Origin of the sequence: Vibrio sp. 10N.247.311.47 (assembly GCF_041467535.1) — a bacterium.
Taxonomy (GTDB): domain Bacteria; phylum Pseudomonadota; class Gammaproteobacteria; order Enterobacterales; family Vibrionaceae; genus Vibrio; species Vibrio crassostreae_C.
On record NZ_JBFSUR010000010.1, the window covers coordinates 1 to 57,671 of the forward strand.

Genomic DNA, 57,671 nt, shown 5'->3' on the forward strand with positions numbered 1-57,671 from the left:
AGCTGGATAGAGTACCTGGCTACGAACCAGGCGGTCGGAGGTTCGAATCCTCCAGGACGCGCCACTATTTAGGGCTTCTTTCTTATGAGAATGAAATCCTTATATTGATACGTTGTGAGTAACAATGAATTGATATTAAAACCGTGCGCTCTTAGCTCAGCTGGATAGAGTACCTGGCTACGAACCAGGCGGTCGGAGGTTCGAATCCTCCAGAGCGCGCCACATTATTAAAAAAGCCTCGTTTATACGAGGCTTTTTTTTATGTCTGCTGCAAATTTGTTGCGACAATGTTAAATTTGTTCGTTGTTTAACTTGTTGTATTTAAAGTAGTTCTTGATTGCTTCTTTGTTATTCCACCTTTCTCATATCAATTCCCAGAAAAGCCCCGTTTAAGTCACAGTTTAAATATCTGAAAATGACGTATTTGACAGATTTATGTGATCTGATAGGCGAATAATTAACCTTATGTGTGCGTTATCCGTAACAGAACCTTAAACAAAATTGACAAACTTTTACCAATCGAGATAATCCATGGGTCGGGATCACTATTCGCTGAAATCCTGTACGTATGTCAGGATGACGAAGAAAGGAAGCAACATGACTAATATTGGAAGCCTGCTAGGAGATGCGGCGACTCTAATGATAACGGGGATGTCCGTTGTCTTTATTTTCCTAACTATTCTAGTTTACCTCGTTCGGTTGATGTCAAAACTGGTACCAGAAGAAGTACCAGAGCCGATCGCAGCACCTAAAAAAATTCAAAAATCACAATCAAACCCTTCAGCTGTTAGTCCACAGGTAGTGGCTGCAATTTCGGCCGCGGTTCATCAATACCGTGCGTCTACTGCTAAGTAGCATTTAAAGGATTAAAAAGGAGTTTATGAGCATGTCTAAACCACTAGCTATCACAGATGTGGTACTTCGTGACGCGCACCAGTCACTATTTGCTACTCGTATGCGTATCGAAGATATGCTGCCAATTGCGGCAGAACTGGATAAAGTCGGTTACTGGTCTCTAGAGACTTGGGGCGGCGCGACATTTGATTCGTGTATCCGTTTTCTTGGAGAAGATCCATGGGAGCGTTTACGTGAACTTAAAAAAGCGATGCCAAACACACCAATGCAGATGCTACTGCGTGGTCAAAACCTGTTGGGTTACCGTCACTACGCGGATGATGTAGTAGAAAAATTTGTTGAACGTGCCCATAAAAACGGCATGGACGTATTCCGTATCTTTGATGCGATGAATGACGTACGTAACTTTGAAAAAGCAGTGAAAGCAACGATCGACGTTGGTGGCCACGCTCAAGGTACGTTGTCTTACACAACCAGTCCGGTCCACAATTCAGATACTTGGGTTGATTTGGCTAAGCGCCTAGAGGACCTAGGTTGTCACTCACTATGTATCAAAGATATGTCAGGTTTATTAAAGCCGTATGAAGCAGAAGAGCTGATTACACGTATCAAAGCATCGTGTGACGTTCCTCTAGCACTGCATAGCCACGCGACAACTGGTCTATCGACTGCAACAGCGGTTAAAGCCGTTGAAGCGGGTATCGACATTCTAGATACCGCTATTTCTTCAATGAGCTGTACTTACGGTCATACGCCAACCGAAACGGTTGTTGCGATGTTAGAAGGTACAGAGCGCGACACGAATCTTAAACTAGACCAAATCGAACCCATCGCGGCTTACTTCCGTGATGTACGTAAAAAGTACGCGAAATGGGAAGGTCAGCTAAAAGGTGTCGATTCTCGCATCTTAATCGCTCAAGTTCCTGGCGGAATGTTAACTAACATGGAAGGCCAGCTTAAAGAGCAAGGCGCCGCCGATCGCATGGATGAAGTTCTAGAAGAGATCCCACGCGTACGTAAAGAGCTTGGTTACATTCCTTTAGTAACACCAACTTCTCAGATTGTCGGTACTCAAGCGGTTATTAACGTCTTAACGGGCGAACGCTATAAGAGCATCACGAAAGAGACTGCTGGTCTACTGAAAGGTGAATACGGTCAAGCTCCTGCTGAAGTGGATGCTGAACTGCAAGCGAAAGTTCTAGACGGTGCAGAGCCGATTACTTGTCGTCCTGCTGATTTACTTAAGTCTGAAATGGATACGTTAACGACGGATCTGTTAGAGAAAGCGAAATCAGAGGGTATCTCTCTAGCTGAAGATACGGTTGATGATGTACTGACTTACGCGCTCTTCCCACAAGTGGGTCTTAAGTTCCTTAAGAACCGTCGTAATCCTGAAGCATTTGAACCTGCACCAACGCTAGAAGTTGCGGCTCCAGTTGCTGCAGCTCCTGTACAAGCTTCTGGTGGTATTGAAAGCTACAGCGTGAAGGTTGATGGTCAAGTTTACGATGTTGAAGTTGGCCCACAAGGTGAACTGACATCGGTGGCGCCATCTGCAAAACCTGCTCAGGCTGCACCAGTAGCAGCGTCTGACGCTGAAGCGGTTCCAGCTCCATTGGCGGGTAACATCTTTAAAGTAAACGTTCAGGCGGGTACTGAGGTTTCTGAAGGCGACGTTCTACTAATCCTAGAAGCGATGAAGATGGAAACGGAAGTTCGTGCTGCTCGTGGTGGTATCGTTCAAGAATTGAATGTTAAAGAAGGCGATGCAGTTACTGTAGGCGCTCCACTACTAAGCTTAGCGTAAGGGAGTACCATGGAAGGATTGATGACCTTATGGTCTGAAACAGGGATTGCGAACTTTGAGTTCGGCCAGATCTGTATGATGCTGGTTGGTTGCTTACTGTTGTTTTTGGCAATTCGTAAAGGATTTGAACCGTTACTTCTACTGCCTATTGGTTTTGGTGCTGTATTAGCAAACATTCCAAATGCTGGGTTTACTGATCCAGGTGGTTTGCTCTACTACGTCTACTACATTGGTATTGAGACAGGTATTTTCCCACTGCTGATCTTTATGGGTGTTGGTGCGATGACGGACTTCGGTGCGTTGATTGCGAACCCTAAAACGTTGTGGCTAGGGGCTGCGGCTCAGTTTGGTATCTTCGCGACGCTATTTGGCGCGATCTTGCTGAACTACGTTCCAGGAATGGAGTTCTCGATGGCCGATGCTTCGTCAATTGCGATCATTGGTGGTGCCGATGGCCCAACTGCGATCTTCTTGGCGAGTAAGTTATCTCCGGATCTTTTAGGTGCCATTGCAGTAGCGGCTTATAGCTACATGGCTTTGGTTCCGATCATTCAGCCACCAATCATGAAAGCGTTAACGTCTCCTGAAGAGCGCAAAATTAAGATGGCTCAACTTCGTCACGTTAGCAAAGCCGAGAAGATTCTTTTCCCGCTTGCTGTACTACTGATGACGATTTTGTTCCTACCTTCAGCAACACCTCTAGTTGGTATGTTCTGTTTGGGTAACTTAATGCGTGAAGCGGGTGTGGTTGATCGCCTTTCAAAAACAGCTCAAAACGAACTGATTAACGTTGTAACTATTTTCCTAGGTCTAGGGGTTGGTTCTAAGCTTCAAGCGGATACGTTCTTGAACTTAGAAACATTGGGTATTCTAGGTTTAGGTGCGGTCGCGTTCAGTATCGGTACGGCGGGTGGTGTATTGATGGCTAAGGTGTTGAACCGATTCTCGAAAGAGGACATCAACCCACTGATTGGCGCAGCTGGCGTATCGGCGGTTCCAATGGCGGCACGTGTTGTGAACAAGGTTGGTCTTGAGGCAAACCCTCAGAACTTCTTATTGATGCATGCAATGGGTCCGAACGTAGCCGGTGTACTTGGTAGTGCGGTTGCGGCGGGCATTCTATTAGCTCTCGTGGGCTAGTGGATTTGCTGGGTCATGTATCGTTACGTTAATTGGTCGTCAATTTACGAATGAGCGGTTAACTTAGCCTTATTAAATGGTTTATAGTCAAAGGGATGCTTTCGCATCCCTTTCTTTTTATTAATTAGGGTGCTTGCTCACTAGGGCTTTTATCAATCAAGGAAATGTGGAATGGAAAATAAACAGATTGCGATTACTCAATTCGGCGGCGTCGAAAACCTAAGTATTCAAACCAGTGCGATCCCTGAGCCTAAGGCTGGAGAAGTGGTGGTTAAAGTTTCCTTTTCAGGCATTAATCCGATTGATGTCAAAACCCGAGCGGGTCTTGGTTGGGCGGCAGCACAAAACAAAGATAACCTGCCTTGGGTGCCTGGCTACGATATTTCAGGGCAAATTGTCTCGCTAGGCGAACAGGCTGAACGCTTTACTGTTGGTGATAACGTGGCTGGCTTTATTGGTTTTCCACTGCAAGGTGGCGGTTACAGCCAATATGTGTGTGTTCCAGAAGCTGCATTAAGTATGGTTCCTGATTCTGTCACTCTAGAAGCGGCAGCTGCATTACCACTTGCGAGTCAAACAGCGGCACAAGCGCTCAACAAAGCCGAAGTGAAAGAAGGCGACCGCGTGCTTATTTTAGCGGGCGCGGGCGGCGTTGGTCACCTTGCGGTTCAAATTGCAGTGGCAGCAAAAGCTGAGGTTTACACAACCTGCAGCGAAGCCAATCTTGATTACCTTGCGACGCTAGGTGCTCACGCGATTAACTATAAGTTTGCGCCAGCATCAGAAAGAGTATCTGATGTCGATGTGTTGATTGATTTGGTCGGTGGCGATACCGCGCTTGATGCATTGAAGTGCCTAAAAGATGGCGCGCGAGTAGTGACAGTACCGACTCTATCTGCAGAACTTATCTGTGAGAAAGCAACACTATTAGGTTTTACTGCATCAGGCATGCTGGTTGAACCAAACCCTGAGCAAATGGACACTATGCTTTACATGGTCAGTGTCGGATTGCTCAAAACAGAAATTCAAGGTATCTACCAGTTAGACGAGGCGCAGTCGGCGCACCTGCAGGTTGAAACCGGACACACCAGAGGCAAGGTGCTACTTAAAATGCAAGAAAGTTGATAGGCAGTGTTAGAATTTTTTAACTCCCTTTTTGAAAATATCGCGCTGTGGTTCTCGGACTCGGCGCTGTGGGTACTCTTCATCAGTGGCTTCTTGAGTGCCACGTTACTCCCCGGTGGTTCAGAAGCTAGCCTTGTGGCTGCATTGAGCTTAGATCAGTTTTCAACCTCATCGATCATTCTAGTGGCGACATTAGGCAATACCTTAGGCGGCCTGACTAACTATTGGATTGGTTTGTGGTTGCCTAATCGAACTCAATCTGAAAAGCATGGTCATAAGGCTATGGCTTGGCTGAGTCGCTATGGCTACTGGACACTGTTATTTAGTTGGTTACCGATCATTGGTGACCCTTTGTGTCTCGCTGCGGGTTGGCTAAGAATGAAATTCATCCCTAGCGTTATTTTGATAGCGATTGGCAAAGCCGCTCGCTATAGCTTACTTGCTGCTATCTACTTCGGTTTTTTCTAAGGAGAACCTATGAAAAAGGTTTTACTTGGTACATTTTCTCTTATCGCCATTGCTGGCTGTTCTTACAATGTACCTAGCTCAACGCCCTTCTTTTCCTCGTTACCTGAAGGTGTCACTCTGTTAGAAGAGGTTAAGCCCTCTAAAGATAAAGTAGTGATTCCTTACACCAAGTATCAGCTTGAAAACGGTCTGACAGTTATTCTTTCCCCTGATGATTCCGATCCGTTGGTGCATGTTGATGTAACTTATCACGTCGGTTCAGCACGTGAAGAGATAGGCAAGTCGGGATTTGCTCACTTCTTTGAGCACATGATGTTCCAGGGTTCAGAGAACGTTGGTGACCAACAGCACTTTAAGATCATTACCGAAGCGGGTGGTTCGTTAAACGGCACGACCAACCGTGACCGCACCAACTATTTTGAAACTGTTCCTTCTAACCAACTTGAGAAAATGTTGTGGTTAGAATCAGACCGAATGGGCTTCTTGTTGGATGCTGTTTCTCAGAAGAAATTTGAGGTTCAAAGAGGCACGGTCAAGAACGAGCGAGCGCAGAGCTACGAAAATCGTCCTTACGGCTTGATGTGGGAACGCATGGGCGAAGCGCTTTACCCTGAAGGTCACCCTTACTCTTGGCAACCAATCGGCTATGTTGAAGATCTTGACCGTGTTGACGTGAATGATCTTAAAGCGTTCTTCCTGCGTTGGTACGGCCCAAACAATGCCGTGTTAACGATTGGTGGTGATATCGACGTTGATGACACGCTAGAATGGGTTAACAAGTACTTTGGTTCAATTCCTCAAGGCCCTGAAGTGAAGGCGGCAGAGAAGCAACCTGCTGTTCTAACAGAAGATAAATACATCACCTTAGAAGACAATATTCGTCAGCCGATGGTGCTGGTGGGGTGGCCAACAACGTATCGCGGTGAAGAGACGCAAGCTTCACTGAATGCATTGTCTAACGTGTTAGGTTCAGGTACCAACAGTTACCTATATCAAAACCTCGTAAAAACGCAGAAGGCCGTCAGCGCTGGCTCTTTCCATGATTGTGCTGAGTTGGCGTGTACCATGTACGTGTATGCAATGGGCAACTCAGGTGAAAAAGGCGATTTGACGGTTCTCAATAAAGAGCTGATGGATACCCTGGAGCAATTCTCGAAAGAGGGCGTTGAGCAAGAGCGTTTAGACCAGATCACTGGCATGGCCGAAGCGAATGCTGTTTTTGCATTGCAAAGCGTTAAAGGTAAGGTGTCGCAACTCGCGTCGAACCAAACCTTCTATGGTCAGCCTGATCGCATTGAATCACAACTCGATCAAATCCGAGCGGTGACGCCTGAGAGCGTGAGCAAGGCATACCAAGATTTCATCGAAGGTAAGCACAAGGTTACCTTGAGTGTGGTTCCTAAGAAAAAGCTCGATTTGGCGGTTCGTGAAGCGACCTTTACCACGCCACCACGTACGTTGCCGGAATACAGCAAGGTGACGGAAGATCAACTGGATTTCAGAAAGGCACCGGATACCTTTGATCGCAGTGTGATGCCAGAAGTGAACTTTGGTGTTGAGGCGACCATGCCTGAGTTGTACCGCATGCACTTTGCAAATGGCACTGACTTAATTGGTACCGTGACCAGTGAAACGCCGACAGTACAGCTGCAAATTCAATTGCCTGCAGGCGAACGCTATGTTCGCAAAGGGCAAGAAGGCCTAGCGAACCTAACGGCTTCGATGATGGAAGAAGGCTCAACTAAACGAACCGTTGAAGAGTTACAAGCGACCTTAGATAAACTTGGTAGCAGCGTGAGCATTAGTGCGGGCAGCTACACCACAGATATTTCAGTCTCGACGCTAGAGAAAAACTTGCCTCAAACCTTAGCGATTGTGCAAGAGGTTCTATTCGATCCTAAGTTCGATGAGCAAGATTTTGAGCGCGTTAAGAAACAGATGCTAGAAGGCGTTGTGTATCAGCATCAGCAGCCAAGTTGGATGGCTTCTCAAGCAACCCGTGAAGTGCTGTTTGGTGACACTGTTTTTGCTCGTGCAAGTGATGGTACTAAGGAATCTCTATCGAAATTGACCTTAGACGATGTGAAAAAATTCTATGCGCAACATTACACACCAGAAGGTGCCAATATTGTTGTGGTGGGAGACATCTCGAAGAAAGAGGTAGGGAAACAGCTACAATTCTTTGAAGAGTGGCAAGGCGATGCGGCACCATTAACGCGTCCACAGATCGTCAAAGAGCTTTCTGGTCAGCACCTGTACTTAGTCGATAAACCGGGTGCGCCGCAAAGCATTGTTCGCTTGGTTCGTAAAGGCCTGCCGTTTGATGCAACGGGTGAATTGTATTTGAGCCAGTTAGCTAACTTTAACTTAGCGGGCAACTTCAATAGCCGTATCAACCAGAACCTACGTGAAGACAAAGCCTACACTTACGGTGCAAGCGGTTACTTCGCAAGTACTCGTGAAACTGGCGCAGTGGTATTTAGCGCGCAGGTAAGGGCGAATGCGACGGTTCCATCGATTCAAGAGTTTATTAATGAGCTGAATGAGTTTAGCCAAAGTGGATTAACTGACGAAGAGGTGAAATTTATGCGCCTTGCCGTCGGTCAACAAGATGCACTTAAATACGAAACGCCAAGTCAAAAGGCGGGGTTGTTGAGTAATATTGTTGCATTGAGCCTTGATGAAGATTACCTACAACAGCGTAATCAGATAGTTGAAACGGTTTCAAAAGAGACCTTAAACGAGCTATCTAAGAAATGGTTTGACCCGAATGATTATCAAATAATCGTTGTTGGTGACGCGACTTCGCTTCGCCCGCAATTAGAAAAGTTAGATATTCCAATAGAAGAGCTTGAAATCATTCGTTAGAGTACACATTAAAGGGGGAGGGAAGAGACTCTACTTTTCTCCTCCAACCTAATTTATGATAGTTCTAATCAGAACAATATAAGATAAGTGAACTGAATTTTGACTGATTTTGCTGCGCGACTAAAGCAAGTTGCAACCAACCCTAAGACCTTCTCTCAATTTGGTCGTGGTGTTGAAAGGGAAACATTACGCTACACGGAAGATGGGCACCTTGCTACTGGGCCGCACCCTGAGGCTTTGGGATCTGCGTTGATGAACGAATGGGTAACGACCGATTTCTCTGAGTCGCTACTGGAATTTATCACGCCTGTTTCTAACGACGTTCCGACGCTTTTGAATCAGTTGTCTGATATCCACCACTTCACGCAAACCAAGTTAGACGGCGAAAAACTATGGCCGCTTTCTATGCCTTGTTACGTTGGCAGTGAAGATTACATTCAGCTAGCGCAATACGGCACCTCGAATAACGGTAAGATGAAGACCCTATATCGTGAAGGCCTAAAACGTCGTTACGGTAGCCTGATGCAGATTATCTCTGGTGTTCACTTCAACTTCTCTTTCCCAGAAAGCTTTTGGGATAGCCTGTTTGGAGAGCAAACTGAAGAAGCGCGTTGTGAATCTAAGTCAGATGCTTACTTTGGTTTGATTCGTAACTACTACCGCTTTGGTTGGTTAATCCCATACTTCTTCGGTGCTTCACCTGCGCTATGTTCTTCTTTCATCAAAGGAAGAGAGATAAACCTGCCTTTTGAAAAGATTGGCGAGACATTGTATCTGCCAAAAGCAACGGCACTGCGCCTGAGCGACCTTGGCTACACGAACAGTGCGCAAAGTGTGTTGAAGATTGGTTTCAACAGCCTAGACCAATACCTTGAAGGTTTGAATCAAGCGATTCGCACACCATCAGAAGAATTTGCCGAGATTGGCACTAAGGTTGATGGTGAATACCGTCAGTTGAATAGCAACGTACTGCAAATTGAAAATGAGCTTTACGCTCCAATCCGCCCTAAGCGTGTCGCGAAGAGTGGTGAGAAACCATCTGAAGCATTGGCACGCGGTGGTGTTGAGTACATTGAGGTTCGTTCTTTAGATGTAAACCCATTCAGCTCAATTGGTATCAATGAGCAGCAGGTTCGCTTCCTAGACTTATTCCTAACGTGGAGTGTGCTAACGGACTCTGCTGAGATGGATAACTGCGAGCTTGAATGCTGGCGCGATAACTGGAACAAGGTGATCCTACAAGGTCGTCAGGTTGGTCTAGAGCTGCAAATCGGTTGTCATGGTGAGCGATTGTCTCTGCAAGATTGGGCGAAGCGTGTCTTCAAAGATCTGCGCTCTATTGCCGAGATGATGGACGCTGAACAAGGTGGTCGTGCATACCAAGAAACATGCGATACGCTTGAGGCTTGGATTGATAACCCTGAGCTAACTATTTCTGGCCAGTTGCTAGAAGAGACCAAAAAATTGGGCGGCTTAGGTAAAGTGGGTTGCGCGTTAGGTAAAACGTACGCTCAGCAACACAAAGCGCACCAATACAAAGTATATTCAGCTGAGTTGATGGAAGCAGAAGTTCAACGTTCTGTGATTGCTCAGCAACAAAGTGAAGAAGCAAGCACTCAAGATTTTGATAGCTTCTTAGCGGATTATTTTTCGTATTTAAAAGCATAGCGAGACTTTGGTGGAAAGGAAGCAAGCCTTATTAGGTCAGCCTACTCGAGTGAGTAGTAAATGGTTACCTGTAGTGACTGTTGGTGTTGTCTCTAGCCTGTTGGTTGGATGTGCAACGCCACCGCCAAAGCAGCAAGATAATTTGTGTAGCATCTTTCGAGAGCACCCTTCATGGTATGAAGATGCCTTGGATATGCAAGAAGAATGGGGAACGCCGATTAACGTTGCGATGGCTTTTGTGAAACAAGAGAGTAGCTATCGTCATGATGCGCGCCCACCTAAAGATTACATTCTTGGCTTTATACCGTGGGGGCGTGTAAGCAGTGCCTACGGTTATGCACAAGCTCAAGATCCTGCTTGGGAAGACTTCCAAAAGGCGACCAATAACGGTGGTTCAAGAACCAACTTTGATGATGCATTGATGTTCATCGGTTGGTATACCAGCGAGACGCGTCGTCAATTGGGCATCTCACTATGGGACCCATATAACCAATACCTGGCTTATCATGAAGGCCGTGGTGGTTATAAGCGCAAGTCATACAACAGCAAGCCATCGCTAATTAAGGTGGCGCGCAAAGTCGAACAGCAAGCAAAAGATTATGGATGGCAGCTGAAACAGTGCCGAAAAGAACTAGAAGACAATCGAAGCTGGTTTTTCTAAAGCCAGCCGTCATGGAGAAGAGCAATGCCTTTATTAGATAGTTTCACTGTTGATCACACACGCATGAACGCACCTGCCGTTCGTGTTGCTAAAACAATGCAAACCCCAAAAGGGGATACCATCACTGTGTTTGACCTGCGTTTTACTGCGCCAAACAAAGACATCCTATCTGAGAAAGGTATCCATACTCTAGAGCACCTATACGCTGGTTTCATGCGTAATCAATTGAACGGTTCAGATGTAGAGATCATCGATATCTCACCGATGGGCTGTCGCACGGGTTTCTACATGAGCCTGATTGGTACGCCTACAGAGCAACAAGTGGCTGACGGTTGGTTGGCAGCGATGCAAGACGTACTGAAAGTTGAGAACCAGAATAAGATCCCTGAGCTGAACGAATACCAATGTGGTACCGCGGCAATGCACTCTTTGGATGAAGCGAAAGAGATCGCGAATGCGATCATCGCTGCAGGCATCTCTGTAAACAAGAATGATGAACTGGCACTGCCAGAGTCTATGCTGCAAGAGCTTAAGATCGACTAGTCATTGATAGCTACCCTAGATAGGGCGAGTTAGATACTAAAAGGCCCGGTTCAATGAACCGGGCCTTTTTCGTCAACGTATTTTAGGGCGAGACAGAGATTCAGTGATAACTCAGTTAGCCGTTCACGATCTGTGGGAACACGCGAACCAGTTTGATGCGGTTCTCTTCAAGCTCAACAATTTCCATTGGGTGGCTGGCTACCTGAACACTGAGGTGACTCTCTGGAATATCTTCAAGGTGTTCCAGTATCAAACCATTCAGCGTTCTTGGGCCATCGGTAGGCAGTGCCCACTGTAAGCCTTTGTTGATATCTCGGATATTGGCACTGCCTTCAATCAAGAAGCTGCCATCGCTTTGCGGAGTAATCTCTTCAGATAAGCTTGGGGTGATTGAGGTGGTAAACTCACCTACGATCTCTTCTAGAATATCTTCTAATGTAACCAAACCATTGATGTCGCCATACTCATCAACAATCAAACCGATGCGCTGCTTATTGCGTTGAAACTTAAGCAGTTGAATATTGAGTGGTGTCGCTTCAGGAATAAAGTAGATCTCATCCGCGGCACGCAACAGGGTTTCTTTATTGAATTCGTTCTTTTCAAGCATCAGACGGTAAGCTTCACGCAGCCTAAGCATGCCGACCACTTCATCTATTTGGTCACGGTACAGCACTACGCGACCATGAGGCGAGTGGGTAAGTTGACGAACGATCGATTTCCAGTCGTCATTGATGTCGATACCAGTAATCTCATTACGCGGCACCATGATGTCGTTCACGGTGACGTGCTCTAAATCCAGAATAGACACCAACATATCTTGGTGACGTTGAGGGATTAAGCTACCGGCTTCATTTACCACGGTTCTAAGCTCTTCGGAGCTCAAGTGGTCGGTTGCATCATGGCTGGCTTTAACGCCTAAGATACGAATGAAGCCGTTGGTAATGAAGTTCACTAAGATCACCAATGGTGATAGCACCTTCATCAGTATCATTAAAAGGATACTACTCGCGTAAGAGACACGTTCAGGAAATAGAGAAGCGATGGTCTTTGGGGTTACCTCGGCGAATACTAGGATCACGAGAGTCAGGGTACCAGTAGCGATAGCCACACCGATATCCCCGTAGATGCGCATACCAAGAATAGTAGCGATCGCAGATGCAAGAATGTTGACGAGATTGTTGCCGATGAGAATGAGGCCAATCAATCTGTCTGGGCGGTTCAGAAGTTTTTCTACGCGTTTGGCACCTTTATGACCCGTATTGGCCAAGTGCTTTAAACGGTAGCGGTTCAAGGACATCATGCCCGTTTCGGAACCAGAGAAATAACCAGAAATTACAATGAGACACGCGAGTAGCGCAAATAAGATACCCGTTGATATGTCGTCCAAAACTATTCTTTTCCTATTTGTGTATCTTGATTAATTTATGACCGAACATGGTCGAGATGTCAATTGAATCTAACGGACTCAATATTTTAAAGGCAAGGTGTGTGAGACCTTGCCTTTATTTTACAGACTAGTTCAGGATGATTTCCTGAACGAAGCGGCTACCGAAGTAGGCCAATGTGAGCATGCTGGCGCCGGCAAGTGCGAACCAAGTGACTTTCTGTCCACGCCAACCTTTTTGGTAGTGACCCCATAAAAGGATGGAGTAGATAACCCAAGCGATAAAAGACAATACCGCTTTGTGCGCCTTTCCTTGAGCAAACATATCTTGTACGAAGATAAGGCCAGTCAGCAAAGTACCCGTTAATAAACCATTACCAATCAGAATGATCTTGAAAAGCTGTCTCTCTACCATCATTAAAGGAGGTAGGTTAGGGTTAATCACTAAGGCTTTTTTCTTTTTAAGCTTGTGATCAAGCCACGCGAGTTGCAAGGCGTATAACGCACCGATAGTCAGCGTCGCGTATGAGAACAAGGCCAAAGAGATGTGTACGAGCAGTTTCGGGTCATTCTCTAGATGTTTGATGAAGGTACTTGGAAGAAACGTTGCTGCCATGAGGTTAAGCGCTGCGAAACTATAAACAACAGGCAAGATGAACCACAAGCGGGTTTTGAGCATTGCACCGCTCATTACCACAGATATGATTAAACTGATTAATGAAGCAACGTTCAAGATACTGAGGTTTTGGCCACTGGCATTAAAAATCAAATCGCCAAGCAACCAAGCATGGAAAGCTAGAGCAAGTAATGCGCTGATAAACACCGTTTTTACACGGATTCCTGTTTGGTGCACGAGACCTGGAATGATCGTGGAAATCGCCATTGTATAAAGAAAGGCTGCTGCGATCGCAATAAGACTGTCCATGGTATCCATTTTAATGATTACTAATTGGCGAATTATACCTCGCATCGCTCTTTGGGGCTATGGCGAACCTCATTCAATTCCAAGTGAATAATGTCTCACATCACAAGCACGGATGATTAACGCTCTACAACGGGTATGACTCTAATCCGCGCTAATGTATACTCACAGTAATAGTCGCAGTTTTGAGCGAAGAGAAAACTATGTTTGATAATTTAACGGATCGTCTATCCAAAACGCTGAAGAACATCAGCGGTAAAGGTCGTCTGACCGAAGACAATATTAAAGAGACGCTGCGTGAAGTACGTATGGCGCTACTTGAAGCCGACGTTGCACTGCCCGTTGTCCGCGATTTTGTTAAGCGCGTAAAAGAAGGCGCTGTGGGTGTTGAGGTTTCTAAATCTCTAACGCCTGGTCAAGAATTCATTAAGATCGTTCAAGCTGAACTTGAAGCGGTGATGGGTGAGTCTAACGAGGCTCTTAACCTAGCAGCGCAGCCGCCAGCCGTTATCTTAATGGCGGGTCTACAAGGTGCGGGTAAAACCACATCGGTAGGTAAGCTATCTAAGCTTCTAACTGAGCGTGACAAGAAGAAAGTCTTGGTTGTGTCTGCCGACGTTTACCGTCCAGCGGCAATCAAACAGCTTGAAACGTTAGCAAGCGATGTTGGCGTAGACTTCTTCCCATCTTCAGCTGATCAAAAACCTCTTGATATTGCAAACGCTGCAATCGACCACGCGAAGAAGAAATTCTACGACGTGCTACTTGTCGATACTGCGGGTCGTTTGGCTATCGATGAAGAGATGATGGGCGAGATCAAAGAGCTTCATACTGCAATTAAACCAGTAGAGACACTGTTCGTTGTTGATGCAATGACAGGTCAAGATGCTGCGAACACTGCAAAAGCCTTTGGTGATGCGCTACCACTAACCGGTGTTATCTTGACGAAAGTTGATGGTGATGCGCGTGGTGGTGCTGCTCTGTCTGTTCGTCATATCACAGGCAAGCCGATTAAATTCTTGGGTGTTGGTGAAAAGACTGACGCACTAGAACCGTTCCACCCAGATCGTGTTGCTTCTCGTATCTTAGGTATGGGCGACGTACTGTCTCTTATTGAAGACCTACAGAAAAACGTTGATACCGAGAAAGCAGAGAAACTGGCTAAGAAGTTCAAAGAGAAGAAAGGCTTTGACCTTGAAGACTTCCGTGAACAGCTAGGTCAGATGCAAAACATGGGCGGAATGATGGGCATGATGGATAAGCTTCCAGGCATGTCTCAGCTACCAGATAACGTTAAAGATAAAGTTGATGACAAGATGTTCAAGCAGATGGAAGCGATCATCAACTCTATGACCATGAAAGAGCGTCAACGCCCTGACCTAATCAAAGGCTCACGCAAAAAGCGTATTGCCGCTGGTTCTGGTACACAGGTACAAGATGTAAACCGTATGCTTAAGCAGTTCACCCAAATGCAGAAGATGATGAAGAAGATGCAGAAAGGTGGCATGAAAGGCATGATGCGCAACATGCAAGGCATGATGGGCGGCGGTGGAGGTATGGGCGGAATGGGTGGTGGCTTTAACCCGTTTGGTCGATAATCTACAAATGTAAGCTTTAGCTACGTTACTTTTCATAGTGTTAGCCGTGTCACAGAAAGTGTACGGCAGCTATGTTGGTGAAAAAATAGCTAAAGCCCTTGCATTGCACCGGAATAAGAGTAAAATTCCGGGGCTTTAATTTGGCACGAGACCCCAAGCTATTTACTTATACTTGGGGTTAATTATTTTATTAAGAAAGCAAAGAGGACGACATGGTAACCATTCGTTTGGCACGTCACGGTGCAAAGAAGCGCCCATTTTATCAAATCGTAGTTGCGGATAGCCGTAACGCTGCAACTGGCCGTTTCATCGAGAAAGTAGGTTTCTTTAACCCTACAGCTCAAGGTCAAGAAGAAGGTCTACGTCTAGACCTAGATCGTGTTAACCACTGGGTTGGTCAAGGCGCATCTCTATCTGATCGTGTAGCTAAGCTAGTTAAAGACGCTCAAAAAGCGGCTTAATTCTTTTTTAAAGAGAAATAGCTTATGTCGATGAAGGGTAAAGAAACTATGAGCGAGCAAAATAATAGAATTGTCATGGGTAAACTTGGGTCTACCTATGGTATTCGTGGCTGGCTCAAAGTGTTCTCCTACACAGACAATGCTGAAAGCATATTTGATTACAGCCCTTGGTATTTAAACCTAAAGGGTAAGTGGGTTGAGTACAAAGTTGAGAGCTGGAAACGTCATGGCCAAGGTTATGTATGTAAGCTAGCGGGATTAGATGTTCGTGAAGACGCGCAACTGATGACTAACTTTGAAATTGCTATTGACCCTGCTTCGTTACCTGAATTGTCAGAAGATGAATTCTACTGGCGCGAATTGTTCGGTATGCAAGTTTTTACCACTAAAGGTTACGACCTTGGTGAGGTCACTGACCTATTAGAAACTGGCTCGAACGATGTTCTAGTAATCAAAGCAAATCTTAAAGATGCTTTTGGCCAAAAGGAACGGTTAGTACCGTACCTTGAAGAGCAAGTGATCAAGAAAGTTGATCGCGAAGCTCGCCGGATCGAAGTTGACTGGGATCCTGGATTCTAACTCCAAATTACAGAGCGAGAGAACACATGTGGGTTGGCATTATTAGCCTGTTTCCTGAAATGTTCCGTTCTGTTACTGATTTTGGAGTAACAGGTCAAGCGGTTAAAAAAGGTCTTTTATCTATTGAGACATGGAATCCTCGCGATTTCACTCATGATAAACATCGCACTGTTGATGACAGACCTTACGGTGGTGGTCCTGGCATGTTAATGATGGTTCAGCCTTTGCGCGATGCTATCCAAACTGCCAAGCAAGCAGCACCGGGAAAGACGAAAGTAATCTATCTTTCACCTCAAGGTCGTAAACTCGACCAGAAAGGTGTTGAAGAGTTGGCAACAAACGAGAACTTGCTTCTTATTTGTGGTCGCTATGAAGGGGTAGATGAGCGCATTATTCAATCTGAAGTCGACGAAGAATGGTCGATTGGCGATTTTGTGATGACGGGTGGCGAACTGCCAGCCATGACGTTGATTGATTCAGTCTCTCGGTTTGTTCCGGGTGTACTTGGAGATTTCGCTTCAGCAGAAGAAGATTCTTTTGCAAATGGTTTGCTAGATTGTCCCCATTATACGCGCCCTGAGGTGCTAGACGATAAAGATGTGCCATCGGTACTCAAGTCTGGAAACCATAAGGACATTCGTCGCTGGCGATTAAAACAATCGTTGGGCCGAACTTGGCTAAGAAGACCAGAGCTCCTGGAAAACCTAGCTCTGACTGACGAACAGGAACAATTACTGGCTGAATTCATTAAAGAGCAACGCTCTTAACGAAAAGCAAGCAGTAACCTATTAAATTTAGTATCAGTTTATTCTAGGAATTTATACAAATGAGCAACATCATCAAGGCTCTTGAAGAAGAGCAACTAAAATCAGACCTTCCTAAATTCGCACCAGGTGACACTGTTGTAGTTCAGGTTAAGGTAAAAGAAGGTGACCGTGAGCGTCTACAGGCTTTCGAAGGCGTTGTAATCGCTATTCGTAACCGTGGTCTACACTCTGCATTCACAGTTCGTAAGATTTCGAACGGTGAAGGCGTAGAGCGTGCGTTCCAAACTCACTCTCCAATGGTTGATAGCATCGAAGTTAAACGCCGTGGTGCAGTACGTCGTGCCAAGTTGTACTACCTACGTGAGCGTTCTGGTAAGTCAGCTCGTATTAAAGAGAAGCTTACTAAGAAGTAATTCTTTTTGCATTCTATCGATAAAAGCGGAGCCATTTGGCTCCGCTTTTTTGTGTCTGCTATTTAGAGTTTCACAGGTAAGAGATCCCGAACTCACTCGTTCCTCGCTTTTGGGGATGACGGACTAAAACGAAACTCACATTTAACTGTCATTCCCTAGACTGACGAAGGAAGGAGTAAGGAATCTCTATTCGTACCATGCTATAGGCAATAAAAAAGGATTGACGTTAAACGCCAACCCTTCAAAATTTACCCGCTATTTGCTTAGTGCGGGTCTTCCGACCAACCATCGCTATCTGACATGTCTGGTGCGCCAGCAATGCTGTTCTCTTCGTCTGCCCATTCACCGAAATCAATCATCTGACATTGCTTACTGCAAAACGGGCGGTGTGGGCTTTGTTCGCCCCATTCAACGTCGGCATTACATTGAGGGCATTTAACGATGGTGATTTTTTTCGACATAGTGATTCTTAATTAGAGGGTATTGTAAGAAAGAGTTTAGGCTCGAGTGAAGGCTCAAGCCAAACTATAAAAGGAAATTAATTAGCTGCAGACAGCCAATTCAAATTCGATGTCTTGAGTACAGGCTTGTCCTGTTTCAAAGCTCATGAACTTAACGGCAAAACGGTTTTTATGCCCGGAGATCATCGGATAAGCACCGTATTGCATTGGAATAGAAAGGCGAAGGATATTCGCTTCATCAGCATCGCTCTGGAAGAAGCCAGCGCGAGCAATTTGCTCTTTAAAGTGACCAGTCTCTCTGGTGAGCTTTAACCATAGCGTTAGCGCTTCATACAGAGGCTGTAAGCTGTCCATCCAAGCTTTAGCATCTCGCATTCTCTTATCAAGAGGAAGGTGCAGCCAATAATGCAGTGCCGGTAAATCAAAGCAGCATGAGCCACCTGGAAGATTAAAGCGTTGGCGAATCGCACTCAGGAAGCGGTCTTCTTTAAGTGATTGGCCAAAACGTTCTGCCTGCATCAGATCACGATAGATGTTACCAATGTCATTAAGTAGTGATGTCAGCATCTCTTGATCGACACCTTCAACATCCAACCAGCTTTTGTAGGTTACACGTTGCTTCTCAATATCTTTTGCGAGTTCGCTCTTGAGTTGGATCTGTTCGAAGATTTCAATCAGATCAAAGATGGAACGGAAAAAGAGTTGATACTGTTGAGCATCGGAAAATGTAGAAGACAAGTGTAGCTGCCTCAAGAGCGATTCAACTCTTAAGTAGATTCTTGTTTTCTCATTTAGAGGATGTTCAAATTTATGGGTGATCATCGAGCAAACCTTCATTCAACATTGTTCTATTCTGACCCATCTACAGCACTGATTGCCAGATACTTTTGATGTAAATCTGTGATTTGAGGCAAAAGTTCTTGGTTTTTAGTATGGTTTTTAATCACGTCATCTGCAACTGCTAAGCGTTGTTCTCTTGAAGCCTGTGATTTTAAAATTGATGCAACTTGTTCTCTAGAAACATTATCACGACTCATCGTTCGCTCTATTTGAACTTCTGCTGGCACATCAACAATTAATACGCGATTGGCCATGCCTTGCATTTGGTTTTCCACCAATAGCGGCGCAACTAATAAACCATACGGGGATGTGATTTTAGACAGGTCACTGTCAATTTTGTCACGGATCATGGGATGAAGAAGATCATTGAGCCACTGCTTCTCTTTAGGATCTGAGAAGATCAGCTCACGCAGTCGACTTCGGTTGAGTGTTCCATCGTCAAGCAAGATAGACTCACCAAAGTGTTCTGTAATCTGTTTTAAGCCGACACTGCCCAGCGCAACCACTTCACGCGCCACGATATCAGCATCAACAATATCTATATTAAAATGTTCATTGAACAGGTTAGCGACCGTGGTTTTGCCACTGGCGATACCACCGCTCAATCCGATAATAATTGCCATGGTTAAATTCCTAGTACAGAAGTGAAATACCATCCCATGATGTCGTTACCCCACATCAAGCTTACCCAACCCGCAATCGCAAGATAGGGGCCAAACGGAAAGGCTTTATCAATGCCTTGCTGTTTCAAGCGAAGTTGAATCAAGCCAAAAACCAAACCGACAAGCGAAGATAAAAGGATGATCATCGGTAGATGCTGCCAACCAAGCCATGCACCAAGTGCAGCCAGGAGTTTGAAGTCACCGTAACCCATGCCTTCTTTACCTGTTAGCAGTTTGAACAGCCAATAAACAGACCACAGAGCTAGGTAGCCAACCATCGCCCCTACAACTGAGTCTTGAAGTGATACTGGGCTGATATTAAACAGTGCTAAAGCGATACCGGACCATACCAAAGGCAAGGTGATTTGATCAGGCAACAACATAGTATCGAGATCGATAAAGGTCGCGGTAATCAGTGCGAAGGTGAAAAAAATCAAAGCAATGGCGTAGTAACTGAAACCAAAGTGGCTAGCAACCATTGTGCAAAGTATTGCGGTAAGCAGTTCGACCAAAGGGTAGCGAGCACTGATTGGGTTAGCACAGCTGTGGCACTTCCCCTTTAAGAACAACCAGCTTAAGACTGGGATATTGTCGACGATTCTTAATTGGGTTTTGCATTTCGGGCAGGTTGAACGAGGAATGCTGAGATTAAACTTCCCCTCTGGTGCTGGAATTTTATATTGAGAGAAATACTCCGAGCACTCTTGTTGCCATTCGCGTTCCATCATAATCGGTAAACGGTGTATGACTACGTTGAGGAAGCTGCCGATAAGAAGGCTAAAAATGAAAGCTAATACGGGGAATAGCCAAGGATAGTAGTGAAATACTTCCATAGTGTCCTTTACCACTTAATCAAGGTGAGCAGAGATTGCTGCTCATGGGTGTTTAGTTGCTTTTAACTATCCTAACACACTCATAAGATTAAAGATCGGTAAGTACATCGCGACCACAAGCCCACCAACAACAGTACCTAAAAATACGATGATCAGTGGCTCTAGAATCTTGCCTAAATTGTCGACGGTGTTGTCGACTTCAAACTCGTAAATTGAGGCTACTTTATTGAGCATATCATCAAGGTTGCCAGACTCTTCGCCAATCATCACCATCTGTAACACCATTTCGGGGAAGGCGTTGGTATTGCGCATTGCGATATACATTGGCATGCCAGCAGCTGTTTCTCGGTGAACCTCGATGATGGCCGATTCATAATGCAGGTTGCCTGCGGTTTTGGCTGTGGTCTTGAGGCTCATTAAAATCGGAATACCAGAACTAAAACTGGTTGATAAGGTTCGGCTAAATTTGGCAATAGAGGCTTTGGCTAATACGCCACCAAGAACAGGAAAGCGTAAGCTAAGGCGACTGGTTGAAAGTCGAATCGAGTAGGATCGCTGACGCAGCTGCTGAAAAGACAGAATTAATAAACCAATACCGATGGCACTATAGAAACTATAAGCCTGCATCCAATGGGAAAGATAAAGCACTTGTTGGGTGAACCAAGGCAGGTCGGCGCCAAAGCCGGAAAACATCGACTCAAACTCTGGAATCACCATGGTCAGCATTAAATAAGAAACGGTCAGTGCAACGGTGACCACCATCGCGGGGTAGATCAGTGCTTTGACGACTTTGGATTTTAACTGCTCGCTCTTTTCTCGATAGGTCGCTAAGCGTTCGAATACTTGCGCTAGGTTACCGGAGAGCTCGCCTGTGGCGACCAAATCAGTATAGAGATCATCAAAGTGACGACTTGCGGTTCGCATTGCTTTTGAGATTGGCGTACCGGCTTCTACACCTTTGCAGATATGCGATAGAATCGATTTCATTTCAGCTTTGCGGTGATTGTCCGACACCAACTTGATGGCTTGTACGATAGGCACACCAGTAGCCAGCATGGTAGCAAGTTGCCGAGTTAAAATAGTGATGTCTTTAGCTTTAACTCTATGGGTTAAACGAGTGACGGCTGAAATACTTTTCTTTTTGATTTTCTTAATCTGAATATGCTGTTCTTTGAGCTTTTCTCGTACTTCCAATTCAGTGAGCGCTAAGGTTTGCCCAGACACTTTCTTGCCCGAGCTGTTAATGCCTTTCCAGTGATAGCTTTTTAGTTGTGATTGTTTGGACTTGCTACTCATTGGTGCTCCATGGGTTTATATGTACAGAACACGTTGCAGCTCTTGATAGCTGGTGGTGCCTTCAAGCAATTTATCTAACCCTGACTCTTGCAGAGTTCTCATGCCTTCTCGACGAGCCAAGTTTTCAATGGCTAACGCGTTCGGTTTGTCGATTAGGCTGCTTTTCAGTTGATCGCTAAACGGCATCACTTCATAGATACCCACTCGACCCGAATAACCTTGGTTACACTCATTGCAGCCGTGAGGATTGGCTTTGTAGATGGTTTGGCTGTTAGGAATGGAGTGACGCAGAAATATGTCTGGTGAATCGTCACTTTCTTTACAATGGTTACACAACCGCCTTGCCAGTCGTTGGGCGATAATCAAACTCAATGATGAAGCGAGGTTAAAGGGTTCTATCCCCATATGAGCGAGTCGGGTGACGGTTTCTGCGGCGGAATTAGTGTGCAGTGTTGAAAGTACTAAATGACCGGTTTGCGATGCTTTGATCGCGATCTCTGCGGTTTCCAAGTCTCGGATCTCTCCAACCATTACAACATCGGGGTCTTGTCGTAAAAATGATCGTAGCGCTTCCGCAAACCCAAAGCCGATCTTAGGTGTCACTTGTACCTGATTGATACCACATAGGTTAATTTCCACCGGATCTTCGGCTGTTGAGATGTTGCGTTCAGTAGTGTTGAGCACTCGAAGGCCAGTATAAAGGGAGACGGTTTTTCCGCTGCCAGTTGGACCTGTCATTAAGATCATCCCTTGTGGGCGCTTCAGGGCATTGAGGTAGAGTGCTTTTTGATCTTCGGTGTAACCTAACTTATCGATATCTAGATTGGCCGCGCTGCTATCAAGCAGTCGAAGAACGATCTTTTCACCCCACAAGGTCGGCAGCGTTGATACCCGCATATCAATCGCCAAGTCGTCATTTAGACGCAGTTTAATACGACCGTCTTGAGGCAAGCGGCGTTCAGCGATATCAAGCTTGGCGAGGATCTTTAAGCGAGCTGATAGACGACGACTTAGGTGAGAGGCGGGTTGCTGTATTTCAACAAGGATACCATCACAACGCAGTCGCACTCGGTAGTGCTCTTCGTAAGGTTCGAAGTGGATATCTGATGCGCCTTTGCGTACCGCATCAACCAGTATCTGATTGATAAAGCGGCTGACAGGGGAATCGTCTTGGCTGAGATCTTCTATCGATGCTATCTCGTCGTCAGACACTTCAACAAGATTGGCGAGTTCATCTTGAGTGATCTCTTTGCGTTTAGAGTCTTGCCCGGAAATAGAGCGGCCATACAACTTTCGTATTGCGCCTTCTAATTCAGAGTAGTTAGCGACAACTAATTCAATCTGTAATCCCGTCACAAATCGAAAGTCATCTTCCGCTTGTAAATCGGTCGGGTCGGCAGAGGCTAATGTGAGAGTAGAGCTAGAGACTGAAATCGGTATAGCACGATACTTGGTAATCAGCTCGCGAAGCCCTAATTGGTCACATAAGGTTTCATAGTCCGTATTGGCAAGTTGTACTAACGGTAAGCCGAAGATGGTTTTAATGTTGTTTGCTAAGGAATCGCCGCTGAAGAAATCTAGAACGAGCAAAGCTTCAGGTGTTGAAATACCTGAAGCTTGTACATGTTCCGCCACGGCTTGTTCTTGAGTCAGGCTGAGTAAGTCGGCCTGACGTAGAACGGTTGGGAGGTTGGTGAGCACTTATGAGCAACTATCAATTGTCGGTAAATTACTTACACCGGCTGATGCTGCAGCGCATGTCCAACCTGTGTCAGTTCTTGAATAAGAGAGATAGGCGCTACTAACTGAACTATTAGCTCCGAATAGAAATTTTAGTGTGTTTTCACCTGAAACACTGATAGTACCTAAAACGTTTGAGCTTGCCGATATACCTAATTCACTAACCGAAGTACCGGATGCTAATTTACCATCTTCTTGGTAGATTAGTTCTGCTGGTGTTAGTAGGGCTTTCATGGTTGCTACTGCTGCTGCGACTTCACTTTTCGCAACATAGTTTTTATATGCAGGTATTGCAATCGCCGATAATGCTCCAATGATAGCTACTACGATCATCAATTCAATCAGCGTAAAACCTTTCTGATTCGTTCTTCTATTTTTGTTATTCATTGTTCTATTCCATTGTTTAGTTTGTTTCAGCGCAAGCACTGGTTGATGGAAAGAATAGAAGTCGGAATGGGGAAGTGGAATTGTGTTTAGGTGTGGCCGCGAGTGGTTTTGTATTTATTAGTGTGGTGTTTCATATAGTGCGCAAATTTATGCGATCAACTTAAATAACTGCTTGAAATACTGACAATTAAGGCAATAAAAAAGGCACTGTTATTAACAGTGCCTTCAGCGATAACTTATTTATTATTCAGTAAATTACGCTTTGAATCTCATTGATAGATCCATTGCTTTCAGGTGCTTAGTTAGTGCACCTACCGAGATGTAATCAACACCCGTTTCAGCAAATTCTGCGATGGTGTCTAGTGTCACGTTACCAGAGTTTTCTAGTGCAGCACGACCCGCGTTAATCTTAACTGCTTCACGCATCATGTCCGTAGTGAAGTTGTCTAGCATGATGATGTCTGCGCCAGCGTTGATAGCTTGCTCTAGCTCTTCTAGGCTCTCAGTTTCCACTTCTACAGGCTTACCCGGGTTTAGCTCTTTTGCTGTTGAAATAGCTTTTTCAATACCGCCACATGCGATGATGTGGTTTTCTTTAATTAGGTAGGCATCGAAAACACCGATACGGTGGTTGAAACCGCCACCACAAGCCACCGCGTATTTCAGTGCACTGCGTAGGCCAGGGATGGTTTTACGCGTATCCAACAGGCGGCATTCAGTGTGTTTAATTTTGTCTGCGTAGATAGCCGTCGTAGTCGCACAACCAGATAGCGTTTGAATGAAATTCATTGCATTGCGCTCACCCGTTAATAGCGCGCGTGCTGGGCCAGTTAGCGTGCAAAGCGTTTGGTTTGGTTCAACCTTGTCGCCATCTTCTACATTCCACTCGATAGTCACTTCACCGCCCAATTGCTTAAACACTTCATCTGCCCAAGCTTTACCGCAGAACACGCCGTGCTCACGGGTAATAATAGTTGCACTGTTGATTGCGTCTGCAGGGATTAGACTTGCCGTAATATCAGCCGCTGGATCTAACGTTCCACCTAGATCTTCTTTGATGGTCTCAGCGACTGCACGAGTGATCTCTAGAGGCAGTTGCTCTTTTAAGTAGTCAAGGCGTTGGTGGCTGTTATGTGTGTTTTTCATCGCAAATCTAATCTTGAAAGGGAGTGGGAATGGAATGATACTCTTGCTTAACTTCAAATTAAAGAGGCTAGCGCGACTGCTCTATGGGCAAGGTCACATCTTATTGTGCTAGCAGAAACGAAAGTGAGACCAAGATGACGATGAGCTCCAACGGATGGTACGACAACGCTCGGCATGTTCCTTCCCCGTATTTTGATGCTCGACCGAGTGCCGACGATATCTCGCTGCTGGTGGTTCATAACATTAGCCTGCCTCCGGGGCAATTTGGTGGGCCTTACATAGAACTGTTTTTTACGGGCAAACTCGACCCGAAGGAACACCCGTTTTTTAAGGTGATTCACCAAATGGGCGTGTCGGCGCACTGTTTGATTCGTCGCGATGGGGAAGTGGTGCAGTTCGTTTCTTTCTTAGACCGAGCTTGGCATGCGGGTCAATCGAGCTTCGCTGGCCGTGAAAGGTGTAATGACTACTCTATTGGCATTGAACTGGAAGGCAGTGACTTTGTTGCTTATACCGAGCAGCAATACCAATCTTTGGCTCAATTAACGGAGACATTGGTGTCGAACTTCCCGCAGATTACGCGTCAGCGTATCACTGGCCATCAATACATCGCCCCGCTACGAAAGACTGACCCCGGTTTGGTTTTTGATTGGAAGAAATATCAAGGCCAACTGAGTTTCTAAATCCGAATTCACAACAAGACTCTGCTCATTGAAGGGCTCTAGATAATCAACGATGAGCATAATTGTTTGTGAATTTTTGTTGTGCTTTTGTAAAGGAAGTGGTCGGACGGGGAGCATCAATAAATCGAGAGTGTGACGAGCTTATCAAACACTCATTTATTAAAACTTATGAACAGAATTTCCACCCTAAATGTGCGCTTGGTTAGATTTTTAAACGAGTGACACTAATCTTTCTGAAACAATTCATTTTTATCCTGAAACTTTCTAGCACGAACACTCCCCAAAAGTATTACCCCTGTAAATGGTAAGACCAATTTGGTTGCTGTTTTAAATTTCATTTGTTAAATCATGGTTAATTCACGCTGTATTCTATGATGCAGGTCAATTTTAGGCTGGACAGTGGCGTTTTAATTATGTTAATTTCTGCCCAACTTAAAATTGGTATTACCAATTGTCAGCGAAGAAAAAGAAGAACAACAAACTATGGCTTATCAAAGGATTCGTCAGCCAAAACTCTCCGATGTTATCGAACAAGAGTTAGAAAGGTTGATAGTGGAAGGAACACTGGCTCCAGGGCAGCAGCTGCCGCCTGAGCGCGAACTGGCGAAACAGTTCGATGTGTCTCGTCCTTCAATCCGAGAAGCGATACAACGTTTAGAAGCAAAACGCTTGCTTACTCGCCGTCAAGGTGGAGGTACGTTTGTTAGCGAAAATATCTGGAAAAGCTTTTCAGATCCTTTGCTTAATTTGTTGTCGTCCCATTCTGAAACCCAACTAGACTTGTTGGAATCGCGTCATGCGATGGAAGGGATTTCGGCTTACTTCGCGGCATTGCGTGGAACCGATGAAGACTTTGCTCGTATTCAAGCCTGCCAAGAAAAAATTCACGGCGCGCAAGAAAAGGGTGATATTGAAGCCGAATCTGCAGCGGTGATGGCTTTTCTTATTGCTTTAACAGAGGCAGCGCACAATGTGGTGTTATTGCACATTGTTCGTAGCTTGGCTCCGTTACTCGAACAAAACGTCTTAGAGAATTTAAAGCTGTTGCATCGTCGTAAAGACGTTGTGGAGAAAGTGAGTATACATCGAGCTAACATTGTAGATGCGATCGTTTCAGGACAGCCAGAACAGGCACGTGAAATGTCACACTCTCATTTAGCTTACATCGAAGAAACATTGCTGGATTTGACGAAGGAAGAGTCGCGCCGCGAACGTTCTCTACGTCGAATTCAACAGGGTAAATAGCCGTAATACTTCGGCTTTTTACGTGTTTAGTAGAATCCAACTAACAAAAAGGATAGATCGCCATGTCTGACATGAAGCATGACGTTGATGCTCTGGAAACTCAAGATTGGTTAGAAGCTCTTGAGTCAGTAGTACGTGAAGAAGGTGTAGAACGTGCACAGTTTTTACTAGAACAAGTTCTAGATAAAGCACGTTTAGATGGTGTTGATATGGCTACAGGCATCAACACAAACTACATCAACACAATTCCAGCAGCACAAGAGCCAGCTTACCCTGGTGACGTAACTCTTGAGCGTCGTATTCGTTCGATTATTCGCTGGAACGCAATCATGATCGTATTGCGTGCTTCTAAGAAAGACCTAGACCTTGGTGGTCACATGGCTTCTTACCAGTCAGCAGCAGCGTTCTACGAAGTATGTTTCAACCACTTCTTCCGTGCTCCAAACGAGACAGACGGTGGCGATCTAGTTTACTACCAAGGTCACATCTCTCCAGGTATCTACTCTCGTGCATTCGTTGAAGGTCGTCTAACTGAAGAACAGCTAGATAACTTCCGTCAAGAAGTTGATGGTAAAGGTATCCCTTCTTACCCGCACCCGAAACTGATGCCTGAGTTCTGGCAGTTCCCGACAGTATCTATGGGTCTTGGTCCTATCTCTGCTATCTACCAAGCGCGCTTCCTTAAGTACCTTGACGGCCGTGGCCTGAAAGAAACTTCAGCGCAACGCGTATACGCGTTCCTAGGTGACGGTGAGATGGATGAGCCAGAATCACGTGGTGCTATTTCTTTCGCTGCGCGTGAGAAACTAGACAACCTATGTTTCCTAATCAACTGTAACCTACAGCGTCTAGACGGCCCTGTAATGGGTAACGGTAGCATCATCCAAGAACTTGAAGGCCTATTCAAAGGCGCAGGTTGGAACGTTGTTAAAGTTATCTGGGGTAGCAACTGGGATTCTCTACTAGCTAAAGACACTACTGGTAAGCTTCTTCAACTAATGAACGAAACTATCGATGGTGACTACCAAACATTCAAATCTAAAGATGGCGCATACGTACGTGAGCACTTCTTTGGTAAGTACCCAGAAACAGCTGCACTAGTTGCAGACATGACTGATGACGAAATCTTCGCTCTTAAGCGTGGTGGTCACGATTCTTCTAAACTGTTTGCTGCATTCAACAATGCAAAAGAGACAAACGGTAAGCCAACTGTAATCCTAGCTAAGACTGTTAAAGGTTACGGCATGGGTGATGCAGCTGAAGGTAAGAACATTGCACACGGTGTTAAGAAAATGGACATGACTCATGTTCAACACCTACGTGATCGCCTAGGCCTAGAAGACATCCTTTCAGATGAGAAGATCGCTGAACTTCCTTACCTGAAATTGGAAGAAGGTACGCCTGAGTACGAATACATGCACGCTCGTCGTAACGCTCTACACGGTTACACACCTGCACGTCTTCCTAAGTTTACTCAAGAGTTCAAGGTTCCTGAGCTAGACGCATTCGCACCTCTACTAGGTGAACAGAAGCGTGATATCTCTACAACTATGGCTTATGTACGTACGCTAAACATCCTTCTTAAAGATAAGAACATTGGTAAGAACATCGTTCCTATCATCTGTGATGAAGCTCGTACATTCGGTATGGAAGGTCTATTCCGTCAGGTTGGTATCTACAACCCACACGGTCAAGAATACACACCTGAAGATAAAGGCATCGTTTCTTACTACAAAGAAGCAACGTCTGGTCAAGTTCTTCAAGAAGGTATCAACGAACTAGGTTCTATGGCTTCATGGGTTGCTGCTGCAACTTCATACAGCACAAACGATCTACCGATGATCCCGTTCTACATCTACTACTCAATGTTCGGTTTCCAACGTATTGGTGACATGGCATGGCTAGCAGGCGACCAACAAGCTCGTGGCTTCCTACTAGGTGCTACTGCAGGTCGTACAACACTGAACGGTGAAGGTCTACAGCACGAAGATGGTCACTCGCACATCCAAGCGAACACTATCCCTAACTGTATCTCTTACGACCCAACGTTCGCTTACGAGCTAGCGGTAATCATGCAAGACGGTATCCGTCGCATGTACGGTCCTGAGCAAGAGAACGTTTACTACTACCTAACAGTAATGAACGAGAACTACGCAATGCCAGCAATGCCAGAAGGCGCTGAAGAAGGCATCCGTAAAGGTATCTACAAGCTTGAATCTCACGCTGGTGCTAAGGGCAAAGTTCAACTAATGAGCTCTGGTACTATCATGAACGAAGCGCGTAAAGCGGCTGAAATTCTAAGCGAAGAGTACGGCGTAGCATCTGACGTATTCTCAGTAACGTCGTTCAACGAACTAACTCGTGACGGCCAAGCGGTAGAGCGTGACAACATGCTTCACCCAGAAGTTGAAGAGAAAGTACCGTACATCACGACTGTTCTTGGTAAAGAACCTGCAATCGCAGTGACTGACTACATGAAGAACTACGCTGAGCAAGTACGTGCGTACATGCCAACTGAGTCTTACAAAGTACTTGGTACAGATGGTTTCGGTCGTTCTGACAGCCGTGCAAACCTACGTCGTCACTTCGAAGTGAACGCTGGCTACATCGTAGTTGCAGCTCTAACTGAACTGGCTAAACGTGGTGACATCGAGAAATCTGTAGTTGTTGAAGCAATTGCTAAATTCGATATCGACACTGAAAAAACTAACCCGCAATACGCATAAGACTGGCATTAAGGTAGGTAAATACAATGACAATCGAAATTAATGTACCAGACATCGGTGCTGACGAGGTTGAAGTAACTGAGATTCTTGTAAACGTTGGCGACAAGGTTGAAGAAGAGCAGTCACTGATCACTGTTGAAGGCGACAAAGCTTCAATGGAAGTTCCAGCGTCTCAAGCGGGTATCGTTAAAGAAATCAAAGTAGCAGAAGGCGATTCTGTTTCTACTGGTTCTCTTATCATGATCTTTGAAGAGGCAGGCTCTCCTGCGGAAGGTGCTGCAGCAGCACCGGCTGCTCCAGCAGTTGAAGCGGCGGCACCAGTTGCAGCTGCTCCTGCAGCGGCAGCTGAGCTTAAAGAAGTTCACGTTCCTGACATCGGCGGTGATGAAGTTGAAGTAACTGAAATCATGGTTGCTATCGGTGACGCAGTAGAAGAAGAGCAATCTCTTCTTACTGTTGAGGGTGACAAGGCTTCAATGGAAGTACCTGCACCATTCGCTGGTATCGTTAAAGAAATCAAGATCGCTTCTGGTGATTCAGTATCTACTGGTTCTCTAGTGATGGTATTTGAAGTGGCAGGTTCTGGCGCTCCAGTTGCAGCAGCTCCTGCTCCAGCGGCGGCACCAGTTGCAGCGGCTCCAGCAGCATCCGGAGCGCCGGCCGCAGCCGAAAAAGAAGTAAACGTTCCTGATATCGGTGGTGACGAAGTAGAAGTTACTGAAATCATGGTAGCAGTTGGCGATACAGTAGAAGAAGAGCAATCTCTAATTACTGTTGAAGGCGACAAAGCTTCAATGGAAGTTCCTGCACCATTCGCTGGTACAGTAAAAGAAATCAAGATTGCAGCTGGCGACACAGTGTCAACTGGCTCTCTAATCATGACTTTCGTTGTGGAAGGCGCAGCTCCAGTAGCAGTAGCGGCTTCCGCTCCAGCACAAGCAGCAGCTCCAGCGGCGGCACCTGCTCCTAAAGCAGAAGCACCTGCAGCGGCTCCAGCAGCAGCTGGCGACTTCCAAGAGAACGGTGACTACGCGCACGCTTCTCCAGTAGTTCGTCGTCTAGCTCGTGAATTTGGCGTTAACCTTTCTAAGGTTAAAGGTACTGGTCGTAAGAGCCGTATCCTTAAAGAAGACGTTCAGTCTTACGTTAAAGATGCACTTAAGCGTCTTGAGTCTGGTGCAGCTGCATCTGGCAAAGGCGGCGACGGTTCTGCTCTTGGTCTACTACCATGGCCAAAAGTTGACTTCAGCAAGTTCGGCGAAACTGAAGTTCAGAAGCTTTCTAAGATTAAGAAGATCTCTGGTGCTAACCTGCACCGTAACTGGGTAATGATCCCTCACGTTACACAATGGGACAACGCAGACATCACTGAGCTAGAAGCATTCCGTAAAGAACAGAACGCAATCGAAGCGAAGAAAGACACTGGCATGAAGATCACTCCACTTGTGTTCATCATGAAAGCTGTTGCTAAAGCGCTAGAAGCATTCCCAGCGTTTAACTCTTCTCTTTCTGAAGATGGCGAAAGCATCATTCTTAAGAAGTACGTAAACGTGGGTATCGCTGTTGATACACCAAACGGTCTAGTTGTTCCTGTCTTCAAAGACGTGAACAAGAAAGGCATTTACGAGCTATCTGAAGAGCTAATGGCTGTTTCTAAGAAAGCACGTTCTGGTAAGCTAACAGCGGCAGACATGCAAGGCGGTTGTTTCACAATCTCTAGCCTTGGTGGTATTGGCGGCACTGCATTTACTCCAATCGTAAATGCTCCAGAAGTAGGTATCCTAGGTGTATCTAAGTCTGAAATTAAGCCAGTTTGGAATGGTAAAGAGTTCCAACCACGTCTACAGCTTCCACTGTCTCTATCATACGACCACCGTGTGATCGATGGTGCTGAAGGTGCACGCTTCATTACTTTCCTAAACAGCGCACTATCTGACATTCGTCGTCTAGTACTGTAATTGAGAAAGTAATTATTAAGGTGACTTTCGGGTCACCTTAATTCTTTATATAAAGACTATTTTTAGACAACAGTTTCCTGCATTTCTCATAATCTGATGGGGAATTGTTGTCTAGCTCACAGGCTAACTTAAAGCTACTTTCACACTGTTAACATCTCTGTAAAATGTTTCCTGTTTGAAAGCCCAATAATTTTAAGAACATCTACTCAGCCTGTTAGGGATAATGACTACAAGAGGTCACAATGAGCAAAGAAATTAAAGCCCAAGTTGTTGTACTTGGTTCAGGTCCTGCTGGTTACTCAGCGGCATTCCGTTGTGCGGATTTAGGTCTAGAAACAGTACTAGTTGAACGTTACAGCACTCTTGGTGGTGTATGTCTAAACGTTGGTTGTATTCCATCAAAAGCACTTCTTCACGTTTCTAAAGTAATCGAAGAAGCTAAAGCGATGGCAGAGCACGGCGTTGTATTCGGCGAGCCACAAACGGACATCAACAAGATCCGTATCTGGAAAGAAAAAGTAGTTGATCAACTAACTGGCGGTCTTGGCGGTATGGCTAAGATGCGTAACGTTACTGTTGTTAACGGTTTCGGTAAGTTCACTGGTCCTAACAGCATTCTTGTTGAAGGCGAAGGCGAAGCAACAACTGTTAACTTCGACAACGCAATCATTGCTGCGGGTTCTCGCCCAATCAAACTTCCTTTCATCCCACATGAAGACCCACGTATTTGGGATTCTACGGATGCACTAGAACTAAACGAAGTACCTGAAAAACTGCTTATCATGGGCGGCGGTATCATCGGTCTTGAGATGGGTACGGTTTACCACTCTCTAGGTTCTAAAGTTGAAGTTGTAGAGATGTTCGATCAAGTTATCCCTGCTGCGGATAAAGACATCGTTAAAGTTTTCACTAAGCGCATTAAGAACAAGTTCAAGCTAATGCTTGAAACTAAAGTGACTGCTGTTGAAGCAAAAGAAGACGGTATCTACGTTTCAATGGAAGGCAAAAAAGCACCAGCTGAAGCTGAACGCTACGATGCTGTTCTTGTTGCTATCGGTCGTGTTCCAAACGGTGCACTTATCGACGCTGAAAAAGCGGGTATCGAAGTTGATGAGCGTGGTTTCATCAATGTTGATAAGCAAATGCGTACTAATGTTCCTCACATCCACGCGATCGGTGATGTTGTTGGTCAACCAATGCTTGCTCACAAAGGTGTGCATGAAGGTCACGTAGCTGCTGAAGTTATCTCTGGTAAGAAGCACTACTTCGACCCTAAAGTAATCCCATCAATTGCGTACACTGAGCCAGAAGTTGCTTGGGTAGGTAAGACTGAGAAAGAAGCGAAAGCTGAAGGCATCAATTACGAAGTTGCTACTTTCCCTTGGGCTGCTTCTGGTCGTGCAATCGCTTCTGACTGTGCAGACGGCGTGACTAAGATGATCTTCGATAAAGATACTCATCGCGTAATCGGTGGTGCTGTTGTTGGTACTAACGGTGGTGAACTTCTTGGCGAAATCGGCCTAGCGATCGAAATGGGTTGTGATGCAGAAGATATCGCACTTACTATCCACGCTCACCCAACTCTACACGAGTCTGTTGGTCTAGCTGCGGAAGTATTCGAAGGTTCAATCACTGACCTTCCAAACAAGAAAGCAGTGAAAAAGAAGAAGTAATCCTTCTTTAGCCACTCGCTAATGTTTTTAAAAGCCGCTGATTCGTCAGCGGTTTTTTTATGTCTGAAGAAAAGAGCAGGAACGTTTCACTCCGAGATGCGAGTACGCTGCGCTTCGGGATGCGAAGAGACATTCCATTCTACAAAAAAGGGTTGGCCCATTAGGCCAACCCTTAAATTATTTACTCGAATCTCGAATCTCGAATCTCGAATCTCGAATCTCGAATCTACTTATAAATGCACAGCATGTTCAAATAGCTATCCGTTAAGCTTGAAAGCTCTTCTGGCGTTTCTACACGTTTCGCTTGGATGAATAGCGAGTAGCAAATGCCGTGGAATAGATTCGCTAGATGTTTAGGGTCGTGATCGTCACAGACTTCGCCGCGTTCAATCGCTTTGCTAAACATGTTTTGTACTAACATTTGGTTAGTGCGGTTCGTTGTTACGAATAGCGGCCATATTTCATCACGAGTCGAAGCGCTCCATTCGAACCATACATTTAACCAATGGCTATCTTGAGCCACTAACGTCACCATTTCAGTCGCAATATTATGTAGGTTTTGTTTTGCGTGAATATCCAGATCGATATTGTCTGAAAGGAAGTTAGAGAATTGGCGTACAACGTGATTTAGTACTTCATCAACCAGATCTTCACGGGTTGGGAAGTAGTTAAATACCGTTGCGACAGACACCTGAGCGATGTCTGCAATATCAGCGTGCCCACCACGACCGATGCCGCGGCGAGAGAATACCTCAAGAGCGATTTCCATCAATTGAAGTTTTCTTTTTAAAGGTGAAAGCCTAGTTCTAGGTCTCTTAGATATTGAGTCCATTTTATTTTCCTTGCCAACGAAATTTTTATATTAATGATTTTATTATTATTTAAGCCAAGATGAGTGTAATGGTGCATATGCGAATGGTCAATCCTTTCAGCTTGTTTTATAGACAGTTACATCAAACTTGATACATAAAGCGTGATCAGCATTGATGTGAAAGGAGACGAGTATTGGATAAGGCACCAGCGCACATTTCGTTGAGAATCTGACAGTAAATTCGAACCATAAGGTGGTGTGGGTATTTGAGCAGTGCTAGACTTACGCACAAAATTGAGCGACACAACTGACGAAACTGTCAACATTCGTCGCAATCACCAAATAGAATGAGAGCAGTATGAAGCATACAGTTGAAGTCATGATCTCTGAGCAAGAAGTTCAGGATCGAGTGAACGAACTAGGCAAACAGATCACGGAACACTACAATGGTAGTGAAGATCTAGTTTTAGTTGGCTTATTGCGTGGATCTTTTGTCTTTATGGCAGATCTTGCTCGTGCTATCGATTTAACTCACCAAGTTGATTTCATGACCGCGTCTAGCTACGGCAACGGCATGGAAAGCTCACGTGATGTTCGTATTTTGAAAGACCTTGATGATGATATCCAAGGTAAAGACGTTCTACTTGTAGAAGATATTATCGATACAGGTAACACGCTGACTAAAGTAAAAGAGATTCTGAGCCTACGTGGTCCTAAGTCTATCGAAATTTGTACGCTATTAGACAAGCCTTCTCGCCGTGAAGTGACTGTCGATACAAAATGGATTGGTTTTGAGATCCCAGACGAGTTTGTTGTTGGTGTTGGTATCGACTACGCACAAAAATATCGTCACCTACCGTACATCGGTAAGGTAGTACCTCAAGAGTAATCATTACGCTTGTGGTTTAGAAGTCATTAAAAAGCCCGCTTGATGCGGGCTTTTTGTATATATGACGGAATGGGTTAGCTTTGTTGACTAAGAAGAGGCGTCGTTAAGATCTTGTTTAATGCATCTAAGTGACTGTTCTCTAAAGTATCGTTACTTGAGCAACGTACGCCAAGGTCCTGCAGCTTGCCATCGCCAATACCATAAACCACACCATGGATTTCAACGTCTTGGCCACGCTCCCACGCATTTTGCATAATGGTTGAGTTGCCTAGGTTATAAACCTGTTCTGCGACGTTAATTTCGCACAACTTGTCACCCCATTGCTCACGAGGAAGCCCCTCGATTTGCTTACGGTATTTTAGGTAATTGTCACGGATGTGCAGTAACCAGTTGTTGATAAGACCAAGTTTAGGGTTATCAATCGCCGCGTTAACACCGCCACAGCCATAGTGACCGCAGACAATGATGTGTTTAACTTTGAGTACATCGACGGCGTACTGTACCACTGAGAGGCAGTTTAGATCGGTATGAACCACTTGGTTTGCCACATTTCGGTGAACAAACAGTTCGCCAGAGTACAAACCAGTGAGACGCTCGGCCGGAACACGGCTATCTGAGCAGCCAATCCATAGAAAACCAGGGCTTTGACCCTCTTCAAGCGTTGTAAAATACTCAGGTCGTTGAGATCGAATTTCTTCTGACCATTTAGAGTTGTTTTCAAAAAGCTGTTTTATTTCTGGCATCTTGCTTCTTACATCCCTCAATTAAGATGCTTAACTATACACAATGTTACAAATTCAATCTCGTAAAAACTGCGTCAAAATGTACTCATCTGACGTGTTCTAGTACGGAAAATCATAAACTTAGCCCACTATCAATAATCCGGTTATAAGACATGAATAATGTGATTGAATTAACACTTTCTGAACACTTGATACATTTGCTAAAGTTATAAGGTTTGTCATTTCATCATCAGGAAGGTGTGTTTTGTTTGGAAGTCGTTTTACGGATATCAATCTCAAAGGGGATATGTTTGGCGGTGTAACTACAGCCATCATCTCGTTACCTTTAGCATTGGCATTTGGTGTTGCTTCTGGCGCGGGAGCTGAAGCTGGCTTGTGGGGCGCCATTATGGTTGGCCTATTTGCAGCATTGTTTGGCGGTTCGAGTAGTTTGATTTCTGAACCTACCGGCCCTATGACGGTGATCATGACTGCCGTAATGACGAGTATGGTTGCTAAATATCCTGAAACGGGTATGGCAATGACCTTTACTGTCGTGATGATGGCCGGTGCATTCCAGATATTACTTGGTACGTTAAAGCTAGGAAAATACGTCACTTTGATGCCATATAGCGTGATCTCCGGATTCATGTCGGGCATTGGCGTTATTCTGATTATCTTGCAGCTGTCTCCATTGTTAGGGCATGCCGCTCCATCCGGTGGTGTAATGGGCACGCTCTCTGCTTTACCTGATACGCTAGCAAACTTAAAAGTGAGTGAGCTATTTCTAGGTGCTCTGACACTCGGTATTCTTTTTGGCTTCCCCGCTAAGTATCGTAAGTATGTGCCTGCTCAACTGGTCGCGTTAGTGGCTGTAACGCTCTTGTCCGTCATTATTTTTGATACCGACTCTATTCGCCGTATTGGTGAAATCCCAGCTGGTTTACCTTCCCTCGTTATCCCTACGATCAGCGCTGAACAGCTTACTACTATGGTTATCGATGCCTTGGTGCTTGGTACATTAGGTTGTATTGATACGCTTTTGACCGCGGTTATCGGAGATTCATTGACTCGTAAAGAGCATGACTCAGACAAAGAGCTTCGTGGCCAAGGCATTGCCAATATGATCTCTGGCCTGTTTGGTGCACTACCTGGCGCGGGTGCCACTATGGGGACTGTAACCAATATTCAGGTGGGAGCGCGTTCTCCGCTTTCAGGTGTTATTCGAGCTTTAGTACTTGCGCTCGTGGTATTGGTTGCAGGTGGTTTAACAGAACCGATTCCTATGGCAGTGCTGGCTGGTATCGCGATGTATGTTGGTTTCAATATCCTAGATTGGAGCTTTATCCAGCGCGCGCACAAGGTTAGCTATGCCGGCATGGGCGTGATGTACGGCGTGATGCTATTGACTGTGTTTGTTGACTTGATTATTGCCGTTGGACTGGGTGTGTTTATCTCGAATATTCTGATTATTGAAAGATTAAGCCGAGAGCAAGCCAGACAAGTTAAGGCGATCAGTGATGGTGATGATGAAGACGATATCCCATTGACTGATAGCGAACGTCAGTTACTCGATAGTGCCAATGGTAAGGTGCTATTCTTCTACCTATCAGGGCCGATGATATTCAGCGTTTCAAAGGCGATTTCACGTCAGCACTCAAGTATCTCTGACTATGAAGCGATGATTCTAGACCTGACAGATGTGCCTATGATTGATGTCACTGTTGGCCTAGCGCTAGAGAATGCGATTAAAGATGCATTGGATGCGCAGTGTGAGGTGTATCTGCTGTGTCCTAATGAGAATACTCGTCAACAACTAGAGAAGTTCCACGTGATTGACCTAGTACCTGAATCCAACACTTATCGATTCAGATATGAAGCCCTGACGGCAGCAACAAGCTATGTCGACAGAGATGAGCATCAATTTGAGTCAGTTTAATTTTTCAGTAATAAGCTGATATGAATGACCTGATATGAATAAGCCATAGACGCTCACTTCAAGACTGATCATTAATGCCGTTAAGTGAATCACTTAGCGGCATTTTTATATTTATTGAACGTTGATTTAGTCTTCACGTAGCCAAGACGCTTATTTGTTTTCGAAAGAAACTCTCACACGATATTTGTATTAATCGTCAATCAACGATAAACTTGTTTGCAAAATGGCCGAGTTAACAAGTTTGGGTTAGTTTTCTGCTAGCTCGTTTTAAGCATTACTCTCTTCCTCAAGCTCGGTCGTCTACATCTTATCTATAGCAAATGGCAGTCTATCTCTATGTATGCATTAGAAATTGAGCAATTAAGAAAAACTTATGCTGGGGGCTTCGAGGCTCTTAAGGGCGTTAGTTTACAAGTAGAAAAAGGCGACTTTTACGCACTACTTGGTCCCAATGGTGCGGGTAAATCAACCACCATTGGTGTTATCTCTTCACTGGTAAATAAAACGTCAGGCAAGGTTAAAGTGTTCGGCTACGACATTGATACCGATCTGGAATTGGCGAAGCAGAACTTAGGCCTTGTGCCTCAAGAGTTTAACTTTAACCCGTTTGAAACCGTTGAACAGATCGTGCTGCAACAAGCGGGTTATTACGGCGTGCCAAAAGTATTAGCGAAAGAGCGAGCGAAAAAGTACCTATCTCAACTCGATCTGTGGGAAAAGCGTGGCGAACGCGCGCGTAACTTGTCTGGTGGTATGAAGCGTCGTTTGATGATCGCGCGTGCATTGATGCATGAACCTCATTTGTTGATCCTTGATGAACCGACAGCAGGCGTTGATATTGAACTACGTCGTTCAATGTGGGAATTCCTAAAAGAGATCAATGAGAAGCAGGGCATTACCATTATCTTGACCACGCACTACCTAGAAGAAGCAGAAATGCTGTGTCGCAACATTGGTATCATCAATCGCGGTGAGCTGATTGAGAACACAACAATGAAAGCGCTGTTGGGCAAATTGAGTGCTGAGACCTTTATTCTGGATCTGGAAGAGGGCACGACTGAACCTAAGCTTGAAGGCGTGAATAGCCAAGTGATGGTCAATGGCTCGCTAGAAATCGAAATCGACAAGAACCTAGGTTTGAATACCATCTTTGCTCAATTGAGCGAGCAACAGGTTAAAGTCCTCTCTATGCGTAACAAAGCAAACCGTCTAGAAGAGCTATTTGTGAGTATCGTCCGTGAGGGGAGTAAATAATATGTACAGCCTATATTGGACCGCTTTCTGCAGTTTGTTGACCAAAGAGATCAATCGCTTTACTCGTATCTGGGTGCAGACTCTGGTGCCGCCAGCGATTACCATGACGCTTTACTTCATCATCTTCGGTAACCTGATTGGTGCGCGTATTGGTGAAATGAACGGCTTTAGCTACATGGAATACATTGTTCCCGGTCTGATCATGATGTCGGTGATCACCAACTCATATTCCAACGTTGCTTCATCGTTCTTTAGTGCCAAGTTCCAGAAGAACATTGAAGAGCTGCTTGTAGCGCCTGTTCCTAACTACGTGATTATCGCCGGCTTCGTAATGGGTGGTGTGGTTCGTGGATTGCTAGTGGGTACCATAGTAACCTTCGTGTCGTTGTTCTTTGTCGACTTACAAGTTGACCATTGGGGCGTGATCATTGCGACGGTATTTTTAACGTCGGTAGTATTCGCTTTGGGTGGCTTGATTAACGCGGTATTCGCACGCACGTTTGATGATATCTCTATTATCCCAACCTTTATCTTAACGCCGCTGACGTACCTTGGTGGTGTGTTCTACTCGATCAGTCTATTGCCTGAATTCTGGCAAGGTGTATCGAAGTTGAACCCTATCGTGTACATGGTTAACGCGTTCAGATATGGCTTCTTGGGTGTGTCTGATGTGGGGATCGTGACGTCGTTTGGCGTACTAGGTGTGTTTATCGTGCTGTTGTATGGCATTGCACACTACCTAGTGACAAAGGGTATTGGCTTACGTAGCTAACCTTTGGTTCATCTAAGTAACAGGTAAAGAAAAAGGTCGATATAACATCGACCTTTTTTTTGTTTTGCGTTAAGAGCAGAAGCCGACTATTCAGTCGTTTCTTCTTTCACTTCTTCTTTGGTTTCCGTTACCAAATCGAGAACTTGGTTATCGATAAGACGCGTCTTACCTAGGAAAGCCGACATTAGAATCACTGCTTGAGTTGATTCTGAAGTGATCGCTTGCAGAGTTTTAGCATCACAAATGAAGATTTCGTCAGGTTGAAGATCTGCAGCGCGTAGCTGGTCAGTAGCATCTTCAATCACTGATGCGTAATCATCGCGACCACCACGAATAGCGCTGCTGATCCAGCGCATAGTACGCGCTAAAACGGGCGCTCGTTGGCGCTCGTCAATCGTTAGGTTGCTATTGCGAGAGCTCATTGCCAAACCATCCATTTCACGAACGGTCGCAACGCCGACAACTTCAATGTCTAATGCTAAATCAGTGGTCATCTGGCGAATAACAGCAAGTTGCTGAAAGTCTTTCTCGCCGAAGCATGCAAAGTCTGGCTGAACGATATTAAACAGTTTAGTGACAATGGTTGATACACCACGGAAGTGACCTGGACGAGAGGCACCTTCAAGCATGTGAGATATGCCAGGGACCTCAACAAACGTCTGCTTGTCTAATCCATCTGGGTACATCACCTCTGGCGTTGGTGTAAATACTAGCTCAACCCCTTCACCTGTTAGTTTGCTTAAATCTGCTTCTAACGTTCGAGGGTAGTTGTTTAGGTCGTCTGCACGGTCAAACTGCATTGGGTTTACAAAGATGCTTACCACAACGATGTCGGCCAGTTCACGAGCTTTCTTTACCAGAGTCAGGTGGCCTTCATGCAGGTTTCCCATTGTCGGTACAAAAGCAACCGTACGTCCATCACGCTTAAACTGTTTAATCTGCTCACGAAGAGCCGCTATTTCAGCAAAAGTTTGCATACTTACTCCTAAGCGATTGTATGAGCTTCATCAGGGAAGCGCGCGCTCTCTACTTCTTCTTTGTATAGAGCTACTGCCTTACGCATATCACCTGTTTCTGCTAGGAAGTTCTTAGAGAACTTCGGCATGTAGTTCGCAGAAATACCGAACATGTCATGCATAACCAAGATCTGACCATCGGTAACATTACCTGTGCCGATACCGATAACCGGTACGTCACAAGCTTCTGTAATTCGTTTTGCCAATGAAGCTGGCACACATTCAAGTAGAACGATTTGAGCGCCTGCGTTTTGCAGTGCTAACGCGTCAGCAACCATTTTGTCGGCTTGCTCGTCGTCACGACCTTGAATCTTGTAACCACCAAAAATGTTCACAGACTGGGGCGTCAAGCCTAAGTGTGCACATACTGGTACTGCACGTTCTGTTAGCATCTTCACAGTATCAACCAACCAGCTTCCGCCTTCGATTTTTACCATGTTCGCACCAGCACGCATCAAAGTCGCTGCGCTCTCACAAGCTTGTTCTGGCGTCGCGTAGCTCATGAAAGGCATGTCAGCCATAAGAAGACAATTTGGGCTACCAGCACGCACTGAGCGAGTATGGTAAGCAATGTCTTCAACGGTTACTGGTAATGTATCGTTATGGCCTTGTAAAACCATACCCAGTGAATCACCGACAAGCAGAACTGGCATTTCTTGGCTTTCGAATAATTGAGCAAAGCTCGCATCATAAGCTGTCGAAGTCGCAAATTTACGGCCTTCACGTTTGCATTTGATCAGGTCGTTAATGGTTACTTTTTTCATTGGTTTTCCTTAATGCGCTTGGCTATTGTTGCCAAACATTGAGCCCGTTCTTATCTACTATTTTCAGTAGTTCTGTCAGCTCAGTCCCATCAGGGAGTTGTAAACTTGGTGCGATTTCAGCAAGCGGGTAGAGTACAAACTCTCGTTCTTTCATTCCATAATGAGGAACGATTAAGCGCTCTGAATCGATCACCTCATTGCCGTATAGCACAATGTCGAGATCCAAGGTTCTTGGTCCCCAACGTTCGTCTTTACGGACGCGCCCTTGCTCTAGTTCGATCTTTTGAGTGCAATCAAGCAGTTCAATTGGCGTTAATTCGGTTTGGATAGCGACTACCGCGTTGATGTAGTCTGGTTGATTTTGCGGTCCCATTGGAGTGCTACTATATAGCTGAGAGGTCGCAATAAACGTTGATCGCGGTAGGCTTTTTAGCGTTTCGATAGCCAAATTTGCTTGGCTAACTGGGTCGGCAAGGTTGCTGCCGACCGCAATGTAAGCAGTTATCATTCTGATTGCTTACTCTTTTTGTTTCGGTAAGTCTTACGGCGACGATGGCCTGACTTTGATGGTGCTGCAACGTCGTTAGCCATTGCTTGACGCATGTTACGACCTGCAGTCTGATAACGCTCCCACCATTTTGTTAACTCTTTGGTTTCGCCACCTTCAATCTCACCACGCATTTCTAGGAAATCGTAGCCTGCACGGAATTTGTTTAATTCCATTAGACGAACAGCGCGTTTACCGTTGCGACGAGGCAGTCGAAGTTGCAGTTGCCAAACTTCGCGAATGGTTGCTGTGTGACGACGAGGAATCGCGATAGACTTTACTTGCTGATCTAGAATGATGTTACTCGCTTCCATGATCGCATCGTAGTGTGCCATACCCTGTTCAGCGACAAGTTTGTCTGCCAGCTTGTTCATTGGGTACCAAAGCATCGCTGCGAACATGAATGCTGGGTTTACTCGCTTACCATCTTCGATGCGAAGGTCGGTTGAATCGAGAACCAAATCAAGCATCTGCTCTGTGTGAGAGTCATAATCTTCGGTGAAGTGCTCAGCTACCGCTGGGAACATCTGTTGGAATAGATTGTACTCGCGCATCAGGTGGTAGGTTTCTAAACCGTGACCTGATTGCAGTAATTTCAGAGACTCTTCGTAAAGGCGCGCTGCTGGGATATCTCTTAGAAGGTGAGCTAACTCTTCAATCGGGTCAGCCGTGTCTTCTTCGATGTCGAAATCCAGTTTAGCGGCGAAGCGCATTGCACGTAGCATACGTACTGGGTCTTCGCGGTAACGCGTTTCTGGATCGCCAATCAGGCGGATCAGTTTATCTTCTAAATCTTCTACACCACCCGCGTAATCGTGGATGCTGTAGTCTGCAATGTTGTAGTACATCGCGTTGATTGTGAAATCACGACGCTCTGCATCTTCATCAACACTGCCGTACACGTTATCGCGAAGTAGCATGCCTTCTTTCGATTGTGCAGAAACGTTCTTCGATGGTTCTTGGTGGTGACCACGGAAAGTTGCCACTTCAATGATGTCGCGACCAAACATGATATGTGCCAAGCGGAAACGGCGACCGATAAGACGACAGTTTCTGAAGAGGTGTTTGATTTGCTCTGGCGTTGCGTTGGTCGCAATATCAAAATCTTTTGGCTGAGAGCCTAATAAGATATCGCGCACACCACCACCGACTAGAAATGCGTCAAAACCCGCACCATTCAGGCGATATAGCACTTTTAGTGCGTTGTCGCTGATCTGCTTGCGTGAAATATTGTGCTCTTGACGAGTATAAATATTCAGAGCTAATTCGTGGAATCCGCGTTGTTCGCTTGGGGTATTGTCGTTTGTATTCATTAGTTTAGAACAAAGTAGGTATCGCCAACTTTGTTTTTCTCTTAGTCCAAAGTGGTAGTGCAGAGTTTAATTGCGGCTAATAATAGCTTAGCGCGAGCCATTTGAGAACATCGTCTGCTTAACCACAGTGGTTGGTTATGGCATTTTTATGTGTCGTTTTTGCTATTTGCCGTGAGTTTCGAGCTAATTACAGTGCTCTTTTTGTAAACTATCAGGTAACTGACTGACGTTCCATTGCTGGCAGCCCCACAATAAAATCTCATCCATTGAAGCCTCACAAAGAGCCGTCGGGATATCAAAACCTAAGAATCGCATCGCGTTGAGTAACGTTGGTTTTGGGTTGTCGAGATCTATCGCGGTGGCATGGTTCTGTTTTGACAGTTTATTCCCCAAGCCATCGGTTGCCAATGGTAAGTGCAAGTAGCTCACTGTTTTTTGCTTGAGCGTCTTATACAAACTGATTTGTCGACCGGTGGGTTCTATCAGATCTGCGCCTCTTACGACTTCTGTTACTCCTTGTTCGATGTCATCAAGGACAACGGCCAAGTTATAGGCAAACAATCCATCTCTGCGTTTAATAATAAAATCTTCTACAGCTAGTGCTTTAGGGATTTGAATGGTGCCGTGGCGAACATCATCAAAGGACTCTACTGGAAAGTCCATGCACAAGCGCACCGCCTGTTCACCTGAATCGATTAGGCCTACATCTCGACAGTGACCATTGTAAAAGCCGCCCAAAGCCTTTATCTGCTTGCGGGTGCATTGGCAGTAGTAGGCTTGATTGTCAGCAACCCATTGATCGATTTGAGCTTGATACAAGTCATGACGTTGGCTTTGATAGACGACTTCACCATCCCAAAATAGATGGTAAGCCTCAAGCGTCTTAAGAATGAGGTCTGCAGCGCCGGCCATTTCTCTTGGTGGGTCGAGGTCTTCCATACGAACTAACCATTTTCCTTGGTTAGATTTCGCTTGAAAGTAGCTACCAAGAGCAGCAACAAGTGAGCCAAAATGAAGAGGACCTGACGGTGATGGTGCAAAGCGCCCAATATAATTCATGAGTGAACAACCTAATCTAAATGGTACCGCAGTAGCCGATTCTTAAGACGTTTGACAAGAGCTTTAATGCCTAGAACTAAGCTTCAATCTATAGAACAAGGTTTGATGTATAGAACTAAGGCTTAAAGCTGCTATTTACTATCAAGCGTGTGAAATACTTCGCTTGGATAACAAACAAAAAAGGGAGCCAAGGCTCCCTTTCTTTACATCTGCAAGAATTAACCTTGCATCTGTTTTTCTTTGATCTCTGCAAGTGTTTTACAGTCAATACAAAGATCAGCAGTTGGACGAGCTTCAAGGCGACGAATGCCAATCTCGATACCGCAAGAATCACAGAAGCCGAAATCGTCTTCTTCGATCTTGTCTAATGTCTTCTCAATTTTTTTGATAAGACGACGTTCACGGTCACGGTTACGTAACTCTAAGCTGAATTCTTCTTCTTGAGAAGCACGGTCAACTGGGTCTGGGAAATTCGCTGCTTCGTCCTGCATGTGGTGCACAGTACGATCAACTTCTTCCCTGAGCTGGTTGCGCCAAGCTGCTAAAATTTTTGTAAAATGTTCCGTTTGCTCAAGTGACATGTACTCTTCACCTGGCTTCTCTTGGTACGGTTCAACACCTGCGATGGCTAGGATGCCTAGCGCTTTTTTCTTAGATTCTGGCATACAGCATCTCCTATTTACACCTAGTCAACTGCAAAGCAGCTAATTTTAAGGCGGGTATCTATAGCAGAAAGAACGAATGGTGGCAAATACTCTTATTCAAACTTGCTATCAATGTGATTAGTTCAGCATCTTTGCTTAGCTATTGATAAATTCAACAGCTTGTTTTAGTTGTATTTGAGTACTGCTGAGCTCTGCTTTATAGCAAAGCACTTCAACTCCAGCGTCTTGTGCTTGTTTTAGTAATAACGAATATTTGGCGTCTATATGGTGTGCCGCAGACACTTTTTCAATACCTGAATGTAAAACAGTGAATAAAAGTACGGCTCTATTTCCAGATTCGACCATTTCTGTGAGTTCACGCAGATGTTTTTGGCCTCTGGTTGTGACCGCATCAGGGAAAAAACCTTGCCCTTTAGTTGACGTTTCTTGCTCGTCGAGCAAAGTGACGCTTTTCACTTCGATATAGCAAGGCGGCTTTTCGTTATCTTCAAGCAGAATATCAATGCGACTATTCTCACTGCCATATTTCACTTCGGTTCGTAACGCGTTATAACCTAAGAGTTCAACTATAGTCCCATTTTCAATTGCTTCCACTGCTAGCTGGTTTGCCCGCGCAGTATTTACACAAATACGATGACCTTTGTCTGTTTCTGAAATCTCCCAGCTGTTTGGGTACTTTCTCTTTGCATTATCGGAGGTTGAGTACCACACCGTATTGCCAGGAGTCGCACATCCTGTCATCGCTCCAGTGTTAGCGCAGTGGATAGTGCGCTCGCTACCGTCTGGAAGTTGGATGTCAGTGAGAAAGCGTTTATAGCGTTTAATAAGAGTCGCTGGCTCTAATGGAGGATTGAAGTGCATATTACTTATTTAGACAGGTAGGTTTTTATGTACAATGTTGCCAACATTACACCACAAGGTTCTCCCATTGCCACAACTGCCCATAGAAGCTGTGATGCCAGATCTGCTCGCTGGCGTAGAAACACACACTCAACTTATTCTAAAGGCCGCTCCCGGTGCGGGTAAGTCAACATTCTTCCCTTTACAGTTAGTTAAGACCAACGCCGTTCAAGGCAAAATCATCATGCTTGAACCGAGGCGTTTGGCTGCAAGGAATATTGCTACTTACTTAGCGAGCCAATTGGGAGAAAAGGTGGGAGAGAGCATTGGCTTTAGAGTTCGTGGTGAATCTAAAAGCAGCAGTGCGACTCGCTTAGAGATTGTTACTGAAGGGGTCATGACAAGAATGATCCAAACCGACCCTGAATTAACTGGGGTTGATATGGTGATCTTTGATGAATTTCACGAGCGCAGTATTCACGCCGATACCGCATTGGCGTTTAGCTTAGAGATCCAAGAGGCGTTGCGTGACGATCTGAAAGTGGTAGTGATGTCGGCAACTTTAGATCAACAAGCGCTACAAACTTTGCTACCGGATGCCAAATACGTTGAATCACAAGGTCGCACCTTTCCGGTCGATTTCCGTTATCAGCCTCTTAGTGCAAATGAATATCTAGCCCCTAAAATGGCTAACGTGATTCGTTCGCTGATGGAGAAAGAGTTAGGCTCACTTCTGGCCTTTTTGCCGGGCGTTTCTGCGATTAAGCAGGTGGAATCTCAACTAGAACAATTCGCCAATGATATCGATGTGTGTCCTCTGTATGGGCAACTCAGCTTTTCTCAACAGCAGAAAGCGATCGCGCCATCAGAGAAAGGGCGTCGAAAGGTGGTGTTAGCGACCAATATTGCTGAGACTTCTTTGACGATTGAAGGTATTCGATTGGTGGTTGATTCCGGGCTTGAACGTGTGGCGAAGTTCGATCTGAAAACCGGTATTACTAAGCTTGAGCAAGTGAAAATCTCGCAATCTTCAGCTGAACAACGAGCGGGCCGTGCGGGACGAATTGAAGAGGGCTTGTGCGTTCGTTTGTACAGCGAAACGCAGCTGATGCAGCAACCAGCTATACCAGAACCTGAAATTCTTCATTCTGATTTGTCTTCGCTGGTGTCTGAATTGACGCAATGGGGCGCTGCGAGTGCTGATGAACTGCAATGGTTAGACGTTCCACCCAAAGCTTCTATCGGGCAAGCCAAGCAACTCTTACAGACTCTTGAATTGTTAGACGATAATGGTCAATTTACGGCATTAGGAAAACAGGTCCAACGTTTAGGTCTAGAGCCTCGTATTGCCAGCATGTTGGTTAAAGCGCAGCAAGGTAGTCCTGCTCTGTTGAATGTCGCGATTGTTGCTGCTGCTTTGCTGGAAGAGCCGGAGCGCAATGTGACGGATATTCAACACTCTTTGCATCGACTTAAGCAAAGAAAACATTCCAAAAATAGCGTTGTGATGCAGCGAGCGAAAAGTCTCGCGAGCAAACTCAATCATCACTTAGATTTGTCACAAGCTGACGAATCATTGCTACCATTAGTGCTTTGTTTTGCCTTCCCAGACCGGATTGCACAAGTGAGAAGCGCGACCAGCAGTGCTTTCCTTTTGGCGAATGGCCACGGTGCTGAGGTTCGTGATGATGATCCACTGGCGAACAATAACTATATCGTAGTGATTGATTTGATGCGCAGCACAGGGCGAGCCAGTCAGATTTTCTTAGCCACCGCGGTTGATATCGCACAGTTAGAAGCTGAATTTCCAAAACTGTTTGTGCGTTCCGATTACGCCGATTGGGATGAGAAACGTGGCCGTTTAGTTGCTGAGCAGCGTGTATCTCTGGGCAAGTTGATTATCAGCACCAAAGCTTTACCTGATCCCGATGCGAATCAGGCGAGCCAAGCGCTGCTCAATTATGTCGCTCGATGCGGGCTGGATCGCTTAAATTGGACAGCTTCGGCTAAGCAGTTGGTTGAGCGTGTGCGCTGTGCAGCACTTTGGATGCCTGAGCATGATTGGCCAGCGATGGACGATGCGAGTTTGATTGAACACCTTGATGAGTGGCTATCTCCCTATCTGAATGGCATTAAGTCGGCAAAAGGACTGTCTAGTGTTTCGATTGAGCAAGCATTGTCGGCTTATCTTGGTTGGCCTTTGAATCAAGAAATCGACCAATGGTTGCCAACGCACTATCTGATGCCAACAGGCAGCAAGAAGGCCATTCGTTATCAATATCAATCTGAACCAGTGATCTCAGTGCGAATGCAGGAAGTCTTTGGCGAACAAGACTCGCCATTGATCGCGCAAGGGCGTAAAAAAGTAGTGCTTGAGCTCCTTTCTCCAGCACAGCGACCACTACAAATTACTCAAGATTTAGCTGGCTTTTGGGCTGGCGCGTACAAAGAAGTACAAAAAGAGATGAAGGGCCGTTACCCAAAACATCCTTGGCCGGATGACCCTGCTAACCATGTAGCAACCACTAAAACCAAACGACAGTTGAATCGATGATGACCAAAATGTTAACGCCAAAAAAGGCACCACCTAAAAAAGCGCCAGCAAAGAAGTCACCAGCGACCAAAGCCAAGCCAAGAAAACCAAGAGCGGCTGCGAAAAAGACCAAACCTAAGGCTAAGAAATCTGGCAAAAGAGGTTGGTTGAAGATCCTATGGGGCATTTCTTGGAAAGCTGGCTTGGCACTTGCTGCATTGCTGTTGTTCGTCGGTATTTATCTTGATTCAGTGGTCAAGCAGCGTTTTGAAGGTCAGTTGTTTGATTTGCCAACCGTGGTTTATGCGCGAGTACTGGACCTCTCTCCGGGAACTCAGGTGAGTTTGGTGCAGGTTAAGAATGAGCTGGATGTACTCAATTATCGTAAGGTGAACGCCCCTCGTCACCCTGGCGAATACTCTTCTTCCTCAACCAAGATTGAAATGATTCGTCGCCCGTTCGAGTTTGTCGATGGACCGGAAGCGGATCGTCATGTGATGCTGCATTTCAACGGTAACGAGTTAACTCGTATTCAGTCGCTAGAGAAGAAAGGCGACATGGGGTATCTGCGTGTTGAACCGAAAATGCTTGGCATGCTTGAAAAAAGCAGCGATGAGCAGCGTCTGTTCTTAAAACGTAATCAGTTCCCTGAGGTGATGGTTGATGCATTGCTGGCAACCGAAGACCGAAATTTCTATCAGCACGATGGGGTATCGCCACTGGCAATCGCTCGTGCAATGGTGGTCAATGTAAAAGCAGGGCGAACCGTACAAGGTGGCAGTACGTTGACGCAACAATTGGCAAAAAACCTGTTCTTATCTAGCGAGCGCACATTGTGGCGCAAGGTTCGCGAAGCCTATATTGCACTTATCTTGGATCATCGTTACAGCAAAGATCGCATCTTAGAAGCCTACTTAAACGAGGTTTATCTTGGGCAAAATGGTGGGCAAGCGATTCATGGCTTTGGATTAGCATCTCGCTTGTACTTCGGGCAACCGATTCAAGAACTCCGAATCGATCAACTAGCACTGCTGGTCGGCATGGTCAAAGGACCTTCGTATTACAACCCGGTTCGTTACCCTGAGCGAGCGAAGACTCGACGTGATTTGGTTCTACGTTTGCTGATGCAACAAGACATATTGACGCCGAAACAGTACGAAGAGGCGGCGAGTCGTGATTTGGATATTCAAGACAACCCACGCATTGCTAGCCGTCAGCCCGCTTATTTCCAACAAGTAAACATTGAGCTTAAGAAGTATGTCGGCGATCGATTTGAGGCGAAAAAAGGGATTCGAGTCTTTACCTCTCTGGATCCGGTATCTCAAGACAAGTTAGAGAAGTCGATTGCTCGTAAGGTGCCTGATTTATCGAAAACCGCAGGTAATAAGCTGGAAGCAGCAGCTATTGCCGTGGATAGAAATACCGGTGAAATCCGGGCGATGGTCGGTGGTAAGCGTACTGGCTACGATGGCTTTAACCGTGCCTTGAACGCGAGTCGCCCAATTGGTTCTTTGGTCAAGCCTGCAATTTACTTAACCGCACTAGAGCAGCCTCAGAAGTACACGTTGGCGACAACATTGAAAGACACGCCACTGAGCTTGAAAGGCAGTAAAGGTAGCGTGTGGAGCCCGAGAAACTTCGATCGTAAGTTCCGTGGCGATGTGCCTTTGTATGTGGCGCTTTCTAAGTCTTACAACGTACCTACTGTTCGTTTAGGCATGCAATTAGGCATTGATAGTGTCTCGGATACGATTGGAAAACTGGGGGTCGATAAAAATGAGATTCGCCCAGTGCCGTCGATGTTTTTGGGTTCGTTCTCACTGACTCCGTTCCAAGTTGCGCAGATGTATCAAACCATTACCAATTCTGGGCGTATAGCACCTTTGTCTGCGCTTCGCTCAGTTGTTGATAACGATGGCGAGGTTCTGTATCAGTCGATCCCTCGTGTATCACAAAGCGTTGACCAGCAAGCCGCTTGGCTTACAACCTATGCAATGAAACGTGGCGTGTCGGAAGGCACGGGCCGTTTCCTACAAGGTCAGTTTGCATGGGCAGGGTTAGCTGGTAAAACTGGCACTAGTAATGACAGCCGAGACAGTTGGTTCGTGGGCGTAGATGGTCGCGAAGTCACTACCATCTGGCTAGGGCGCGATGATAATAAGCCGACTAAACTCACGGGCTCTAGTGGTGCGCTACGTGTCTATGCCGATTATCTGAAACATCGAACTCCAGAGCAGTTACTGTTGCCTTGGCCGAATGGCATTACGACGGCAAGTTTTACTCGAACTTCTCAAGGGGCTTTAGAGTTTGACTGTGACGGTACGGTTAAACTGCCGGTTTGGGATGAGAATGGAAACATTAAAAAGGGTTGTGAAAGTCAACCAAAACAGTGGCTAAAAAAGCTTTTTCAGTGGTAAAGTCGTAAAAGAAAAGAATGACAAGGATAGTTTAAATAATGATTTCTCGTTGGATAGTGAGCAGCTTAGGCATTGTCGGTACTGTGATCAGTTTTCAGCTGTTTGCATCGACTGTGACACCGGTGGAACAATCTCAGCAAGCTGGACAAGCTCATAAAAGACCAACCGTTGCTGTTGTGCTTGCTGGTGGAGGAGCCAAAGGAGCGGCTCACATTGGTGTACTTAAAGCGCTAGAAGAGATGCAAATTCCGGTTGATTACATTACTGGTACTAGCATGGGTTCTTACGTTGGTGGGCTTTATGCGACAGGGATGAGTGCTGATGAGATTGAAAGTTTTATTTATACGGTTGATTGGAATCGCGGCTACCGTGATCGTGTTAACCGTAGTGATCGCCGAGTACGTGACAAAGAATATGAAGACCGTTACCAACTGAACACCGATCTCGGTTTAGGTTGGGGCGAAATCAAAGCTAGGAAAGGCGTGGTTCAAGGTCAGAATATGTTGCGTATTCTGCGTGAGACCACAGGTAACCTATCTCCACTCGACTCTTTTGACCATCTTGCTATTCCCTACCGTTCAGTCGCAACCGACATTATTGAGCTTGAAGAAGTGGTCATCGACCATGGTCACCTTGTTGATGCGATGATGGCCAGTATGTCAGTTCCCGGAGCGCTTCCCCCTTATGAATTAGATGGCCGAATGCTGGTTGATGGTGGTGTCACCAATAATATGCCAGTCGACGTTGCTAGAGCGATGGGCGCGGACATCGTCATTGCGGTGGATATCAGTACCAATTACAAAGGCAAAGAAGACTTCACGAATTTTCTAGCGGCAGCTGACCAACTCTCGAATTATTTGGTCCAACGCAGCACTCAAGAGCAAGCTGAAACACTGACTGATGATGATGTTTTCCTGCGCCCTGATGTTGGGCAAATGGAGACGACTGACTTTGATAAAATGCCATCGGCTTTCCTCGCGGGCTATGAAGCCGCTAAGCAGCATACTGATGAACTTTCTAAGCTATCGCTCTCAAATGCCGATTATCAGCATTATATCGAGGACAAACAAAAAGCACGCAGACAGCTGAAACATGGCGATAAGACTGTCGTCGATAGGGTTGTCATCAACAACAACACCCACTATTCAGATAAGTTGATCGAAAACCGCTTAAATCTCGATTCTGGTGAGGTTTTGAAAACCAGTGAAATCGAATCTAAAGTGAAAGATCTCTATGCACTGGATAGATTTGAGTTGGTCACTTATGAATTTGACAACGTTGACGGTGAAGATCAACTTCAAGTCGATGTGAACGAAAAGTCTTGGGGCCCAAACTACCTCAACTTTCGATTCTTTCTTGAAGATGATTTCTCTACTACCAGTCAGTACTCGATCGGTGTCTCAGCCAACTTTACCGATATTAATAAGCATGGTGCAGAGCTAAGAACTAACGTCGAGATGGGTACTGACAAACGAATTGAAGCGGAACTTTACTCGCCCTTCTTTTCGAGTCAAAAACTGTTCACTTCTGCATCGATTGTTTACAGTAAGGAAAACAGAAATTTGTCCGTGGTTGAGGGGGAGGTTGGAGAACCGACATTAGAAGCGACTACAGACTATGTCCCACTGATTTATAGTGAATATGTCGGTGAATTGGCATTAGGCTATCAACCGACGTTGTGGCAAGAACTGAAATTTGGTGCTCGTTATACTGATGGGGGTTTGGAGGTTTCTTCGCTACCATCTTTTGGTAACGGAGCGTATACACGTATAGGCGGGTTTATTAGTTATCGACTCGATACTTTAGATAATTTTAGTTTGCCAACGAAAGGTTACTTTGTCGATTTAGAATATCTTGTTTCCCATGATGACTTTGAGGACAACACGTCTGGAGATACCCCGGATCTAGGGTCTGAAAGCGATACTGTTTATGAGTTTTCGGCTAATTTCATGGCAGCAAAGAGTATTGAGAAGCATACTTTAGTCGCAAAGCTTGATTACGGAATTGTAGAAAGTAAAAACTCTGTTTTTCCAATCGACCCCAAAGAGCTTGGTGGCTTCTTAAACCTGTCAGGTATTCCAAGGAATAGTATGATAGGTCAGAACTTGGCCTACACCAGCCTTATCTATCGTTATAAGTGGTTTGAAAATGACTTCGGCCTCTTTAAATCACCGTTCTACGTAGGTGCATCCATAGAACATGGTGGTGTTTGGTCGAACAATGATTTAACCATTGATGAAGCACCAATGTACACCGCAGGTTCTGTTTTTGCTGGTGTTGATTCGCCAATAGGACCGATCATTTTGGCTTATGGCCGAACTGAAGATAACTATGATTCGGTCTATTTGATTGTCGGTACTTCCTACAAATAATCATGCGTAGAGTAGCCATTTAAGTGCGTAATTAGGCAAAAATAGTGGGACTTTCGTCTTAACTTGCTATGTTGGTCAAAATGATAAGATTTTAATTTAACGTTAAATTTGCTATTCTACCGCCCACAGTTTGGCCTCTATGACGCCGCTCATCAATACAAATTGAATGACAAAAATGGCAATGGAGAGCCAAGTTTCCAAGGATGTTCACTTCTTTATTTTACTAACAATTATGAAGGGAAGAAGTGAACCGCAATGAGAGGAAAAAAGTCGTGCTTGAAGCCTACCGTAAACACGTCGAAGAACGTGCTGCCGAAGGAGTTGTTCCAAAACCACTAGATGCTGAGCAGGTAGCTGGCCTAGTTGAACTTCTGAAGAATCCACCTCAAGGTGAAGAAGAAATCATTCTTGACCTACTAGAAAATCGCATTCCACCGGGTGTAGATGAAGCTGCTTACGTAAAAGCTGGCTTCCTTACGGCTATCACTAAAGGTGAAGTAGCTTCGCCACTAGTAAGCAAAGCAAAAGCTGCAGAACTGCTTGGTACCATGCAAGGCGGTTACAACATCGAATCTCTAGTATCTCTACTAGACGATGCTGAGCTTGCTCCAATCGCTGTTAAAGCGCTATCTCATACTCTACTGATGTTCGATGCGTTCTATGACGTAGAAGAGAAAGCGAAAGCTGGCAATGCTGCTGCACAACAAGTACTTCAATCTTGGGCTGATGCTGAATGGTTTACAGCGAAAGATAAAGTAGCAGAAAAAATCACAGTAAAAGTATTTAAAGTCACTGGTGAAACGAACACCGATGACCTATCTCCAGCGCCTGATGCATGGTCACGTCCTGACATCCCAGTACACGCGAAAGCGATGCTGAAGATGGAACGTGATGGCATTACTCCTGATGAACAGGGTAGCGTTGGTCCAATCAAACAAATTGAAGAAATGCAAAAAGATGGCATTCCACTGGCTTACGTTGGTGATGTTGTTGGTACAGGTTCTTCACGTAAATCGGCAACAAACTCAGTACTTTGGTTCATGGGTGAAGATATCCCATTCGTACCAAACAAGCGTACTGGCGGTGTTTGTCTTGGTGGTAAAATTGCACCAATCTTCTACAACACAATGGAAGATTCAGGCGCACTACCCATTGAACTGAACGTACAAGACATGAACATGGGCGATATCATTGATATCTACCCGTACGAAGGTGTTGTTCACAAGAACGGTTCTGTGATCTCAAACTTTGAGCTAAGCAAAGTACTTCTTGATGAAGTGCGTGCTGGTGGCCGTATTCCACTGATCATCGGTCGTGGTCTAACGGGTCGTGCTCGTGACGCTCTAGGTCTAGCTGAAACGGATCTGTTTGCTAAACCAATCGATCCATCTGCATCTGATAAAGGCTACACGCTAGCTCAGAAGATGGTTGGTAAAGCATGTGGCGTTGAAGGTGTTCGTGCTGGTCAGTACTGTGAACCTAAAATGACGACAGTCGGTTCTCAAGATACGACCGGTCCTATGACTCGTGATGAGCTTAAAGATCTGGCGTGTCTTGGTTTCTCTGCAGACCTTGTAATGCAGTCTTTCTGTCACACATCGGCATACCCTAAACCAGTCGATGTAAACACTCACCATACGCTACCTGATTTCATCATGAATCGTGCGGGTGTTTCACTTCGTCCGGGTGATGGCGTTATCCACTCATGGCTAAACCGTATGCTTCTTCCTGATACTGTAGGTACAGGTGGTGACTCGCATACTCGTTTCCCTCTAGGTATTTCATTCCCTGCGGGTTCTGGCTTGGTAGCATTTGCTGCAGCAACAGGCGTTATGCCTCTTGATATGCCTGAATCTATCTTGGTTCGCTTTAAAGGTGAAATGCAACCGGGTATCACGCTACGTGACCTAGTACATGCCATTCCTCTTTACGGCATCAAGCAAGGCCTACTAACGGTAGAGAAAGCCGGTAAGATCAACGAATTCTCTGGTCGTGTACTAGAAATTGAAGGTGTTGAGCACTTATCTGTTGAGCAAGCATTTGAGCTTTCTGATGCATCTGCTGAGCGTTCTGCTGCAGGTTGTACCGTTAAGCTTTCTGAAGAGTCTATCTCTGAGTACTTGAACTCGAACATCGTGATGCTGAAGTGGATGATCGCTGAAGGTTACGGTGATGTTCGTACGATTGAGCGTCGTATTACAGCAATGGAAGAGTGGCTAGAGAACCCTGAGTTGCTATCTGCTGATTCAGATGCGGAATACGCGCACGTTATCGAGATTGATCTTGCTGACATCGATCAACCAATCCTATGTGCACCAAACGATCCAGATGATGCTCGTCTTCTTTCGGACGTTCAAGGTACTGAGATTCAAGAAGTGTTCATCGGTTCTTGTATGACCAACATCGGCCACTTCCGTGCCGCTGGTAAGATGCTAGAAGAGTTTAACGGCTCGCTAAATACTCGCCTATGGGTGGCTCCGCCAACGAAGATGGATAAAGACCAACTGACAGAAGAAGGCTACTACGGCATCTTCGGTCGTGCTGGGGTACGTATCGAAACTCCTGGCTGTTCACTATGTATGGGTAACCAAGCTCGTGTTGCTGATGCTTCGACGGTTATGTCGACGTCAACGCGTAACTTCCCGAACCGCTTAGGTAATGGCGCGAACGTTTATCTGGCTTCTGCTGAGCTTTCTGCTGTTGGCGCGATTCTAGGTCGCATCCCAACGAAAGAAGAGTACTTAGAGTACGCTGAGAAGATTAATGCAACGGCTGCTGATACATACCGTTACCTGAACTTCCATAAAATGGGTCAGTACACGGAAAAAGCAGACACGGTTATCTTCCAAGAGCCTGCGTAACGTCTGATTTTGTTGTAAATATAATTAAGGCCGCTGTGAATAGCGGCCTTAATTGCTTTTAGCATACAGCGAAAATTGCTTTTAGCTTACAGAGAGCTCGATTAGTGCTTAATCGTATACATTGCTGCAACATTGCGAGCAGTAAGTTCAATATTTTCAGCCGCTTCAGCCAAAGCTGTCGGCAAGTCTACTGAACGGTTCACTACCGCAAATACCGCGTCGATACCATGCTCATGAACCACACCACAATCACTGGCTAGACAGCCGGCAATACCGATGACAGGCAGTTTATGTTTTTTGGCTGTGCGAGCGACACCAATCGGTGTTTTGCCATGAATGGTTTGGCTATCAATGCGCCCCTCTCCTGTAATCACAAGATCAGCATCTGAGACTATTTCATCTAAATTGACGGCGTCCATTACGATGTTAATACCAGGGCGAAGCTCCGCATTTAACAGGCCAACAAGTGCCGCGCCTAGACCGCCTGCCGCGCCAGCACCAGGGAGATCAATGACATCGACGCCTAACTGGTTTTTCATGATACTGGCATAATGAGCAAGGTTAGCATCTAACAGCTCAACCATTTCTGGTGTTGCGCCTTTTTGCGGACCGAATACCTGTGATGCCCCTTTTGGTCCGCATAATGGATTATCGACATCACAAGCGACCTCTAAGCGTACGTTTTGTAGGCGTGGGTCGAGGTTGGTGAGATCAATGGTTGTCAGTTTTGACAGTTCACCACCACCAAACACCAGCTCGTGACCCTCTGCATCTAGCATACGAATGCCTAGCGCTTGAGCCATTCCTAAGCCACCATCATTGGTCGCACTACCACCAATGCCAATAATAATATGCTCAACACCTTTATCTAATACGGCTTTGATTAACTCACCCGTACCATAGGTAGTGGTTTTTAGTGGATTACGTTGTTCTGGAGAGACTAAATCTAGGCCGGAAGCGGCCGCCATTTCAATAATGGCAGTTTTACCGTCACCGAACATACCGTAGAAGCCTTCGACAATTTCACCTAATGGACCAATCACTGGATGTTGGATGATAGAGCCATTGGTCGCATCCACCAGAGATTGTACTGTGCCTTCACCACCATCAGCCATTGGTAATTTTACGTATTCGGCGTTTGGTATTAGCTGTTTAAAGCCATCTTCAATCGCTTGAGCAACGCCCATTGCTGATAGGCTTTCTTTATATGAGTCAGGAGCAATTACAATTTTCATTTTGATACCTTTAAACTTAAACAAACAGACCAAATACACCGAAGATCATTACTGAGACGAAGGCGATAACAAGACCGACCGCTGACTCATAAGGGATGAGTTTTAGACGTTCATGAATACTCATATGTACCGCACCACCCGTGGCATGGAAGAAGCTACCATGTGGCATATGGTCAAGTACTGTCGCACCAGAGTGGATCATTGCTGCGCCTGCGAGAGCTGGAACACCTAGCTCAAGAATGGTGCTGGCAAATACATTCGATGCCACTACTGTTCCGGCAGTTGTCGATGCGGTTGATAGTGCCATCAGTGCGCCAGAAAACGGAGCAAGTAAGTAAGAAGGCAGCCCAGACATCGTCAGCACTTCAATCAGATCAGCTTTTAGTCCTGAGTTAGCAATGATGCCTGCAATGGTTCCTGTGCCCAGTAGCATTACAGCAACCGGTGCCATACGTGACAAGCCTGAAACCGCAAAGCTATTGGCTTGTTTGAAGCGACCCATAGCCAGTGCACCCAGCAATCCACCCAAGGGTAATGCAATTAGAGGATCAACATTGATATCAGCGAGTGGTCGCAGCGCGAGTAGGGCAATAGCCACTAACGGTGCAACGATTGAAGAAGAAAAGCTTGGCAGTGAACTTTGATCCGCTTTGACCACTTCACTTTCCGCTACTTTTGAACCTTTATTGACGAGGCGCTTTGCCAAGAAGTAGGCGAAAAGCAGCCCAAATAGACCCGGAATCACGCCTGCAG

Annotated in this window: 48 protein-coding genes and 1 tRNA gene (1 of these 49 running past the window's edge); 28 read left to right on the forward strand and 21 right to left on the reverse strand. The window is 45.5% G+C overall.

The window, feature by feature from the left end:
* Positions 1-145: 145 nt before the first annotated feature.
* The 10 genes from AB6E51_RS08725 (at position 146) to luxS (ending at position 11,135) form a co-directional block, all read left to right on the forward strand.
* Positions 146-222: transfer RNA gene (locus tag AB6E51_RS08725), tRNA-Arg, on the forward strand.
* Positions 223-597: 375 nt separating this feature from the next.
* Complete coding sequence (locus AB6E51_RS08730) at positions 598-855, forward strand: oxaloacetate decarboxylase subunit gamma (protein ID WP_004741884.1); 258 nt, start codon at positions 598-600, stop codon at positions 853-855.
* A 31-nt stretch (positions 856-886) separates the two neighbouring features.
* Positions 887-2,662: a sodium-extruding oxaloacetate decarboxylase subunit alpha gene (oadA, locus tag AB6E51_RS08735; RefSeq protein ID WP_017059560.1), complete on the forward strand. Its 1,776-nt coding sequence runs from the start codon at positions 887-889 to the stop codon at positions 2,660-2,662.
* A 9-nt stretch (positions 2,663-2,671) separates the two neighbouring features.
* Entirely contained in the window at positions 2,672-3,802 is a 1,131-nt protein-coding gene (locus AB6E51_RS08740) for a sodium ion-translocating decarboxylase subunit beta (protein WP_019825842.1), read from the forward strand.
* A gap of 171 nt (positions 3,803-3,973) precedes the next feature.
* Positions 3,974-4,927 carry an NADP-dependent oxidoreductase gene (locus AB6E51_RS08745; RefSeq protein WP_017065778.1) on the forward strand — a complete coding sequence of 318 codons (954 nt, stop codon included), beginning with the start codon at positions 3,974-3,976 and terminating at the stop codon, positions 4,925-4,927.
* A gap of 6 nt (positions 4,928-4,933) precedes the next feature.
* Positions 4,934-5,395, forward strand: coding sequence for a YqaA family protein (locus AB6E51_RS08750; RefSeq protein WP_017059555.1), 462 nt, complete (start codon positions 4,934-4,936; stop codon positions 5,393-5,395).
* Positions 5,396-5,404: 9 nt separating this feature from the next.
* Positions 5,405-8,263 carry a pitrilysin family protein gene (locus tag AB6E51_RS08755; RefSeq protein ID WP_017063228.1) on the forward strand — a complete coding sequence of 953 codons (2,859 nt, stop codon included), beginning with the start codon at positions 5,405-5,407 and terminating at the stop codon, positions 8,261-8,263.
* A 99-nt stretch (positions 8,264-8,362) separates the two neighbouring features.
* A complete protein-coding gene (gene gshA, locus AB6E51_RS08760) occupies positions 8,363-9,931 on the forward strand; it encodes a glutamate--cysteine ligase (protein WP_372057945.1) in 1,569 nt (522 codons plus the stop codon).
* A 10-nt stretch (positions 9,932-9,941) separates the two neighbouring features.
* Positions 9,942-10,592, forward strand: a complete 651-nt coding sequence (locus AB6E51_RS08765) for a hypothetical protein (protein WP_017629422.1) — start codon at positions 9,942-9,944, stop codon at positions 10,590-10,592.
* A 24-nt stretch (positions 10,593-10,616) separates the two neighbouring features.
* A complete protein-coding gene (luxS, locus tag AB6E51_RS08770) occupies positions 10,617-11,135 on the forward strand; it encodes an S-ribosylhomocysteine lyase (RefSeq protein ID WP_017056597.1) in 519 nt (172 codons plus the stop codon).
* A gap of 115 nt (positions 11,136-11,250) precedes the next feature.
* Here luxS and AB6E51_RS08775 read toward each other — a convergent pair whose 3' ends face one another.
* Both AB6E51_RS08775 and AB6E51_RS08780 read right to left on the reverse strand, forming a co-directional pair.
* Positions 11,251-12,522, reverse strand: coding sequence for an HlyC/CorC family transporter (locus AB6E51_RS08775; protein WP_017063233.1), 1,272 nt, complete (start codon positions 12,520-12,522; stop codon positions 11,251-11,253).
* 127 nt (positions 12,523-12,649) lie between these two features.
* The gene (locus AB6E51_RS08780; RefSeq protein ID WP_019825854.1) at positions 12,650-13,444 is read right to left on the reverse strand and encodes an inner membrane protein YpjD; all 795 of its coding nucleotides are present in this window, start codon (positions 13,442-13,444) and stop codon (positions 12,650-12,652) included.
* A gap of 200 nt (positions 13,445-13,644) precedes the next feature.
* On the opposite strand from AB6E51_RS08780, the gene ffh reads away from it, so the two are divergent.
* From ffh to rplS, 5 genes are all read left to right on the forward strand, one after another.
* Entirely contained in the window at positions 13,645-15,039 is a 1,395-nt protein-coding gene (gene ffh / locus AB6E51_RS08785) for a signal recognition particle protein (RefSeq protein WP_010435884.1), read from the forward strand.
* Between the two features lie 212 nt (positions 15,040-15,251).
* A complete protein-coding gene (rpsP, locus tag AB6E51_RS08790; protein ID WP_004410028.1) occupies positions 15,252-15,500 on the forward strand; it encodes a 30S ribosomal protein S16 in 249 nt (82 codons plus the stop codon).
* Positions 15,501-15,524: 24 nt separating this feature from the next.
* Positions 15,525-16,079 carry a ribosome maturation factor RimM gene (gene rimM, locus AB6E51_RS08795; protein WP_017063236.1) on the forward strand — a complete coding sequence of 185 codons (555 nt, stop codon included), beginning with the start codon at positions 15,525-15,527 and terminating at the stop codon, positions 16,077-16,079.
* 26 nt (positions 16,080-16,105) lie between these two features.
* Positions 16,106-16,846 (forward strand): tRNA (guanosine(37)-N1)-methyltransferase TrmD, encoded by a 741-nt coding sequence (gene trmD, locus AB6E51_RS08800; RefSeq protein WP_004735512.1) that lies wholly within the window; start codon positions 16,106-16,108, stop codon positions 16,844-16,846.
* A 59-nt stretch (positions 16,847-16,905) separates the two neighbouring features.
* The gene (gene rplS / locus AB6E51_RS08805; RefSeq protein WP_004735514.1) at positions 16,906-17,259 is read left to right on the forward strand and encodes a 50S ribosomal protein L19; all 354 of its coding nucleotides are present in this window, start codon (positions 16,906-16,908) and stop codon (positions 17,257-17,259) included.
* A 263-nt stretch (positions 17,260-17,522) separates the two neighbouring features.
* On the opposite strand, the gene yacG is transcribed toward rplS, so the two are convergent.
* The 8 genes from yacG to nadC form a co-directional block, all read right to left on the reverse strand.
* On the reverse strand, positions 17,523-17,720 hold the full coding sequence (yacG, locus tag AB6E51_RS08810; RefSeq protein WP_004735515.1) for a DNA gyrase inhibitor YacG: 198 nt from the start codon (positions 17,718-17,720) through the stop codon (positions 17,523-17,525).
* Positions 17,721-17,801: 81 nt separating this feature from the next.
* A complete protein-coding gene (gene zapD, locus AB6E51_RS08815) occupies positions 17,802-18,542 on the reverse strand; it encodes a cell division protein ZapD (RefSeq protein ID WP_102331921.1) in 741 nt (246 codons plus the stop codon).
* A 26-nt stretch (positions 18,543-18,568) separates the two neighbouring features.
* Positions 18,569-19,183 carry a dephospho-CoA kinase gene (coaE, locus tag AB6E51_RS08820; protein ID WP_372057944.1) on the reverse strand — a complete coding sequence of 205 codons (615 nt, stop codon included), beginning with the start codon at positions 19,181-19,183 and terminating at the stop codon, positions 18,569-18,571.
* A 2-nt stretch (positions 19,184-19,185) separates the two neighbouring features.
* Complete coding sequence (locus AB6E51_RS08825; RefSeq protein WP_333913084.1) at positions 19,186-20,055, reverse strand: A24 family peptidase; 870 nt, start codon at positions 20,053-20,055, stop codon at positions 19,186-19,188.
* Positions 20,056-20,121: 66 nt separating this feature from the next.
* Positions 20,122-21,351, reverse strand: coding sequence for a type II secretion system F family protein (locus tag AB6E51_RS08830; protein WP_372057943.1), 1,230 nt, complete (start codon positions 21,349-21,351; stop codon positions 20,122-20,124).
* A gap of 15 nt (positions 21,352-21,366) precedes the next feature.
* Entirely contained in the window at positions 21,367-23,052 is a 1,686-nt protein-coding gene (gene pilB / locus AB6E51_RS08835) for a type IV-A pilus assembly ATPase PilB (RefSeq protein WP_372057942.1), read from the reverse strand.
* Positions 23,053-23,478: a pilin gene (locus tag AB6E51_RS08840; RefSeq protein ID WP_372057941.1), complete on the reverse strand. Its 426-nt coding sequence runs from the start codon at positions 23,476-23,478 to the stop codon at positions 23,053-23,055.
* A 255-nt stretch (positions 23,479-23,733) separates the two neighbouring features.
* Complete coding sequence (nadC, locus tag AB6E51_RS08845; RefSeq protein ID WP_016790034.1) at positions 23,734-24,624, reverse strand: carboxylating nicotinate-nucleotide diphosphorylase; 891 nt, start codon at positions 24,622-24,624, stop codon at positions 23,734-23,736.
* Between the two features lie 83 nt (positions 24,625-24,707).
* Here nadC and ampD point away from each other — a divergent pair, with 83 nt between their 5' ends.
* The 5 genes from ampD (at position 24,708) to lpdA (ending at position 32,909) form a co-directional block, all read left to right on the forward strand.
* A complete protein-coding gene (gene ampD / locus AB6E51_RS08850) occupies positions 24,708-25,307 on the forward strand; it encodes a 1,6-anhydro-N-acetylmuramyl-L-alanine amidase AmpD (protein ID WP_372057940.1) in 600 nt (199 codons plus the stop codon).
* A 483-nt stretch (positions 25,308-25,790) separates the two neighbouring features.
* The gene (gene pdhR, locus AB6E51_RS08855) at positions 25,791-26,552 is read left to right on the forward strand and encodes a pyruvate dehydrogenase complex transcriptional repressor PdhR (RefSeq protein ID WP_017059443.1); all 762 of its coding nucleotides are present in this window, start codon (positions 25,791-25,793) and stop codon (positions 26,550-26,552) included.
* A 62-nt stretch (positions 26,553-26,614) separates the two neighbouring features.
* A complete protein-coding gene (aceE, locus tag AB6E51_RS08860) occupies positions 26,615-29,278 on the forward strand; it encodes a pyruvate dehydrogenase (acetyl-transferring), homodimeric type (protein WP_372057939.1) in 2,664 nt (887 codons plus the stop codon).
* A gap of 26 nt (positions 29,279-29,304) precedes the next feature.
* The gene (gene aceF / locus AB6E51_RS08865) at positions 29,305-31,236 is read left to right on the forward strand and encodes a pyruvate dehydrogenase complex dihydrolipoyllysine-residue acetyltransferase (protein WP_102331928.1); all 1,932 of its coding nucleotides are present in this window, start codon (positions 29,305-29,307) and stop codon (positions 31,234-31,236) included.
* Positions 31,237-31,478: 242 nt separating this feature from the next.
* Positions 31,479-32,909, forward strand: coding sequence for a dihydrolipoyl dehydrogenase (gene lpdA, locus AB6E51_RS08870; protein WP_017059440.1), 1,431 nt, complete (start codon positions 31,479-31,481; stop codon positions 32,907-32,909).
* 226 nt (positions 32,910-33,135) lie between these two features.
* Here the strand turns inward: lpdA and AB6E51_RS08875 are convergent, their stop codons facing one another.
* On the reverse strand, positions 33,136-33,741 hold the full coding sequence (locus AB6E51_RS08875; protein WP_032549310.1) for a LuxR/HapR/OpaR family quorum-sensing transcriptional regulator: 606 nt from the start codon (positions 33,739-33,741) through the stop codon (positions 33,136-33,138).
* A 337-nt stretch (positions 33,742-34,078) separates the two neighbouring features.
* Between AB6E51_RS08875 and hpt the strand changes: the two genes are divergently transcribed.
* Entirely contained in the window at positions 34,079-34,609 is a 531-nt protein-coding gene (gene hpt, locus AB6E51_RS08880; RefSeq protein ID WP_017059438.1) for a hypoxanthine phosphoribosyltransferase, read from the forward strand.
* A 74-nt stretch (positions 34,610-34,683) separates the two neighbouring features.
* Here the strand turns inward: hpt and can are convergent, their stop codons facing one another.
* Positions 34,684-35,352: a carbonate dehydratase gene (gene can / locus AB6E51_RS08885; RefSeq protein ID WP_017059437.1), complete on the reverse strand. Its 669-nt coding sequence runs from the start codon at positions 35,350-35,352 to the stop codon at positions 34,684-34,686.
* Positions 35,353-35,638: 286 nt separating this feature from the next.
* Between can and AB6E51_RS08890 the strand changes: the two genes are divergently transcribed.
* The 3 genes from AB6E51_RS08890 to AB6E51_RS08900 all read left to right on the forward strand — a co-directional run bounded on the left by AB6E51_RS08890 (position 35,639) and on the right by AB6E51_RS08900 (position 39,296).
* Entirely contained in the window at positions 35,639-37,270 is a 1,632-nt protein-coding gene (locus tag AB6E51_RS08890) for a SulP family inorganic anion transporter (protein WP_170968024.1), read from the forward strand.
* A gap of 336 nt (positions 37,271-37,606) precedes the next feature.
* Complete coding sequence (locus tag AB6E51_RS08895; RefSeq protein WP_372057938.1) at positions 37,607-38,524, forward strand: ABC transporter ATP-binding protein; 918 nt, start codon at positions 37,607-37,609, stop codon at positions 38,522-38,524.
* 1 nt (position 38,525) lies between these two features.
* Positions 38,526-39,296 carry an ABC transporter permease gene (locus AB6E51_RS08900; RefSeq protein WP_010435987.1) on the forward strand — a complete coding sequence of 257 codons (771 nt, stop codon included), beginning with the start codon at positions 38,526-38,528 and terminating at the stop codon, positions 39,294-39,296.
* Positions 39,297-39,382: 86 nt separating this feature from the next.
* Here the strand turns inward: AB6E51_RS08900 and panC are convergent, their stop codons facing one another.
* From panC to sfsA, 7 genes are all read right to left on the reverse strand, one after another.
* Positions 39,383-40,273, reverse strand: coding sequence for a pantoate--beta-alanine ligase (gene panC / locus AB6E51_RS08905; protein WP_017059434.1), 891 nt, complete (start codon positions 40,271-40,273; stop codon positions 39,383-39,385).
* An 8-nt stretch (positions 40,274-40,281) separates the two neighbouring features.
* The gene (gene panB / locus AB6E51_RS08910; protein WP_372057937.1) at positions 40,282-41,076 is read right to left on the reverse strand and encodes a 3-methyl-2-oxobutanoate hydroxymethyltransferase; all 795 of its coding nucleotides are present in this window, start codon (positions 41,074-41,076) and stop codon (positions 40,282-40,284) included.
* Between the two features lie 22 nt (positions 41,077-41,098).
* Positions 41,099-41,584: a 2-amino-4-hydroxy-6-hydroxymethyldihydropteridine diphosphokinase gene (gene folK, locus AB6E51_RS08915; RefSeq protein ID WP_004735459.1), complete on the reverse strand. Its 486-nt coding sequence runs from the start codon at positions 41,582-41,584 to the stop codon at positions 41,099-41,101.
* On the reverse strand, positions 41,581-42,936 hold the full coding sequence (pcnB, locus tag AB6E51_RS08920) for a polynucleotide adenylyltransferase PcnB (RefSeq protein ID WP_372057936.1): 1,356 nt from the start codon (positions 42,934-42,936) through the stop codon (positions 41,581-41,583). Before pcnB ends, folK begins: the two co-directional genes overlap by 4 nt.
* A gap of 183 nt (positions 42,937-43,119) precedes the next feature.
* Positions 43,120-43,995: a tRNA glutamyl-Q(34) synthetase GluQRS gene (gene gluQRS, locus AB6E51_RS08925; RefSeq protein ID WP_017068882.1), complete on the reverse strand. Its 876-nt coding sequence runs from the start codon at positions 43,993-43,995 to the stop codon at positions 43,120-43,122.
* A 218-nt stretch (positions 43,996-44,213) separates the two neighbouring features.
* Complete coding sequence (gene dksA / locus AB6E51_RS08930) at positions 44,214-44,660, reverse strand: RNA polymerase-binding protein DksA (RefSeq protein WP_017059430.1); 447 nt, start codon at positions 44,658-44,660, stop codon at positions 44,214-44,216.
* Positions 44,661-44,795: 135 nt separating this feature from the next.
* Positions 44,796-45,521, reverse strand: a complete 726-nt coding sequence (gene sfsA, locus AB6E51_RS08935) for a DNA/RNA nuclease SfsA (RefSeq protein ID WP_017066814.1) — start codon at positions 45,519-45,521, stop codon at positions 44,796-44,798.
* Between the two features lie 34 nt (positions 45,522-45,555).
* Between sfsA and hrpB the strand changes: the two genes are divergently transcribed.
* From hrpB to acnB, 4 genes are all read left to right on the forward strand, one after another.
* Entirely contained in the window at positions 45,556-48,054 is a 2,499-nt protein-coding gene (gene hrpB / locus AB6E51_RS08940) for an ATP-dependent helicase HrpB (RefSeq protein WP_372057935.1), read from the forward strand.
* Complete coding sequence (gene mrcB / locus AB6E51_RS08945) at positions 48,051-50,450, forward strand: penicillin-binding protein 1B (protein WP_372057934.1); 2,400 nt, start codon at positions 48,051-48,053, stop codon at positions 50,448-50,450. The genes hrpB and mrcB overlap by 4 nt, the downstream gene beginning before the upstream one ends.
* A gap of 38 nt (positions 50,451-50,488) precedes the next feature.
* Complete coding sequence (locus tag AB6E51_RS08950) at positions 50,489-52,822, forward strand: patatin-like phospholipase family protein (RefSeq protein WP_372057933.1); 2,334 nt, start codon at positions 50,489-50,491, stop codon at positions 52,820-52,822.
* A gap of 272 nt (positions 52,823-53,094) precedes the next feature.
* Positions 53,095-55,683 (forward strand): bifunctional aconitate hydratase 2/2-methylisocitrate dehydratase, encoded by a 2,589-nt coding sequence (gene acnB / locus AB6E51_RS08955; protein WP_017072021.1) that lies wholly within the window; start codon positions 53,095-53,097, stop codon positions 55,681-55,683.
* Between the two features lie 101 nt (positions 55,684-55,784).
* On the opposite strand, the gene AB6E51_RS08960 is transcribed toward acnB, so the two are convergent.
* Both AB6E51_RS08960 and AB6E51_RS08965 read right to left on the reverse strand, forming a co-directional pair.
* The gene (locus tag AB6E51_RS08960) at positions 55,785-56,918 is read right to left on the reverse strand and encodes a glycerate kinase (RefSeq protein WP_017059424.1); all 1,134 of its coding nucleotides are present in this window, start codon (positions 56,916-56,918) and stop codon (positions 55,785-55,787) included.
* Between the two features lie 16 nt (positions 56,919-56,934).
* Positions 56,935-57,671 carry the 3' portion of a GntP family permease gene (locus AB6E51_RS08965; RefSeq protein ID WP_017059423.1) on the reverse strand. The gene runs 529 nt beyond the window's last position, so 737 of the gene's 1,266 nt are visible here — the last part of the coding sequence; its start codon lies beyond the right edge, outside the window; it ends in the stop codon at positions 56,935-56,937.

What these genes read in the sequence shown, in the direction of transcription:
- AB6E51_RS08825 (WP_333913084.1), bottom strand. Translation starts at nt 20,055, where the DNA reads ATGGAAGTATTTCACTACTATCCTTGGCTATTCCCCGTATTAGCTTTC.
- rpsP (WP_004410028.1), top strand. Translation starts at nt 15,252, where the DNA reads ATGGTAACCATTCGTTTGGCACGTCACGGTGCAAAGAAGCGCCCATTT.
- AB6E51_RS08900 (WP_010435987.1), top strand. Translation starts at nt 38,526, where the DNA reads ATGTACAGCCTATATTGGACCGCTTTCTGCAGTTTGTTGACCAAAGAG.
- oadA (WP_017059560.1), top strand. Translation starts at nt 887, where the DNA reads ATGTCTAAACCACTAGCTATCACAGATGTGGTACTTCGTGACGCGCAC.
- pcnB (WP_372057936.1), bottom strand. Translation starts at nt 42,936, where the DNA reads ATGAATACAAACGACAATACCCCAAGCGAACAACGCGGATTCCACGAA.
- nadC (WP_016790034.1), bottom strand. Translation starts at nt 24,624, where the DNA reads ATGAAAAACACACATAACAGCCACCAACGCCTTGACTACTTAAAAGAG.
- aceE (WP_372057939.1), top strand. Translation starts at nt 26,615, where the DNA reads ATGTCTGACATGAAGCATGACGTTGATGCTCTGGAAACTCAAGATTGG.
- lpdA (WP_017059440.1), top strand. Translation starts at nt 31,479, where the DNA reads ATGAGCAAAGAAATTAAAGCCCAAGTTGTTGTACTTGGTTCAGGTCCT.
- hrpB (WP_372057935.1), top strand. Translation starts at nt 45,556, where the DNA reads ATGTTGCCAACATTACACCACAAGGTTCTCCCATTGCCACAACTGCCC.
- pdhR (WP_017059443.1), top strand. Translation starts at nt 25,791, where the DNA reads ATGGCTTATCAAAGGATTCGTCAGCCAAAACTCTCCGATGTTATCGAA.
- AB6E51_RS08755 (WP_017063228.1), top strand. Translation starts at nt 5,405, where the DNA reads ATGAAAAAGGTTTTACTTGGTACATTTTCTCTTATCGCCATTGCTGGC.
- panC (WP_017059434.1), bottom strand. Translation starts at nt 40,273, where the DNA reads ATGCAAACTTTTGCTGAAATAGCGGCTCTTCGTGAGCAGATTAAACAG.
- AB6E51_RS08780 (WP_019825854.1), bottom strand. Translation starts at nt 13,444, where the DNA reads ATGGACAGTCTTATTGCGATCGCAGCAGCCTTTCTTTATACAATGGCG.
- AB6E51_RS08840 (WP_372057941.1), bottom strand. Translation starts at nt 23,478, where the DNA reads ATGAATAACAAAAATAGAAGAACGAATCAGAAAGGTTTTACGCTGATT.
- AB6E51_RS08950 (WP_372057933.1), top strand. Translation starts at nt 50,489, where the DNA reads ATGATTTCTCGTTGGATAGTGAGCAGCTTAGGCATTGTCGGTACTGTG.
- AB6E51_RS08875 (WP_032549310.1), bottom strand. Translation starts at nt 33,741, where the DNA reads ATGGACTCAATATCTAAGAGACCTAGAACTAGGCTTTCACCTTTAAAA.
- AB6E51_RS08890 (WP_170968024.1), top strand. Translation starts at nt 35,639, where the DNA reads ATGTTTGGCGGTGTAACTACAGCCATCATCTCGTTACCTTTAGCATTG.
- AB6E51_RS08740 (WP_019825842.1), top strand. Translation starts at nt 2,672, where the DNA reads ATGGAAGGATTGATGACCTTATGGTCTGAAACAGGGATTGCGAACTTT.
- panB (WP_372057937.1), bottom strand. Translation starts at nt 41,076, where the DNA reads ATGAAAAAAGTAACCATTAACGACCTGATCAAATGCAAACGTGAAGGC.
- ampD (WP_372057940.1), top strand. Translation starts at nt 24,708, where the DNA reads ATGGGCAAGGTCACATCTTATTGTGCTAGCAGAAACGAAAGTGAGACC.
- sfsA (WP_017066814.1), bottom strand. Translation starts at nt 45,521, where the DNA reads ATGCACTTCAATCCTCCATTAGAGCCAGCGACTCTTATTAAACGCTAT.
- luxS (WP_017056597.1), top strand. Translation starts at nt 10,617, where the DNA reads ATGCCTTTATTAGATAGTTTCACTGTTGATCACACACGCATGAACGCA.
- hpt (WP_017059438.1), top strand. Translation starts at nt 34,079, where the DNA reads ATGAAGCATACAGTTGAAGTCATGATCTCTGAGCAAGAAGTTCAGGAT.
- dksA (WP_017059430.1), bottom strand. Translation starts at nt 44,660, where the DNA reads ATGCCAGAATCTAAGAAAAAAGCGCTAGGCATCCTAGCCATCGCAGGT.
- rimM (WP_017063236.1), top strand. Translation starts at nt 15,525, where the DNA reads ATGTCGATGAAGGGTAAAGAAACTATGAGCGAGCAAAATAATAGAATT.
- AB6E51_RS08830 (WP_372057943.1), bottom strand. Translation starts at nt 21,351, where the DNA reads ATGAGTAGCAAGTCCAAACAATCACAACTAAAAAGCTATCACTGGAAA.
- trmD (WP_004735512.1), top strand. Translation starts at nt 16,106, where the DNA reads ATGTGGGTTGGCATTATTAGCCTGTTTCCTGAAATGTTCCGTTCTGTT.
- aceF (WP_102331928.1), top strand. Translation starts at nt 29,305, where the DNA reads ATGACAATCGAAATTAATGTACCAGACATCGGTGCTGACGAGGTTGAA.
- AB6E51_RS08895 (WP_372057938.1), top strand. Translation starts at nt 37,607, where the DNA reads ATGTATGCATTAGAAATTGAGCAATTAAGAAAAACTTATGCTGGGGGC.
- can (WP_017059437.1), bottom strand. Translation starts at nt 35,352, where the DNA reads ATGCCAGAAATAAAACAGCTTTTTGAAAACAACTCTAAATGGTCAGAA.
- folK (WP_004735459.1), bottom strand. Translation starts at nt 41,584, where the DNA reads ATGATAACTGCTTACATTGCGGTCGGCAGCAACCTTGCCGACCCAGTT.
- AB6E51_RS08730 (WP_004741884.1), top strand. Translation starts at nt 598, where the DNA reads ATGACTAATATTGGAAGCCTGCTAGGAGATGCGGCGACTCTAATGATA.
- AB6E51_RS08745 (WP_017065778.1), top strand. Translation starts at nt 3,974, where the DNA reads ATGGAAAATAAACAGATTGCGATTACTCAATTCGGCGGCGTCGAAAAC.
- rplS (WP_004735514.1), top strand. Translation starts at nt 16,906, where the DNA reads ATGAGCAACATCATCAAGGCTCTTGAAGAAGAGCAACTAAAATCAGAC.
- zapD (WP_102331921.1), bottom strand. Translation starts at nt 18,542, where the DNA reads ATGATCACCCATAAATTTGAACATCCTCTAAATGAGAAAACAAGAATC.
- ffh (WP_010435884.1), top strand. Translation starts at nt 13,645, where the DNA reads ATGTTTGATAATTTAACGGATCGTCTATCCAAAACGCTGAAGAACATC.
- gluQRS (WP_017068882.1), bottom strand. Translation starts at nt 43,995, where the DNA reads ATGAATTATATTGGGCGCTTTGCACCATCACCGTCAGGTCCTCTTCAT.
- AB6E51_RS08960 (WP_017059424.1), bottom strand. Translation starts at nt 56,918, where the DNA reads ATGAAAATTGTAATTGCTCCTGACTCATATAAAGAAAGCCTATCAGCA.
- coaE (WP_372057944.1), bottom strand. Translation starts at nt 19,183, where the DNA reads ATGGCAATTATTATCGGATTGAGCGGTGGTATCGCCAGTGGCAAAACC.
- mrcB (WP_372057934.1), top strand. Translation starts at nt 48,051, where the DNA reads ATGATGACCAAAATGTTAACGCCAAAAAAGGCACCACCTAAAAAAGCG.
- yacG (WP_004735515.1), bottom strand. Translation starts at nt 17,720, where the DNA reads ATGTCGAAAAAAATCACCATCGTTAAATGCCCTCAATGTAATGCCGAC.